Source organism: Solibacillus kalamii (assembly GCF_002174535.1).
Lineage (GTDB): Bacteria > Bacillota > Bacilli > Bacillales_A > Planococcaceae > Solibacillus > Solibacillus silvestris.
In genome coordinates this window covers 1-57,671 of record NZ_NHNT01000016.1, presented here as the reverse complement: position 1 = coordinate 57,671, position 57,671 = coordinate 1, and the positions used below count along the sequence as shown (strand labels likewise).

The following is a 57,671-nucleotide window of genomic DNA, read 5'->3' as shown; positions in this document are numbered from 1 at the left end:
TGACACAGTTGTCTTTTGAAATTACAGAGCCGAAAATTATTGGGCTGATTGGGCGCAATGGTGTTGGCAAGTCGACATTGCTGAAAATACTGGCAGGTCATGTAAAAACATCGGCTGGGAAAACAGAAGTTATTGGTAAAAGACCATTTCAAAACTTAACGGTTGCCGCGAATACGATATTGATCGAAGATGGAATGACATTTCCGTCTGTGATGAATTTAGAGGAAATTTTGAAGTCGGGTAAAAAATTCTATAAAAACTTTGCAACGGATTTAGCGTTTGAACTATTGAAGTTTAGCCGCATATCCGACAAAAATCATCACCACCACCTTTCAAAGGGTCAAAAAGCGGTGTTCAATTTAATTTATGGTATTGCAAGCCGCTGTGCGATTACTTTGCTGGATGAACCAATGAATGGGATGGACGAAACGATCCGTGATGATATGTACCGGGTTATTTTAAAGGATTTTCTGACACATCCGCGTGTCATGATCATTTCAAGTCATTATTTAAATGAAATGGAGCATTTAATTGAAGAAATTTTGCTGTTGCATGAAGGCAAAGTCGAGTTATTCGCTCCTGTTGAAGAAGTGCAGAGTCTTGCCATCAAGCTTGTAGGGCAAAAGGAGAACGTGGAGCCGGCTTTAAAAGCGTATGAAGTACTTGCGACATATGAAAACGGCCCAATTTTCGAAGCAATTGTGAAAAACAGTGAATTGCCATTACCAGGTGGAGTAAGGATACAAAATCTGTCGGCAAGTGATGTATGTAAAGTATTGACGACATCAAAAGGGGGTTCCATTGATGACATCTATCGTAACAGTAAGTCCAACACGTAATATTTATGAGCAGGTAAAGTGGAAATGTAGGGCATATAGCTCAATGTTCAGTTCAGTGCTGATTGTATATATTTTATTAGCGTTACTTACGGGAGGTCTGAGCGGCTCTGTAGGAAGAGGCGTCAGCTTTGTTAATTATGAGGAGCGATTCTATTCTCTGGACGGATTATTTATCTATACAATTATGCTTATGGTGATTTTAGGGTGGATGCTCGCATCTAAGCAGCTTTCGCGACAAAACTACTCGATTGTCACGACAAATCTGACTGAAGTTGTATCAACCGGAATATTCCTTATAATATTATGTGTTTTTACACTTGCAGCAGCGGTTAGTACTTTAACGATTTCCGTTTTAATCAATCTGTTGAGTACAGGAGATCAGAGTTTGTATTACGACTCCAATATTTCATTTATTGCAATTATCGGTTTTATTGTTTGTACATTACTCGCTGCATCAGTCGGTTATTTTTTGCATGCCGTGTTTAATTTCTCAAAGATTGCTTTTATCATACTCGCTGTCGGTATGTTCTTACTAATTCGACAATATACATTTGATACATGGCAATTTGTTTTTGGTGATGGAACAATGCAAATTATTGGGAGAAGTGCTGTTTATGTCGTAATTTTATGGCTTCTAATTGCGTGGATCCGTCGAAAAAGGGAGGTGACACGCCAATGATAGGTGGCGTTATGTTTCTTGTTCTAATACTAGGTATAGTTATGATTTTTACTAGCCTATTAATTACAAAAATACGAATCTGGAAGCCGAAGCGTACGTTTTGGTTTGCGGCTATTTACCTTAGTTGTGGAATTATGGCGTTTATATATTTGCTGTTTGTGTCGGGCAATGTGGAAAAGATAGCTTCAGATAAGGTTTTAAAGGAGCAAATGGAGGAAACCGAACAGCTGGAGAAAGATTTAAAAAATCGCCGGTTTGAAAGCTTAAAGGAAGAGCATTTAAAATTTACGGAAACATTTGAAGCGAAAGAAGAAAATATTGAAATTATTCGTAATGAAAATAGCTATTACTTACCGGTCGTTATTTCATGGACGGATTCAGCTGAAAATAAAATAGAGGCTTCTTATTACGAAACACCGCTTTACTTGAATCGTGTTTATATTTCGCCATATGTTAAAGCACCAAAAATCGAGTGGGATGACAATAAACTATACATTGTAGAGAACGAAACGAAAATAACAGCGAAATCAATGCGTTTATCTATGGAACTCTTAAACTCTACTCAGTACGAAAGCTATAATAATTCACTCAACGAATTAATTGGTAAACGGATTTTACACTTGAATGTTCCGAAACAGTTCAATATTATTGATAACGATGGGTGGTATTAGTCGCTGCTTAAAACTCACAATGAATTGAGCGAATAAATTGAAAAAGTTATTGAAATTAATCATTTTTATAGGTGTTGTCTATCTATTTTTATATATAAATAATAATTGGCTTGTCACAACCGATTATGTACATGAATCGGAGAAAATTCCGGAGAGCTTTGATGGCTACCGGATTGCCCAAGTAACCGATCTGCATGATGCGACATTTGGGGAAAATCAATCGCGATTAGTGAAAAAAGTGCGGGCTACCAAACCGGATGCTATTTTCATAACGGGCGATTTAGTTGATAGTCGCCGCTATGACTTGGAAAACAGCTTGCAGGCTGTGCGTCAGTTAGTCGATATTGCGGATGTTTACTATGTTCTGGGCAACCACGAAGTTGCATTGAATTTAACAGATGAAATTTATGCGGCTTTAAATGAGCTGGGTGTCCATGTGCTACCGAATGATGCGGTACAGTTGGAGCGCAACGGAGAGCACATTGTCATTGCGGGTATTGAGGACCCGTTAATGGGAAAAAAAGTGGGACAGTCGATCGATGAAGCACTGTACAATATGAATCCAGATGCATTTAAAGTGCTATTGTCACACCGTCCTGAGCTGTTTGAAACATATGTTGAAAAGGACATTGACCTAGTGTTAACAGGGCATGCACATGGTGGTCAAATTCGCCTGCCATTTATCGGCGGACTTTTTGCGCCAACTCAAGGTTTCATGCCAAAATACACTGCAGGTATTTATGAGCAGCAGGAAACGGAAATGATAGTAAATAGGGGGTTGGGGAACAGCCTGTTTCCTTACCGAATCTTTAATCTGCCTGAAATTTACGTGGTTGAGTTGAAAAGGAAAGACTAATTAGTAGTTTTCTAATATATGCTGCAGGTTTTCTAATAAAGTCGAATAAGTTCTAATATAATGTAAATGTTCTAATAAATGAACAAGAAGTTCTAAAACAGGCGCTCGTTTTTCTAATAATGAGGTGAACTGTTCAAATAAAGTATTCTATTGTTCTAATAAACTGTAAAAAGTTCTAATATATTTCCAGACCTTCAATAAAGGACGGCATTCGCGTTCTCAAAGCGCAAAATATTCGTAAGCTTATGCAGATTATCGTAAAATAAGTGAAAACAGATTTTAGGAGTATGCAAATGGAAGGGATTATTACACTACTTGCAATGGTGGGAATCATTGTAATGATCGTGCGTTTTATGCCGAAAAAAGGCGTGAAATATATGACGGCAAAAGAACTGCAGCCTTTACTGGACGATGAGAAATATGTATTTGTGGATGTCCGGACGGAAAAAGAATATAAAGAGGCCCATATTCCTCAGTTTATTAATCGTCCGCTTGGAACATATTTAGGGGATTTGCCGAAAGATCGGCCAATTGTTGTCATTTGTCAAAGCGGTGCACGCAGTAATAAAGCGTGCAAGGAACTCGTAAAGCTCGGTTATACCGATATAACAAACGTTCGTCGTGGGATGAATGGACTGCGTGCAGAATAAAAAAGGAGAAGCGGATGAAGAGGGTACCCTCCACCGCTTCTCCTTTCGTTTTATCCCGCATTAACGGGTAGTAAGATCCAGCCTTCATATTTAGGCAGGGCAAAGGGATATGCGGGAGATCTACTACCCGTAAAAGCCCGATTGGTTCAACTAACAATCCGTGGAGGAAAACCCCCGCGGATTGAAGTTTCACTTTATTGAACTGCTTCCTTCATTGCCTTAATCAGTGCTTCTGCAGTTATAGCCTTCTCACCGCCACCTTGTACAAGCGCATCATTGCCGCCGCCTTTACCATTAATAAGCGGTAAAGCAGCTGCAGAAATATCTTTCATCGATTTCGATTGCTCACTGCCGCGTGCCGCAACAAATTGTAGCTTGTCTTCATTATTGGCAACGAGCAGGGCAATTGCCTCACCATTTTGCTGTGTAATAAAACGTGCAAGCTTCTGCAGGCTTTGGATCGAACGGTTTTCGAAAGTCGCGACTGCAACGGTTTCTTTTGCCAGTTCTTTTGCTTCGAATTCAAGGAGGGTATCCTGCGCATCAGTTAAACTTTTCTCTGTTTGTTTTGCTGATTTCGTAAATTTGCGCAATGCATCAGCTGCTTCTTCTTCCGGTGCACTCAACTGACGTGCCACATCGCTTAATACCTGTTTACGCATTGCCAGCTGCTGTAATACGCGATTACCACATACGAAATGTACACGAATCTGCTTCTTCATCTTCTCGGTAGTTAATATCTTCAATAAGCCTACTTGTCCGGTAGAAGTAGGGTGTGTGCCGCCACAGCCATTGTAGTCGTAATCAGGAATAATGACTAATCGGATATCTTCGTCGACTTTTACATCTTTCCGCAAGTTATATTGCGCTAATTCGTCTTTTGTTACCCATTTTGTTTCAATAGGTCGGTTTTCCAGAATAATTTCGTTAGCCCGTTTTTCCACTGCTGCCAGCTGATCTTCTGATACTTCACCAACATTTAAATCGATTGTGACAAGCTCTGTTCCTAAGTGGAAGCTCACTGTCGCCATATCGAACAGTTCCACAAAGGCCGCTGTTAAAATATGTTGCCCCGCATGTTGTTGCATATGGTCGAATCGGCGCGACCAATGAAGTTTCCCGGATATTTCCCCGGAAATATTCGACACATTGGCTGCCGTATAATGACGAATTTCCTCATTAATTTTCTGAACATCGGTAATTTCCACATCATTAATCCAGCCGGTATCATGAGGTTGTCCGCCACCTGTAGGATAAAAGGCCGTATTGTCTAATACGATGAAGTTTCCCGTGTCATCTTTGCCTGTTTTCACAACCTGTGCCGTAAATTCCTTCATCATTGCATCTTTGTAATAAAATAGATTTTTCAAAGTCCATCACTCCTTAATTTCTAGTTTGTCATATGAAAACGTTGCTGTCACGGTGTAAATAATGATTGTTATTTGACGCGGGGCAATTTTCGTTTATGATAAAATAGAAGCATTTCCCGGAAGGAGCATGAATATGAATATTACGCAATTTTCAATAGAAGAAATTTTAGATCCGACAAAGATTATTGAAGGTAAGCGTTATGAGTTTTTATTAGATGTAGAAGTGGATGAGGAAGATGAACTGTATTCCGCTGCAGGATTAGAGATTCGCGTAATCGTTGGTGTAATTGACGCAAACGTACGCATCGTGAACTATTTTATTACTGATAAAGCAAATAATGAGTTTTTGGATTTCGCATTGGAAGAAGAGGAAGAGGCGATGATTCTGGCATTTTGCAAAGAGGAATTATCTGCTGATTCTAGTGAAACAGAAGCTGAATAATCGGTATAAAAAAGGTAGCGAATGCGCTACCTTTTTTTATTCAATATATTTTGTTTTTAACTGGTCTGCAACGATCCCGCCAATTACCATTAAAGCTAACGGCAAGAAGTTTGATAGGATTTTTGGTAAGCCTTCAGGAATGATAACATCCATACCAGCAAAATGATTTAAGCCCATAATAATCAGTTTTGCAACCAATAAAAATGCCCCTAATAAAAACACGCTATCAAAGAACGCTTTCCATTTTGGATACGCCAAATTCTTACTATCTCGAATTACTTTTTCTTTCAATTCTCCGTCACTCCTCAACATTTCATCGATAGTGATGCCAAACAAATCACTCAAATCAATGATTACTTCAATACTCGGATAGTTCTTCCCAGTTTCCCATTTAGAAACGGATTGGCGACTAACATGAATTTTTTCGGCAAGATCCGCTTGTGACCAACCTCTTTTTTCTCGCTCTTTTTTTAATCGTTCACTAAAAATCATGTGAGTCATCCCCTTCCTTGTTTTCAGTATTGATGAAGTGTATCGGTAAAGTAAAGATAGTTATAGGTGCGTGAGGGCGCAACCTTGTGTTGCCACTGATTTTCCGCAGTTTAATCATAACTTATGGTAGTCCAAAAATGAAAATATAAATATAAACAGGAGTATCCCGCAAAATTACTTCAACGGGATACTCCTGTTTTGTTGTAATAAACTATATTACCAAGCGGCAATTGCGCCATCTGTTCGTGGCTCTGTTCCACCGTATAACACGCCTGTTTTCTGATCCCGCCAAATTATTTGGCCGCGTCCAAAACTGCCGCCGTCGACTGCAACTCGAATGTCGTGGCCTTTCCGCTGCAATGCCTGCACTAAATAATTAGGGAAGTGCGGCTCGACTTCGACGCGCTTTTCACCGATCCATTGCCATCTCGGCATATCGAGTGCTGCTTGCGGGTTGAGTGCGAAATCGACTGTGGATGTAATGACCTGGAAATGCCCTTGAGGCTGCATATACCCCCCCATTACACCAAACGGTCCCACCGCTTCATTATCCTTCGTCAAGAATCCTGGAATAATTGTATTGAATGTTCGTTTTCCAGGCTTTAAGAAGTTCGGATGTTCTTCATCCAATGAAAAGTCATAGCCGCGGTTTTGAAGTGCTACACCCGTTTCCGGAATGACCACGCCTGAACCGAAGCCCATATAGTTACTTTGGATGTACGATACCATATTCCCCTCTGCGTCGGCTGTTGCCAAATACACCGTACCGCCTTTTGGAATATCGAATGGTTTCGGCTCGAGTGCTGTATTGCTTATTTCGGCAAAGCGTGATTCTCCGTAAGTTTTAGATAATAGTGTTTCGACATTTATCGGCATATCAATTGTTTCTGTGATAAATGCTTTACCGTCCGTATACGCAAGCTTCATCGCTTCGATTTGATTATGTAGTGTCTCGGCATCATGCCACTTCGATTCGGCATGCTGATAAATATTCAGCGCCATTTGTGCAACAATGCCCTGGCCATTCGGCGGGATTTCCCATACATCATAGCCTTTGTAATGCACTTTTATCGGATTTACCCACTCCGGTTCATAGCTTTCCAAATCGTCCTTTGTAAGAAAGCCGTTATGCTTTTTCATAAAAGCATCAATTTTGTCTGCAATTTCGCCTTTATAGAAAGCCTCCCCATTTGTTTTGGCGATTTTGCGCAACGTATCTCCATGTGCTGGTGAATTCCACACTTCACCGATTTCCGGTATCCGTCCATCAATTGAAAATGTTTCAAACCAGTGCTGGAATTCTTCGGATGTTAAATTCTTTTTATACTTTTTATAGGCCGATTGCCAGTAGTGTCCGAGCGTTACAGAAATCGGATATCCTTCTTCTGCATACGAGATGGCAGGGGCTAATACTTCACTCAGTGGCAGCTTCCCGAACCGCTTTGACAAGGCCGCCCATGCTGATGGAGCACCTGGAACAGTAACAGGAATAACTCCATGCATCGGAATTTGATCAAGTCCGCGTTCGGTTAAGGCTTTTTTGGAAATTGACTTAGGAGAAGGTCCTGAAGCGTTTAACCCGTAAAGTTCATCCTTCATCCAGACGAGCGCAAATGCATCGCCGCCGATTCCGTTTGATGTAGGCTCAACGACAGTTAGTGCCGCCGCTGTTGCGATTGCTGCATCGACTGCATTGCCGCCTTTTTTTAAAATATCCAGTCCTGCCTGTGCTGCGAGCGGCTGTGATGTTGCGACCATACCTCGATTGGCGATGACCGTATTCCGCTTACTTGGAAACGGATAATGTAAAAAGTCCACAAATAATTCCCCTTTTAATTTTAATGACATAATAAAAAGAATATTAAAATTATTTTAGTATACAAGAGGGGCATTTACAATTTAAATATTTCAGAATCCGAAATAAAAAACTGTTCGGAAAGTATAATCCGCTTTCCAAACAGCTCCATAATACCAATTGTTATTTCAGCAACTCATCAATCCAGCGCTGCACTTTTAGGCCTTCCACAAATGGTACGACAAATGCTTCCTCTCCTAAAAGGACTTTTCGGCATGCATCGAGCATTGTTTCAGGAGTTTCGTCAGATGTTATTTTCACTTCCGGTTCATATGCTTTGCTGATGTAAACTTCGGACCAGTTGCGCAGTGTTACGACTTTTTCTGTACCGAAAATTTTAAAGTCGATGCGCTCTTCCTGACCAATACCTGCAAGACCGTTGATGACCATTGGAATACCACTTGCTGTTTTTGCTAAAGCAGATACGCCAGTTTCACAAAGTGCTTCATTTTCAGGGTAAGCAGTTTCATGCGCCAAAATTTCAACATCACCGAATAAATGATGCGTTAATTGCAAATAATGCGGGAAAATCTCCCGAATAAAGCCACCTTGCTCACGTGAAGCAATCCAAGGATTTTGCTGCCATTTACGAGGCCATTCAGGAAAATACGTATGTAGTTCAATACGTGTAATATTGTCCATACCTGCAGCCAGCTCTTGTTTTAGCTGGTGGACTGCTGCTCCGTACATTAACGGAAAGTGCATCGCTGTTTGAACATTTGCTTCATTTGCAATGCGTACCATTGTTACTCCGTCTGCTGCATCATGGGCAAGCGGTTTTTCCGATAAAATATGTAATCCATGCTTTGCAATTTCTGCGGCAAGTGTTGCGTGACTGACAGGCGGTGTGCCGATGTACACCCAGTCAGGTTTTAAATTTAATAACGCTTGTAAATCATTAGTAGTGGGTACATTATATTTAGCTGCCAATTGCGCTGTACGTGCTTCATTTGTATCGAAAATTGCCGCAATTTCATAATGTTCATTTTGCAATGCCTGGTTAATAATGCGTTCACCGACAACACCAGTGCCGATAATGCCAATCGTTGTTTTAGTCATTAAAGATTCTCCTTTGAGATGTGGGATTTTTCTGATAGTTAGTGTAACATATTTTGGGAATACATAGGATTACGAAACAATAGTAATGGTATGCTATTAATAGAAATAATTTTCAGTGGCATTTTATAAAGAAAGAGAAAAAGTGTATTAAGGAGTGGATCAGCTATGAAAGTTATAATTATAGGCGGCGACGCGGCGGGGATGAGTGCGGCTATGGAAATCGTGCGTAACAATAAGTCCGCCCATGTTGTCGTATTGGAAAAAGGAGAGGTCTATTCGTATGGACAATGCGGATTGCCTTACGTAATTAACGGAAAAGTCCCTCATGCAGAAGAATTGATTGCAAGGGATGTTGAAGAGTTTCGTTCGAAATACGGAATTGATGCCCGCATTTTCCATGAAGTGACTGCAGTCGATACGAAACTGCAAAAAGTGTGTGGGATTGATGTAAACAGCAAGGAGCCATTCGAATTTATATACGATAAACTGCTCATCGCCACAGGGGCATCACCGACAATGCCGAAAATCGAAAATGCCCATTTAAAAGGGATTCATACAGTAAAAACAATTCCGCAAATGAATGAACTGATGGAACAGTTACCGAATGTGAAGCACGTAACGGTCATCGGTGGGGGATATATTGGTCTGGAAGTTGTCGAAACAGTACGGGAGCGAGGTCTCGATGTACGTCTCATTCAACGTGGAAGCAACTTAATGTCGATTTTAGATACGCAGCTGACTGAACTTATATATGAAGAAGCAATCAAAAACGGTGTGGAAGTTTTATTAAATGAAGATACGATTGGCTACGAAGGAACCGAATTTGTGGAGGCTGTTCGGACAAATAGTGGTGTGCATACTACAGACCTCGTTATCGTCGCAACAGGAGTGCGTCCAAATACACAGTTTGCGCAAGGTTTTGCCAAGCTGGAAAATGGTGCACTTATCGTCAATGAGCAAATGGTGACTTCGATTCCCAATGTGTATGCGGCTGGGGACTGTGCCTCTCATTTTAATCGCGTAAACCAAAAGGATGATTATTTACCGCTTGGGACGACGGCAAATAAACAGGGGCGAATTGCCGGGTTGAACATAGCCGGATTTAATCAGAAGTTCCGCGGTATTGTCGGAACATCCATCTTGAAGTTTTTCGATCTGCACATCGGCATGACAGGGTTAAATAATGAAGCTGCAGATCGTTTAAATGCACTTGTAGAAGCGTATGTAATGGAAGTGAATGATATTGCGAGCTATTATCCGAATGTCCAGCCGATGAAGCTACGAATGCTCGTTGAACAACATAGCCGCAAACTTGTGGGTCTTCAAATTGTCGGGAAGCACGGCGTCGATAAACGCATCGATGTATTTGCGACAGCACTATACAATGAAATGACCTTCGAGGAACTACTGGATTTGGACTTAGCGTATGCACCGCCATTTAGCGGCGTGTGGGATGCTATTATGCAGGCACCCAAACGCTATGGTAAAAAAGAATAAAATATCAAAAGCTCCAGCTACTATTGGGAAATAGCTGGAGCTTTTTTGTGTTTAACTTCTTTTAGTAGCATCTTCCCACCTCTATGAAAGGTTGCAAGATGGCTGGAGGAAGTGTCTATATTGTTTCAAGTGTGTGTTATAAACACTCGCTAAATGAAGTTAAAACCTCGGGTGGATATCCAACGTTTGGATACAATTACGCTGTGACGTAATCGGCAAAGAGGTGTTAGTCAAATTTGTTCAAATTAATTATGTATAGTTATGCGTTCGCTCATGCTAGCAGCTGTGATTTTCTGCAAAGGTGGAATCATGATGAAGGCTAACTACTTGTTTTGAACTTATCCATACTATAGCGCATAATTATTAGCAAAATGTCATTTTAATAAAGATGTAAATAAGATGTAAAGTAGAAAATTATACGGAAAAACCTTTTGTATCAAGGCTTTGAAGGTGTTTTTTGCATTATTTATTATTATTTTATTGTATTTGTATAACAAAAATATGACATCTGTGACGAAATAAAGAAAAATTATGTTGGAATAAATAAAGTGAAGGAAAACAAACTAAATTTATCATCGAAAAGGAGGAATAGTGATGAAAAACAACAGACATGAAGTGTTTAACAAAGGTTCGGAAAATGCAATAAGTTTAGGGAAAATGATTAACAATACAAAAGAAAATATACACGAGGCTGAAATTAGTAAAGAGTTTGCACTTCCTGATGAACTGGAAAATATTGAAGAGAAAAATGCGCGTCGCAGAACAGCCATTGCCGAACTAGAAGAACAAATCAAAGAAAGAAAAGCAGCCAAAGCTAGAAGAGAATCATTTAAATAGCATATTTAGTTTATAAATAAAAAGCTCCTTTTAAGAGGGTGGGACATAACCCAAAAATGCCATTTTTCTCTTAGAGAAAAATGGCATTTTTTTGCTGAGCGTAAAAATTGATTTCCATTCCGTCACGCTATTCCCGCAGGAAGCTTTGCTTGTAGCGAAAGGCGTAGCCGTCAGCTACACTCGCCCTCCATTCCAATCAATTTTATATAATATCCGTTTCTTAATAAGGTTTTTCTCCTTAGTTTATGAAATTTCTACTTCTGTCCCAGCCTCTTTTTTATGTATAAAACAAAATTTTTTAAGAGATTTTTGTTGTGAAGTTTTCATTTTCATACTGAAACTCTCATACAGTGTTTTGGGAGAGTTATTCTATTTTAAATGGGATTGCTCAAAATAGTTATTTGCACCATTCAAATGACTTAAAGGAGGTTTCAAATGAAAGTAACAGAATATTACCAAGCATCTGTACAAGAGGTAATGAAAAAGTTAGATGTGACGCAATATGGGTTAAATGATTACGAAGTTCGTGGCCGACAGAAAAAGTATGGATATAACGAACTAAAAGAAGGAAAACAGAAAAATATTTTTCAAGTTTTCTTGGAGCAGTTTCAGGATTTTTTAGTACTCATTTTAATTGTTGCGGCAATTGTTTCGATATTCCTTGGAGATATGGACAGTTCCATTGTCATTTTAGTCGTCATAATATTAAATGCCATTCTGGGAACCGTTCAGCATGCACGAGCTGAAAAATCATTGAACAGTTTAAAAGAAATGTCGGCACCCGTTTCAAAAGTAAAACGCAATGGAGAGATTTTGGAAATCCCATCTAGAAATGTAATTGTAGGGGACTTGCTCATTTTGGAAGCGGGCGATTCTATTAGTGCAGATGGACGAGTAGTTGAAAGTTACAGTTTGCAAATAAATGAAAGTTCGTTAACAGGCGAATCTTTGGCAGTCGATAAAGTAGCCAATACTATTCATGAAACAGAGCTTGCACTGGGAGACAGAAAAAACATGGTGTACTCCGGCAGCTTTGTAACAAATGGACGTGGAGCGGTAGCTGTTACTTCGATCGGAATGAATACAGAAATCGGAAAAATTGCTAAGCTGATCGATAATGCGAAAGAGAAAAAAACCCCTTTGCAAGTTAATCTTGATAAATTCGGGAAACGTCTTGCGATTGGAATTATCTTTATTTGTATTATTATCTTCGCACTGGATATTATTCGCGGGCGCGAGATGATTGATTCCTTTATGTTTGCAGTTTCATTGGCAGTTGCGGCAATCCCTGAAGCGTTAAGTTCGATTGTGACGATTGTTTTGGCAGTAGGGACTCAAAATATGGCAAAAGAAAATGCGATTATCCGCAAATTGCCGGCAGTAGAAAGTTTGGGAAGTGTTTCGATTATTTGTACAGACAAAACAGGGACGCTGACACAAAACAAGATGACTGTTCAGGAAATTTATACGGGGGAGCAGTTTTTCTCATCTAGCGAGCTGGAGCCGGCCAATCCGAATCATAAAAAACTGCTCGATTTCGCGATTCTTTGCAATGATTCTATGATGCTAAGGGATAAAACAATAGGAGATCCAACAGAACTTGCGCTTGTAAAGTTAGGACATGAATTTGAAATGAGTGAGCAACTGATACGCGGGCTTCATCCGCGTGTAGGAGAGATTCCTTTCGATTCTACTCGAAAATTAATGAGTACTGTTCACCGTATGGGGAACCGTAATGTCATGATTACTAAAGGGGCAGTGGACGAGCTTCTTCCCCGTATTAGTCGCGTCGATTCAAGCAGCAGTACGATTATTACAAACGAGCAGCTAGAAAAGATTAATCAGGCGAATACCGCATTTTCGAATGCCGGGTTACGCGTAATTGCCATTACGTATAAAGATGTCTTTTCTTCTCATATAAGTGAAAAGGACGAGCAAGGCTTAACATTTGTCGGTCTAATCGCGATGATGGATCCTCCGCGCGATGAATCGGCACAGGCAGTTGCAGATTGTATTGAAGCGGGAATTAAACCTGTCATGATTACAGGGGACCATAAAATTACAGCAATTGCGATCGCGAAACAGCTCGGTATATTAAAAAGTCCTGATGAAGCAATTGAAGGAAAGGAAATTGAAAAGCTTTCGGATCGGGAATTGAAAAATAAGGTGGAAAGCTTCTCTGTCTATGCTCGTGTATCTCCAGAGCACAAAATCCGTATTGTAAAAGCTTGGCAAGAAAAGGGACATGTTGTCGCAATGACGGGGGATGGGGTAAATGATGCCCCGGCGTTAAAACAGGCTGAAATTGGTGTGGCAATGGGGAAAACAGGAACAGAAGTGGCTAAAGATGCGTCAGCAATGATTTTAACCGACGATAACTTTTTAACAATCGTCAAATCGATCTCCAATGGACGAAGTATTTATGCCAATATTAAAAACGCAATTAAATTTCTTTTGTCCGGGAATGCAGGGGCGATTTTCGTTGTTTTATATGCGACGCTTTTCGCTTTGCCGGCTCCGTTTCTGCCGATTCATCTGCTGTTTATCAACTTATTAACGGATAGTCTTCCAGCAATTGCGATTGGTTTGGAACCGCATAATAAGAAATTGATGAAGGAAAAACCGCGTCACATAAATGAGTCACTCCTAAATAAAAAATTCGTATCCCAAGTAGGTTTTGAAGGCCTGATTATTGCAGCAGTCACAATTATCGCCTTCCAAGTGGGCTTATCGACAGGCGATACAGCAGTCGCAACAACGATGGCGTTTGCAACATTATGTTTATCAAGGTTGCTGCATGGATTTAATTGCCGATCGGAAGAATCCATTTTTAAAATAGGAATTTTCTCAAATTTGGCAGTTTGGATTGCCTTTTTACTTGGGTTTACAATACTGAACTTTGTACTGATCAACGGTTTATTTGAGGTTGCTAATTTGACGAGTAACCAATATTTAATGATTTACGGATTATCTTTGGTGCCGTTAGTTATTATCCAAGTCCGTAAACTGTTTTTCGGGTCTGCTAAGGCATAAACAGAAAATAGAATGTATAAAAATGCAAATGGCAACTTTTCTTGCCGGTTAACATAAAAATAAGGTTAACAAGGTTATGGAAGGATGACATTATTAGCACGATAAAACATTTCTTCGGCCAGGCAATGACAGGGCAGGGCATTAAAAATATTTATAAAGAGTTGATGGATGAAGCAAAAGCTGTGTATTTATTAAAGGGAGCGCACGGTTTCAAAGTTTCGGAGTTACTGCAGAAAATTGGCTCTCATTACTGTGAAAAAGGCGCCCACATTGAGCTTTTCCATGATCCTATATTTGAAAATACGGTCGAGGCTGTTTATATTCAAGCCCCTCATCAGATTTTAATTGTTCAAGCGACAAACCCGTCAATAGAACCGGTACTGCCGGGGATACGGGATCATGTCATTTCCCTGAATGACTGTTTGGATGAACAATACATTTCATTGTATGGAAATTTGTCTTCGGTAAACGAATCGAAACAAGCCTATTATGACCAATGCTTTGCCAAGCTTGCAGATGCTATTCACATTCATGATGACTGGGAAGTGCAAACGAGAAAGCAAATGGAATGGAGCGGGTTGGATCAGCAGTTTGCGGAGTTGACGAACGGTCTGTTTGGCGAAACGAATCGGCAGAAATCCGGCCAGCTTACTCATCGCTTACTCGGAACATTAACCCCAACAGGAGCGCAAGACACAGTACAAAGCATTACGCAAAACCTTGAAAAGAGATTGTTTATTAAAGGGTATCCCGGAACAGGGAAATCTTCGATGATGAAGAAATTAGCCAATGAAGCGATAAGCAGAGGCTTTGATGTACAACTCGTTTGGTGCGGACTGGATTCCAATTCGATTGATATGGTCATTATCCCCGAATTGAAATTCTGTATTTTTGACAGTACGGAGCCGCACGTGTATTTTCCTGATGGAAATCGTCCTGGTGATGAAATTTTCGATATTGCTCAGCATTGTCATCCGACAGAAGTAGAAGAAAAGAATATTGAAGCAATCGTAGAAAAGTACAAAGCAACGATGGCAGGTGCAAAACATTTTGCAGCAAAATACGCAGAACAAGAAAGGAAAGTACGTGAAGCAGTAGATGCTGCTATCAACTTAGATGAATTCAATAAACGAACAGCCGGGCTTTTTGAGCTTTTCTGATTTTTTTAGTAGGCATGGATCCGAATCTAAATCGGGTCCATGCCTCACTTTTTTGATGATATATCCTATATTGTAAATACTTTTTTCAAATAATATAAAAGTTTGCAGAATATTAAATTTTTTGGGGGCTATAAATTTTACTCAAACAGAAAATACTGTATGCTGATGGTGAGCTTTTCATAATAAAGGAGGACAACTCATGAATCGTTTTGAAGGAAAAGTTATAATTGTTACCGGTGCAGGTTCGGGATTAGGACAAGCTGCCACATTGCAGATTGCAAAGGAAGGCGCAAAGCTTGTACTCGTTGATTTAAACCAGGCTGGACTGGATGAAACGAAGAAGAAAGTGCTGGAAGTGGCACCAAATGTTGAAACATTGTTAGTGACAGCAAACGTAGCTACAGAAAGCGAAGTCGAAAATTTTGTCAATCAAACGGTTGAGAAGTTCGGCAAAATTGATGGTTTCTTTAACAATGCAGGAATTGAAGGAAAGCAAAATTTAACTGGTGATTACGGAATTGAGGAATTTCATAAAGTCATATCCGTCAATTTAAACGGTGTTTTCTATGGTATGAAATATGTGCTGAAAGTAATGAAGGAGCAAGGATACGGCTCGATTGTTAATACGGCTTCGGTTGGCGGAATCCGGGGTGTGGGAAACCAGTCAGGCTATGCGGCAAGTAAGCATGGCGTTGTCGGGTTAACGCGTAACTCGGCGATTGAATACGGCCAATACGGAATTTCGATTAAAGCAATTGCCCCAGGTGCGATCATGACGCCAATGGTAGAAGGATCACTGCGCCAAATGGGTGGCGATAACTGGGAGGAAGTCGGCAAGGAGTTTGTAAAGCCGAATCCGATGAGACGTTTTGGTAAGCCGGAAGAAGTCGGTTATTTAGTGGCATTCCTCTTATCAAACGAAGCGGACTTCATCAACGCAGCGGTTATTCCAATCGACGGTGGACAGTCTTATAAATATTAATTGTTAATCCCCTTAAAAAATCTTTAAGGGGATTTTTTATCCTCATTATTCTCCGTCTTTTAATGCTCCAAAATGCGGCTTTGCAGTAAATACGTTATTTCATATTTCTCTGCCAACCTTCTTAAAAAGGTTAATAGGTCACTGAAATTTGTTGTCTGTATCAATTGCTCGTACTGTTTTTTCTCTTCTTCGGTTGCAACCTTTTTAAAATAGCCCCACATATGTTGGCAAGCATTGCGCATGCTGCCCTCTGTTGGCGTTAAGTTTAATGCCTGTTCGATCAGCGCTGAAACTTCTTCATAAGCGGCCTTGTTTTTCATCGTCTGTCGAATCTTATTATAGTAATTTTGGCTGTGAAACATCACATTATACTTTTCCTCACGCCAAAGGATTTCCGTCTTCTTCTGATCCATAAAATTTTCTCCTCCCGTTCCACTTTTGCATAATGTGCTAGTTGTTCACATTATATAAGATAGAGAAAAGTTTTGCTTTTATATAAAGGCAAACCAAACTTATAGTGTAAAAAATTGTATAATGTAGATAGCTTCAAAATTTACTGAATTTACTTAAAATTAAAAGGAAAGAGGGATTCCGATGGTAAATGAACTAACATCAGTGAATGGAGAAATAACAGGAGAATCGGTATACCGGGAAAAACCAGTCATTCAGGCTGCTGAAACAATATTCGTCAATGAATTTACAGATGGTGTATTAAATCCGAATGCGCCGATGTTGGGACCATTAAAAGATGGGGGGACGATTATTGCCAATACAGCTCCTGGCTGTTGGGGCCCAATGATTACACCGACGATTCGCGGAGGACATGAAGTAACGAAGCCGGTCTATGTGGAAGGTGCGGAAGTCGGAGATGCAATTGTTATTCAGATTAAGTCGATTCAAGTGACATCGATTGCGACTTCTTCAGGAACAGACGAAGCTCAGAATGAACGTTTTATCGGAGATCCTTTTGTGAAAGTGAAATGCCCGGGTTGCGGGAAGCTCCATCCGCCGACAATTGTCCAGGGTATCGGTCAGGAATCGGTAAAATGTATGACATGCGGGACGGATACAACACCATTTAAAATTTCAAACGGCTATACGATGACATTTAATTCAAAAGGGGATGTCGGATTAACGGTCGGAAAAGAGGCTGCACGCCGGATTGCTCAAGACAGCAAAAACTATATGCGAACTCCGGAAAATTCCGTTCAAAATCCAATTACTTCATTCGCTCCGAGTGATTTAATCGGAGTGCTTGCAAGAATGCGTCCGTTTGTTGGACAGCTTGGAACAACGCCATCAAAAGCAATGCCGGATTCTCATAATGCCGGTGATTTCGGAACATTTTTAATCGGAGCACCACATGAATTTACGATGACCGAAGACGAGCTGAATATTCACCGTACAGATGGACATATGGATATTAATCGTGTACGTGAAGGGGCTGTTGTCATTTGTCCTGTAAAAGTTCCTGGTGGCGGTGTATACGTAGGAGATATGCATGCAATGCAGGGTGATGGAGAAATTGCCGGACATACGACAGATGTCTCGGGTATCGTACAGCTTCAGGTGAGTGTATTGAAAAAAGTAAATTTGGACGGTCCAATTCTGCTGCCGAATGTAGAGGATTTGCCTTATACCGCAAAACCTTTTACGAAAGAAGAAAAACGCATTGCACGTGAGTTGGCTGAAGAATTCGGTGTGAAGCAAGTTGAAGAAAGTTTCCCGTTGTCGATAGTAGGTACAGGAGCTAACTTAAACGTGGCTACAGAAAACGCACTCGAACGAGCGGCAAAATTATTTGAACTGACAGTGGAAGAAGTGAGAAACCGTGCAACCATTACCGGTGGAATTGAAATAGGTAGACACCCGGGTGTTGTGACGGCTACAGTTCAAATGCCGAAAACACTTCTGAAAAAAGCGCGACTGTTTAAAACCATTAAGCGCCAGTATGACTGAATTTCGTTGATTAGTCGTAAAAAGCAGTAAAATCATAGTTAATTAGATAAGTTTTTGTTCTTTATTTTTCGGGAATTAGGAAATTACTAGAAAAGTAGAGGGGATGAAGCGATGCAGCCATTGATCAAGAAGATAGAAGCTCTTGTCATCTCGATTAGCGTTCAGTCCGGTATTGGTATTATTGAAGCAATAAGTGAAAAAGACGGCAATAAGAAAGTCATATTTCAAATTACATCAAAAACGCCTTTAATGACAAAGGACGGGTACCAAATTGGGACATCTGCCATTCCGGTTAAGGCGAAAATTATTGCCTTTATTGATTCCAGAAATCCGTTGCCGATGGTTTCCCCGCCACATACGACACCATTGCTCATTATTTTTGATCAGTTTGATAAAGAGGGCGAGGTATGTGTCGGTGCATTTGACCGAGTGCTTTACTGTGATCAGCTGAAGCTTAAACTCCATGTTAATGAAAAAACGGAAATAGTGGATTTGGCAGGAAAGCGCGTTGATCAGAAAGATTTGGCAGGAAAGATGCTTTTCATTTTTTATGACCGTGCAACGAAAAGTAAACCAGTGCAAGCCAATCCATCAAAAATTATCGTGACCTCTATTATGCATAATGAATAGTGAAGAGGCATATCGTTTTCTATTTATCAGTTTGTATGTTCTAAGCAATATTTCATACGAATTGGAACAAATGAAACGATATGCTTTTTTTGTGCAAGAAAAGTAAAAAAATTAAAACGTTACATACACAATTATTTTTTGGTATATTTTTGTATAGAAATAAGGTGGAATATATGGAGGGATCTTTGTTGTTGCTTTCATTTGATGAGCAGCTCTTTCAACGGACGGACAGACAAACAGGAAAAAAGCTAGAGCAAGCTTTGGAGGAAGATTTTCTATTTGTAAAACAAACTGCAATTTGGGGTGCACCTGTACAAAGTAATGAATTTTTGTTGGAGCAGGAGCGTGCAGAGAAGTTTTGCTTTCAGTTAATCAAAAAATATTGGGGTAAACTAGAATTATATAGTAATGATTCAGTTCACGAGACGAATACAGTGAATGAAAAAATGAAGCAGTATTTTGCCGAGCAGCAAAACAGAAAAGCGTTATTTTCATTTTTACATACACAAGGGGAAGTGGCATTTGACCAGCTGATTGAATTTATTTATACAAAACCTGGTTCTGTATCTCATCAACAAACAGGACTTGAGAAAATTTATGTGTACAAAGTGAACAGTCAATTTTTTGTGCAACCAATTTATTTTGTAAATGAAAAGTACTGGAAAATAATTGGGGCGAAGAAGATTTATTCACTGTTTTTACAAGTACCCTTAAGGAACATTACAAGACCCGTTGAATTAATGAGACATTTTAAAACATTGCTTGCGGGACAATTCACAGCAAACCGAATTGCAACTATCATTCATAAGCTCGTACAAAAGATTGATTATGAAAATCCGAAATCTGATGAAGTAAAGCAGCTGCATCTATTAAATGTCCGAACGCATTTTACGAGTGGACGACGCCATATGCTGAAGCTTCGAAAATGCATTCACGTATTACTGGAAAATTGGTCGACCGGAAAGTTTGCATTAAATATGAAAGAGCAAACACTGCTTGGCTATATGTTATTTCAGGAGGCGGTTTATAAAAGAGATTATCGGAGTATTTTACTGCAGGGTATGTATTTAATTGAAGAAGAGCGGATTAATAATCATGCGATTGAACTTGTCGTTGAATACGCTGACGTGTTGAGCAGCATGAACCCGCAGCCTGATACACTTGTGAAAGATTACCGGGAAAACTACTTGGAGCATGTCTTTTATGAACTGATTAATAGTGTTGTAAAAGAGGAGCAGTTTGGGCTTGGGATGGAGCTGTTGAAAAATAATGAGCTTGCGTCATGTACAGCGGTATTTCAGCTGCTGCATGCCGATGAAACGGAAACGATGCTGCATATGATCGAAGCGACTGTTCAACGCGATATTGCTCTATTCGTTGATGGTTCGCCACAAAATATCAGGGAATCGATCATTATTTGGCAACAGCAATATTTAAAAAAAGACAGCGCTGATTATCGTATTGCTGAAATGACATCACAGCATATTTGCAATTTGTTGAAAATACTGTTTTGGGCAGAAGAAGATCTTTTAGTGGAGAAACTATTAGCGGTCTATAAGAAATATTTGATTATACCGCATCATTTCCAAGATTTGCGCCTGTTTATTGAGCGCCGTGTAGCTCTATGTTAAAAAAGAAAAGGTGAAGCAATGCCGATGCATGCCTCACCTTTTTATTTTACTGTAATACCCCTGCTTTTGTTAGTTGCTCGATTTGTTCTTTACTATAGCCATATGCAGCTAAAATTTCCTCGGTATGTTCACCCATTTTTGCCCCGACATGTTTATAAGTCGGCTCAACCCCGCTTATTTTCAAGGCAGTTCCAATTTGGCGTTGCGAGGATCCATCCGGTTTCTGAACATCTACAAGCATATTCCGTTCTTTTATTTGCGGGTGTTCGCAAGCTTCGTCAAATGTAAGAACGGGCTCCACACATCCGTGGAAGTCTTCATTGAAAATTTCTAGCCACTGATCAAATGTTTTCGAGCAAAACGCATCGGTCACCGCTTCCTTAAAGCGTTGCTGTGTATAGTAGGAGTCATTAAATGTGCTGTCGATCAGTTCCGGGATGCCAAGCGCTTCACATAGCAGTTTACGGAACTGAGGCTCCAGGCTGCCGACTGAAAAATAGCGCCCGTCTTTCGTACGGTAGTAATCATAAAATGTTCCGCCGTTTAAAATTTCCTCTTCTGGCTGAGGCGGACGGCCGCTTCCGAGATATTGTGTGCCATATAAAGCATTCATAGAAAACACCGCATCGGTCATCGAGACATCAATAAATTTCCCTTCGCCTGTTTTTTCACGGTGAAAAGCAGCCGCTAAAATTCCGACAGCAGCATGCATTGTCCCGCCGGCAATATCCGCGATTTGAATTCCCATTGCAACAGGTTTTTTATCCTTTAAACGGGAATGATTGAGCACTCCGCCAATTGATAAGTAGTTATTATCATGGCCTGGCCGTGTTGCATATGGCCCGGTTTGTCCATAGCCTGTAATCGCACAGTAAATAAGGCGCGGATTGAATTCGCGCAATGTTTCATAGTCAATTCCAAGACGCTTCATCACACCCGGGCGGAACCCTTCAATGACAATGTCATAATCTTGGATAAGCTTTTTAATAATTTCAATGCTCTCCGCAGACTTTAAATTGAGCTGCAAAGATTTTTTTGAGCGGTTTAAATGCTGATGGAAGTAAGATTCCTTATCTTCATCATACGGCGGCATAATCCGCATTAAATCAACACGGCGCTCTGATTCCACATGAATAACATCTGCCCCAAGATCCGCAAACATCATTGACGCAAGCGGTCCCGGTAATAGCGAACAAAAATCCAAAACTTTTAACCCATTTAAAATAGTCATACCCATCCCCCTTATGTGTTGAACAGTTGTTTTTGTAAGAAATATTGAATGTTAAGTGTGGAAAGTAGAAACCCTTTGCCGGAAAGTAGAACCTTTTGGCGTAAAAGTTGAATCAAATTAAGTGAAAGTAGAAAGCATTGGTGTCAAAGTGGAAAGTTCTGAATGAAAAGTAGAACCAACACCAAATTAAGAGCTTATACAAGAGCAGATGACGCTAACACTTTCAATAAAATATAAATATAAGAAAAAGAGTCCCCTTATTTTCTCATTCTCTATTATCCATTATATTTTAAATACTCTGAAAATTATAGTGCGAAAATAAGCAAATTGTGCAGAAATATAGAAAAAACAAACTTGGATAGATTGTTCTCTATTCTTTTTTTTAAAAAATAGCCCTAATGAGGAATAAAATATAAGTTTAGTGAATATTAACTAGTATAGAAACCCTATTAAAGATTAGAAAGTTTTTAGCTAGGGTAAAGTATGGATGGTTGGCTATTTATTTATAAGAACGATTTTGCTTTAGACATTTGAGTCGGAGCAGGGTCGTTCCTTTTTTTGTCCAAATATGGAAATCCAGAATTAAAATGAAAAACTCCATAAATTTCATACAGTTTTGCACACCGTTAGCCGATATAAAGAGTAGAAGTTTTTACTAGATTGAACATGTTACGACATTTCAAAAGGGAGGGATTTTCTAACATGGACTCGAAAAAAGCACAAAAACTCTCGAAGGCAGCGGTCGCAACGGTTTTGGCGACAAGCGGTGTGCTAGTGGCAATGCCCCATCAGGCAAACGCCTATTCATTCAGTGATTTAAATCCAAATGCAGATTATTATGAGCCGATTATCGATTTAGCCAACCGTAAGATTGCAACAGGCTATTCAAACGGCACATTTAAACCAAATACAGCGATTACTCGTGAAGATGCCGCAAAAATGCTGGCATTGACGATTGATGTAAATATAACAAATCCAAAAAATCCGGGCTTTAAAGACGTGACGGTAAATAATCCAAATTACCGTTATATCGCCGCATTGGCAGAGGCTGGTGTCATTAATGGCTATTCAGATAAAACCTTTAAACCGAAAGAGCCGATAACACGTGGTCAAATGGCGAAAATTTTAACACTCGGCTTCAAGTTTGGTATTTCAACAAAACTTAACCACGGTTTCAAGGACGTTTCAAATAAAAATGCCAATGCGTATTTTATACAGACACTTTACGATCTGAATGTAACAAAAGGGAAAACGCCTGTTTCATTTGATCCGTTCAATACTGTAACACGCGGACAGATGGCGACATTTATTTGGCGTGCAGAAAAAGCGGACCGTGGCAATCCTGTCTACACAGTCGGGGATATTGTAGGGAATCAAATATACATAAACGGTGTCGCGTACACGGTGGCATCCCATTTACGCAGTATTATTAATGCGGGAAATCAAAATGTATTAAAAGGTGCTTACATTGAAGGAAGCTATTCAGGAAAGACCCTTCAAAATATTTCGAAGCTGACAATCAATGCAAGCGGAACTTCCTCACGTTTACTGGCGCTTGATGGGGGCTATTCTTCTTTTGCAGGGGAACTTGTCATTCAAGGCAGTTATTTACGCTTCAAAAATGTCAATTTTACAGGACGTGTGGAAGTAGCGGAAGCACCACGACGCTCGCTTGGCGCATTGGAAAATGTACGTATTGCAAGTTTAGGAAGCTTCGCATCGTTTATCGACTGGGGAACACCTACAGATCCGAAAAATGAAGATTTCCTCAACCCTAGTGAAAACGAGAATTTACAAAACAAGCCGGACCCGACAAAACCCGAGCATCTGCAAAAGTACACAGAGCGTATGGCAAACGTAAAGAAATACGTGGACTTTGAAAACGCGGATATTCGTCATTTATTTGTAACTGCTGACCGTACATTTTTAAAGGCCAACTATGATATCGACCGTCTGACAGTGCAGGGAAATGTAGCAAATATGGAGCTGTATGCAAGCCCGAAAGCGATGTATATCGATACAGATTATAATGTCTCTATTTATGGCGTTCATGATATTCAATACGTGTATAAAAACACGTTGAAAAATGTGTACCTGAATACAGATAGCACATATGATTATTATTACATTACATCAAGCAACGGCTTTACGAATCTTGGCACACATGCCTATATTTCTAAAGCGATTATCCCAAACAACAAAACGGTAAATGATGTGTTTGATGATTATAAAACAGATGACCCGAACATTGGTTATGTAGAGGATGAAAACGGAAAAGCGGTTGATCGTGACCCTGTGGAAAATACGATTATTACAGATGTAACGTCCCCATCCATTACACAACTGGATGTTGCAGCAGGCGGATCGACAGCCGATGTGACATTAACAGCCGATGAAGATGGAACGTACTACTATGTCATTAAAAAGGCCAATGAAAAAGCGCCATCGATCAGCGAGATTAAAACAGGCGGTACAAAATATAATGGCAATGGCCCACTCGTAATGGACGAGCCTGTGAAATTTACGGTATCCGGCCTGGAAACGATGACGGACTATGTTATTTATGCGATTGTTATTGATGATGCGGACAATGTTTCGGAGAAGGAAGAGCAGGAGTTCTCGACAATTGATAACCGACCACCGACGTTCAGCTTGGATAAAGGCGAAAAGATGTACGGTGGAAAGCGCGTGCAATTTGTCATTAAGGGCATTACCGAGCCAGGCGAATACTACTACTATATTCGCGAGAAATCGCCCGTTACGATGCCGGACCCAACTGTCGATGAAATTATGAAGCGCTACACAGGAAAAGGGACAATTACAAAACCTGAAGATATCGTCATTACCGAAACAAAATATGGCGCAACCCCGGCAATCGGCGAAATTAAGCCAAATACAGAGTATGAAATTTATGCGGTGATGGTCGACAAATCGGGTAATAAAATGCGCAATCCCGCGCCGAAGATTGTGATTAAGACGGAGGGGCCTGATACGACTTATCCGTATGTACTGGATCCACCAATATTGGAGTTGGCAGACAAAAATAAAGGCTATTTCTACATTACGGTTAGTGAAGAGTTGGATAAAGCAACGGCGGAGAACCCAGATAATTACCTATTATCGGGAACAGGGATCGTCAATATTTCTGGTCATAAAGAAATGAAGCCAGTAGAAGTACAATATTCGAATAAGCGTATTCGATTAACGATTCCTGCAGTAAGCTCTCTAGTAAATGGAGATACAATTGTGGCTACCGTTTTAAAAGGAGTAAAAGACTTAGCCGAAAATGAATTTGAAAATAAAGAAACAGTAGCGGTCGGTGTTGAACCCCGCAACTATGCACAGTACAATCATTCAGATTCGATAAAACCAGTAATATCGATTAAAAATGTTATTACTGGTCCAGATAAATATGAGGTAGAAGTAGAGACCAAAAAAGCAGGTACTTACTACTACATGATTTTACCGGATGATTTTGATTTCAAAGATATAACGAATCGTGATTTTGTAGATGAATTTTCAAATGACTCGAAAGTTGTTACAGGTAAATTCCAACTAACAACACCACTTGGAACTCAAAATGCCTATATTGGGAATGGCCAAAACCCGGCGCCGTTAGGAACATTTAAGTTCGATGTATCAAAACCGGGAACACCTCCAAGGGATCCTTTTAAAAGCTATAAAATCTATATGGTGTTAAAAGATCGTTCTGGACAGCTTTCCGAAATTATGGAAAGAAGTTTAATTGATGATGTGAAACCACCGTTAGTTACAGGTGCATCTATTAAAAATGTTGAAGGCAGCGATACACAAATTAAATTTACAGCTTCAGTAGATGAAAAAGCCAACTTTTATGTACTACCTGTTAAGAAATACATTAGGAAAACAGAGAACGGCAGAGAAGTATATGAATTGAATACTGCTTATTTTGATACAACAGGGAATTTAAAAGATATTACGACAGTATTAAATACATCGTCCAATGCATCTAATCTATACGATAAGTTTAAATCTTTAGGAGCAAAGGATATTGGTGGTTCTGAAGGAAAGGGATTGGTCGAAAAAATCCCTAGACCTTCTGAATTGGGATTAGAGGCCCATGAGGAATATGGATTCTACATTGGAGCTAGAGACACAATTGGTAACTTTACGATTTTAGAAAAAAGTTCAGCTCCAACGATTGAAGAAGACGAGCCTAAAGGTCCTCAGATGAAAGCGACACTTTATATGGATGGAATAAAACCATATGTGAAAACTAGTCGGGATAATCCATATGCATCGATTACAACTGATGCCATAATTTACAGAACACCAGATTCTAAGTTTGAAATAACATTTAACGAAACAATTTTGCGTCAGGATGATACAAACTTAACCAACTATAATAAGTCACAAATTAAAATTACGAATACCTTAGATTTATCATCAATAATGAAAATTACGAATGATGCGGGTATAGATATTACAGGCCAATTTGACTTTGATGGCTACTCTGTTGGTAGTAAAACTACTGATGAATCTAAGTTGGTAATTAAACCACGTGATGCTGTTAATGCTGATAAATCGATTACAGTAACATTAAAAGATAATTTAAGTAATGCTTATGACTATGTTGATCACTTTACATTTGATATTTCTAAACTTGGTAAGTATATTTACCCTTCAAACAAGGTAAATATTATGTCTAACGCATTATTAGGTGAGAGAATGGCTGACCCTAATAACTCTAAACAAATTATTATTACTCCACAATTGAGTGCTTCTGACGTTAAAGAAGTATATTATGTTGTTGTAAATGATGGAGTGACATACGCACCTACAGAAACAGATATTTTAAATGTTGTTAGATTCGGTAGACAACCTTCAGCAGTTACAATTAATTTATATGGTAAAAAATTAATTACAACGGCTGCTGATACAAGTTCAGAGATAACATTGGTTGCTAACGGAAACACTAATGTCTTCAGAAAAGGACAAAAAGTTTATATGATTACTATGGATAGATATGGAAATATTAACTGGGTAATGAATGAAAATGATCGAACTCAAAAATTTAGTACTGTTGTAGATTAGAATATAGAAATTCACTTCAAAACCAATTCCACAAAGCGAAAGCTGCGCGGGGTTGGTTTTTTCTTTGAATTTTTATTCTGGGTGAAAAACCCGCATTATTTAATTCCTACAGGTTTTCACATGTACAGAAGCGCTTCTATAAGGATTCGGTGGAGTGTAACCAATGGCCCGATTTTAATGAAAAAGCTGTACAGTCTGTATCATAAGTAACTGAAGTTTTTGAAAAATCCCTCTAGAAGGTGTATAAATGAGCGTTTTAGAGGGATTTGTTATTTATTGAAATTACTATAATATATTGTATAATCAATCAAATAATCATAAGGTTGTTTCAGCTTTAATTGACAGTAATGGAAAGAGGAATAGGAATTGTTCCAAATTTGAGTAGGGATTTACTATAGGAAACCGGGAGCGGATTATGGAAAAACAAGATTTGAATTTACTGCAGCATAAGGTGACTATGCTAAGAGCTGAAGGGAAATACAAGGATACAATAGAAGCTGGATACGAACTTCTTAATCTGGGCATAGAATTAAAAGATTATAAATCGATTTTAACTGCATATATAAATAATGCAGCATCTTTTTATTGCGTAGGCGATATTGAAGAGGCTTTCAATTGTATTGACCAGTATACGGAAGTTTGTACTAAACATGGCGATGAAGCAGATTGGGTAAATTTATACAATGTCTCCTTTTTATTATATGAAACAAACAAAGATTACATAAAAGCAAAAGAAACATTGGGGAAATCCATTCAGCTAGCGGAAAAATTGGAAAAGTATAATATTGTCAGTAACGGATACAGCAATCTTAGTCATGTCTATATGATGGAAGAGAATTTTGAAAAGGCATTAGAAATGGCTAGATTGGGGCTTGAAATGGCCAAGTTACATAAACCAGAATCATTCATTTTGGCATTTAGGGTCAAACTGAATCTTGCCAAATCATATATTGGTCTTGAAGATTTAGAAGCTTCCAAGTCACTTATAGAAGACATGATTCATGAACCACTATTAGATGATTTTAAAAGAGAAAAAGCGCAGTGTTATGACTTACAGGGCGCCTGGTACACAAAAAGTAAGCTATATGCAGAAGCTTATGAATCCTATACGAATGCAAAAAATATTGTTGAGGAATATAACGATGTCAACTTATTAAAAACGATTCAGGAAGAACGCTGCAAATTGTGTGAATTAATGAATGATGTACAATTAGGTTATACCGTTCAAAAAGAATACATCGCCCTGCTCAATGAAATTAGCGAACGTCAAATTGCTTTGTCAGCGCTCAAGCTCGACATTAAGCATAGAGTTTCAGCTATAAAAGCAAAGGCAAATATAGATTATTTGACAGGTTTATATAACCGGAGTTATTTGGAGGAAACTGCTAACGAATGGTTACAGGAAGCTTCCATTAACAATGAATCTATTCAATGTTTAGTGCTTGATATTGATAATTTTAAAGGGATTAACGATGAATTTGGGCATCTTTTCGGTGATGAAGCCATCAAACTTGTAAGCAAGGCATGCTCAAGTACGCTAAAAGAAAATGAACTGATCGGCCGCTATGGTGGAGATGAATTCGTTGTAATATTAAAGGGTGCTACACGTGAAGAAGGCTTGATAAAAGCGAAGCAAATAAATCATAGCATACGTAACTTGTGCATCAATAAAGATGAAAAAACAGTGAGGATAAAGGTCAGTATTGGGATGTCAAATAACTTGGACAGAAAAGTAAAAACCTTTGAAAATTTATTCTATTCTGCAGACATGGCATTATATGAAGCAAAAAAAGGCGGGAAAAATCAAATTCGTGTTAGTCGATAATATGAATTAGTGATAAGAATATATTAGTTATTTGGTAGGGGACACGATTCAAATATGGATCCGTGTCTTTTTTTGTTGTGATGTTGTAAACAAGAACTATGCATTATTAGTGGTGTTACAACTGGATTATTCTACTGTAGAAATTTAGGGAAAGCTTCGCAGACTTTTCTTTAAACGTTATACAAAGTTTGATAACTATTTGCTGAGGTTAATAAAACGATATGACTTTGTGATTTGAAAAAGAAAAAGATGAATAGGGCTTAATAATATAGATTAAGAGCGATAAATTAAGGGTAAACGATTTAGAGGAAACAAAAAAATAAAGATACACAGCGATTAAAAGGTTATACATTTGTGTGATTATTGTATAATGTTAAGTGGAAGGCAATCTATCTATATACATAAGGATGAACGAACGTAACCGAATAATTATTAGGGGAGCTCATGAATAAAAAGTCATTGTTATGGGAGCTGGTGCAGCAGGAATGGCAAGTACAATTCGCTTGCAACAAGAGGGTTACGAGGTGGAGCTGTTTGAAAAGGATGCACTGCCGGGAGGGGCAGATTCGAGTCTAAACAAAAAGATTACAGAGGGGGAAACACAATATGTCAGGTAAGAAAAAGGTGATTGTAATAGGCGGAGGGCTTGGTGGTTTATCAGCTGCGATCTCACTTCAGCAAAAAGGATACAATGTTGACCTATACGAACAGAATCATCATCTAGGCGGAAAGTTGAACCGTTTGGAGCAGGATGGTTTTGGTTTTGACCTGGGTCCATCCATACTAACGATGCCTCATATATTCGAAACTTTATTTCAGCAAAGCGGAAAACAAATGAGCGATTATGTTCCGATTCAGCGATTGGAGCATCAATGGCGCTCATTTTTCCCGGACGGTAATACACTTGATTTATATGAGGATTTACAGGATATGGAGAACTTGAATCCTTCTCTAACGAAAAAAGACATTAAACAATACAAAAAACTACTGGAATATTCTAAAGGATTATATGAAATAACGGAGCAAGGGTACTTTAATCAAGGGTTAGACAATTTAAAGGAAGTGCTCCAATATCACGGTGCGTTTCAATCATTGCGGAAATTTGATTTATCTTCCACAATGTTTGATGCAATTGATAAAAGAATTAAGAACCCGCAATTCCGGGATATGCTAAGTTATATTGTAAAATATGTTGGATCTTCCGCCTATCATGCGCCTGCTGTTCTAAATATGATGATTTACATGCAGCACGCCCAAGGAATTTGGTATGTGCCTGGAGGAATGCATAATTTAGCAAATGCTTTAGTGAAATTAGCAGAGGAAATCGGTGTAACATTCCATCTGGGGAGAAAAATCGTGAAATTAGATAAAAACAACCGAGTTATTACAGCGGCCTATACAGATGATGGAATGAAGTTGACTGCCGATTATTTTGTTTCCAATATGGAAGTCATCCCAGCGTACAAACAATTAACAGAAGAAAAAGAAAGTTACACCGATAAATTAGATAAAAAATTCGAACCCGCAAGCTCGGGTCTTGTTTTACATTTAGGGATCAAAAATAGCTATCCGCAACTTGCCCATCATAATTTCTTTTTCTCCAACAATATGAAAAAGCAAATGAATCTGATTTTTGAGAAGCATCAACTTCCTGATGACCCGGTCATTTATTTAGTGAACGTGAATAAAACTGATCCAAAACAAGCACTGCCAGGCCATGAGAATCTGAAAATTCTTCCACATATTCCCCACCTTCAAGATAAACCCCTAACTCGACAGGAGTATACCGAGTTTGCGGAAAAGGTATTAATCAAGCTGGAAAATATGGGATTGGACAGACTTAGAGAAAGTATTGTCACCAAGGATATGTGGACTCCGCATGATATTGAACGAACGTATTCATCAGACCGCGGGGCAATTTACGGAACCGTATCTGATAAGGAAATGAATAAAGGATTTAAACATCCGAAGCAAAGTGAACGTTATGACAATTTATATTTCGTTGGGGGAACCGTCAATCCAGGCGGCGGCATGCCAATGGTTACGCTTAGCGGGCAGCAGGTGGCGAAGAAACTAATCGAAAGAGACAGGCTGAAGTAGATAGCGTATTAGCTATTAGACAAAAGCAAATGGAAGGAACATGATCAATGGAAACTTTGTATTTTGTTGTGCAAATACTATCCTTACTCGGTTTATTATGTGGTGTGCTGATGTTTTGGTCTTCAAGAAAACCGCCAGCAAAAGAGGGGAATCAGCCAATACCTGCATTGTCGATCATCATACCAGCCAGAAATGAAGCGCTTCGGTTGCCGCCATTGTTAAAATCACTCCAGCAGCAAAGTTGGAAGCGTTTTGAAATAATTGTAGTCGATGATGGTTCCTCGGATCATACTGCTGAAGTTGCATTGTCATACGGAGCGAAGGTTTTAAATAGTAAACAAGTAGGCGGGATGAGCCCGGGTAAATCCAATGCTTGTGCTTACGGGGCACAATCTGCAAAAGGAGAATGGCTGCTGTTTTTAGATGCGGATGTTCAGCTTGCCGATGAGGACAGCCTCGAGCGCATTGTGAATAGCTTCAGCAATCAAGAAGGAAAAGGGATCTTATCCATTCAACCGTATCACCGGATTGTAAAATGTTACGAAAATTTATCCGTAATATTTAATATTATTGTGCTGACAGGAATGAATGTATTTACCGTTTGGAAAGGAAAGTTTGCAACGGCAGGATCATTTGGACCATGTATTATTTGTGATAAGAAGAGCTATATTTCAACAGGGGGGCATGAGGCATCGGAAGAGTCGATTATGGATGACTTTGCACTGAGTGATGTTTTTTTAGCTAAAGACTTACCGGTAACCAATTATGCCGGCAGAGGGATTATTAATGTGCGAATGTATGAAGAGGGACCGAAACAATTATTGGAAGGCTGGACAAAAAATCTGGCAACAGCTTCACAGTCTACTCATAGATTTGTTATGATGCTCATTCAGCTTTGGATTTTTGGTGTCATAATGGCAGTGTTGGCACCAATTCTCGCTTTTTTGACGGAATCTTCTGTGGCGCTCTTATGCGGAATTATTGTCTACTTATTATACGGAGGGCATGTGTATTTTCTGGCGAGAAGAGCAGGGAATTTTCATCTCATGATGTTCTTGTTCTATCCTTTATTTGTTTTATTTTTTACAGCCGTATTTTTATATTCATTATATCGCACACATGTTTTACATTCGGTCATGTGGAAAGGCAGAAAAATCAAAGTGTAATAGGAGAGAGGTATGACAGTCATAAATGCAATCTGGCTTCTCATTGTTAATATAATGGTATGGCTTGTTCTTCATTTTTCGATTTCAGCGCTCTGTTTCAAAATTCCTTTACGCTATTTTTTGAAGGATGTTGTATTTCTCCGTATTGCAGAGTGGGAGGAAAACGGGAAGATATGGAACCGGTTATTTTTAGTGAAGAAATGGAAAAGGCACTTAATTGATGGGTCTTCGATTGCAAAGAAAAGTTATAATAAAAGCCATTTGCACGGTACAAAGCGGGAAGATTTAAAGATTTTTGCAGCTGAAACAAAAAGAGCGGAGATAACGCATTGGCTGCTAATTTTGCCAGCGCCCCTTTTTTTCATATGGAATCCTGTTTGGGCAGGCTGGATTAACATCGCCTATGCACTCTTCGCCAACGTCCCATTTATTATGACGCAACGTTATAACAGAGGACGAATTGAGTCTATTTTAGGTTTATCTTATCGTAGCAATTAAAAAGTATATCTATATCGTCCAATCGCAAAATAAGACGTATGGAAGTTCACTATGTTAAAATTTTATTGAAATAATGTTTGAAGGAGACGATAAAATTGGGTCAGTCATTACAAGGTAAAGTAGCGGTTGTAACAGGTGCTGCACGCGGAATCGGTAAAGCGGTAGCGGTAGCATTAGCAAAAGAGGGTGTGAACGTAGGGATCATTGCACGTTCGGAAGAGGCACTACAGCAAGTAGCGAAAGAAATTGAGAGCCATGGCGTTAAAGCTGCTTATGCAGTGGCGGATGTTTCGAATTTAGAACAAGTACAGAAGGCTGCTGCCCATCTAAAAGAAAAGTTGGGGTTAACGGATATTTTAGTTAACAATGCAGGTGTCGGGAAATTTGAAAAGCTCGTGGACATGGATCCGGCAGAATTTAAAGAAATTGTCGACATCAACGTAATGGGTACTTTTTATGTATCGCACACAATTGTTCCGCAATTAATCGAGAAAAACGCGGGTGATGTTATTAATATTTCATCAACAAACGGTTTAAACGGTGCGGCAACATCAAGTGCATACAGTGCTTCTAAATTCGGTGTCATCGGATTAACCGAGTCGCTTGCTGCAGAAGTGCGCCGTAACAATATTCGTGTAACAGCATTAGCGCCAAGTACGATTGCAACAGATTTGGCGGATGCACTGAACTTAGTGCCTGATGAAAAAAGAGATCAATATATGCACCCTGAAGATATTGCGGACTATATTATTGCTCAATTAAAGCTGAACAATCGCATGTACATTAAAAACGCGACATTAATGAATACAAATCCATTCTAATCATGGACCGGTTTTCATAACTGTTGAATATGAAAAAGCCCTTCATTCTGTTTGCTGCAGACTGAAGGGCTTTTTTAATAATTCTATTTTAGGGTGTAAAAGCGATTAGAATTCCTCTTTTAATATAGAGTAATACACACTATCTACGAGAGTACCTTTAATCATATGATTTTTTCGCATCGTTCCTTCATGGGTCATCCCTAAACGTTGCATAACTTTAGCGGAGGCCGCATTTTGAACGTGAGATTCAGCAAATACACGTTCTAAGCCGAGTGTATTGAAGGCTAAATCCAATATTACTTTGCTGGCTTCTGTTATATAGCCTTTTCCCCAGAAGCTGCGGTTTAATGTAAAGCCGAGTTCACCGCTTTTATTCCACTCATGGACACGGAACTCGATTGCACCGATCATTTTATTGCTTTCTTTTAATACAATCGCATATTTCCCGGCAGGTTCTTTCATAAAATAATTTTCAATCATCTTCTTCGTTTGTTCCAGATCTTTGTGTGCATGATAAAGAAATTTCGTCGTTTGCTCATCCGCAGTATATTCGTACATATCTTCAGTATCTTCAATAGAAATCGGACGTAAAAAAAGACGCTCGCTTTCCAGATGACTGTATTTTTCTAGTAATAAATTTAGGTTTTCCATTTGTTTTCTCCAATAATATGACTTTTATTCGAGAGTGTTTTAGGCTTGGTCATCATAACATAATATACATTTTTTTACTATAAAGATAAAAAGCAACATCTGGTATTCAACCGGATGTTGCCTTTAAAATTACATATTCGATTGATGAGCAGCGGGAGTGGAAATTTTTTCTCCTCTTCCATTTGTTTTTCTCGTTAAAGAAAAGACTGCACATGCTAACGCAACAAGTACAAGTGCACCGCCATACCAAGCTGCATGTGAAATCGTGTCTGTTTGAGTGATTACGATTCCGCCAAACGCTGATCCCATCGAAATTCCGATCTGTAAAGCCGAATTATTAAAGCTTTGCTGAATATCGGATGTAGCAGGATCTGTCTGAATCAAGTAGCTTTGCTGTGGTGGTGATAAACTCCAGCTTAGCGCTCCCCAAATCATCATAATCGGTATGAAGATGATAAGAGAGAAGGTCGTGAATGGCAGTATGAATAACACGACTGCAAATGAAACAATAACGAAAATAATACTCTTAGGTGCGCCAATTTTATCCGAAAGCGTTCCGCCAAATGCGCCGCCGCTTACTGCAGCAATCCCGAATAATAAATAGCAGAGACTGATCCAGCTGGAATTCAGACTTAGTTCTGTTTCCAAAAATGGTGTGAAGTACGCGTACATCGTATAGTGTCCAGCCAGCATAAACATCGTTGCAAGATGGGCACTGCCGATTTTGGAACTGGCAACTGCCTTTAATTGTTGCGAAAGTGGAATGGTCATTTCCCCTGGTACTTTCTCTAAAAAGATTGAAATGAGAATAAATGAGCCTACTGATAAAATCGCAATGCCTAGGAAAATTACACGCCATCCGAAGTAATCGGAAATTAAAATGCCAAGTGGTACACCTAATACAAGCGAAGAACTAATTCCCATATAAATGAAACCAAGTGCCTTCGCACGATGTGCCGGTGAAACTACTTTTGCAGCGAGGATTAACGAAAGCACGGTAATCAGTGATGTACTCATTGCACTTAAAATACGGGCAACCATCATAAATGTGTATGTGACACTGAAATACATCATGATATTACTGATGAAGAAAATAAACAACGAAATAAGATATAACTTTTTTCGTTCAACTTTGCTCGTTAAAACTAATAATACAGGACCGGCGATTGCATAAATAAGGGCAAATACAGTAATCAGTTGTCCGGCAGTGCTTATTGAAATATTCATATCAGTTGCAATGATTGGGAGAATGCCTCCAACGATCAGTTCCACCAACCCGACAGCAACTGTTGATAATGCGAGTATTAAAACTTTGAAATTCATATTTTGTCTTACTTCCTTTCTTATAAAAAATAAAAAAAATCCTGATTACAAAAAATGAAAAAAAATCATTTTCTGTAATCAGGATTTTATGGTTCCTGGTAGAGACCCTCAAGCCATATTCTTGAGGTTATACAGTTACTATTAACTTGGATAAATGAGCACTTTGATAGTTTACTCGTTTTCGAAAAAAATTTCAAGTATGTGTTTTTTAGTGAAAAAAGCTGTCCTCGTAATAAGAGACGAGGACAGCATGCTGAAGAAGCGTTTAATTAAAAGCTGAAGTGATCCGGATCCGGCCCGATACGTAAATCTTGGTTAAGGCCATTAATCAGTTCCATATCCTCATTAGACAGTTCAAAATCAAAAATACCGGCACAATGCGATGTTCCTTCGTTGATTTTGGGATTGTTACGACACCATTCTGCAGATCCCATCTTAAAATAACTTGAGAAACGGTTTTATTAAATTTAGCATCTAAATCGTTTAATAGTGGGTTATCCAATAATTTTGCCTTCATTAACGGAGACCATGCCTCGAACTGAATGTCATTTTTTTCGCAGAAAGCTTTTACTTCTAATTGAGATAAGCGTGGATGGTCAATTCCCGCAAGCAGAAAAGCACTAATTTTCTCATAAAGAAAATTGATGCTTTTCATGTTGTATAAGGTCCGTGGGGCAATTCTAATCACAGCCCGTATATTATTTATATTTTAAACTTATGCATTACTTGCTGTAAGTGATCGGCCATCTGATTTAAAGCATGAGCAGAGGCACCCATTTCTTCCATAGAAGCATGGATTTCCTCCGTTGTAGCCGCCACTTCTTCAGCCGCAGCAGCAGTCGTTTGTGCATGAGTCACTAATGAAGTTGCTGTAGAGGAAGTTTGTTCTACAGAAGCCGCCATTTCCTGGGCAGTTGCTGTAACATCATCCACTTTAGGGGCGATAGTTTGCAGTGCCTCTAAGATTTGATGGAATTTTCCGGCTGTCTCGTTTGTCAGCTGTATACCCTGCTGAACATCTGTCTTCGCATGGTTCATCAATGCAACGGAATTTGCCGTGTCTTCCTGAATTCCTCTTATTAATAGATTGATTTGCTCTGTTGATTGCTGTGAGCTCTCTGCAAGCAGACGAACTTCCTGTGCGACAACGGCAAAGCCTTTTCCATGCTCACCCGCACGAGCAGCTTCAATGGCCGCGTTCAGCGCTAATAAATTTGTTTGGTTTGCAATATTATTAATAACATCTACAATACTTCCGATTTCATCAATACGCTTTGATAAGGCGCGAATTTTTTCATCTGATTGTGCAACCGAGTCATCGATTGAATTCATTTGATTCACTGTGTTTTGAACGACGATATTTCCTTGGTTTACTGTACCGATTGCATTAGTCGATAGAGAAGTGACCTCGTGTGAACGATTTGCAATTTCAATAATATTTTGACCTAATTGATTCATTGATTGTGCGTTTTGTTCATTACCTTTTAGTTGCTCGTCAGTGCTGATGGCTACTTCTTGTACTGCGTGTGCGGATTGCTCCGTCGCCTCGATTGTTAAATTTGTACTTTCTTTCAATGAGGAGGCGGCTTCTCGAACACCTTCCGCACTATGCAACCCTTGTTGTATTAGAGTACTTAAGTTCTCGCGCATTGTATTAAATACTTTACCTAAATGTCCAATTTCATCTTGGGAATTTATATTTACTTTTACGGATAAGTCACCTTCACTAATAAGGGTGGCCTTTTTAGATAATTCCTGAAGTGGCCCATTAATTGACCGGATAATCAAATAGACGAAAACTGCTGCGATAATAAAGGCAATAAAGACAACTGTTAAATCATTAAGCAAGTTTTTATTTGCAACTGCCTCTGCTTCGCTATCAAATGTTTTCGCAAGCACGGTCCATCCTGTTTGTTCATTTTTAACGTAGAAAGTTTTGGTTTGATCATCTTTAATAACACCATTGTTTTCATTAATATTATTACTGATTGACTCCCCGGCTGCTGAACCGATTTCAATATCAGGTGCTGCCATAAAATTGTTTTTGCTATCCAAAAGCATGGTGAAGCCTTTCTCGCCAATCACTACTGAATCATTAATCTCAGCTAATTTTTGAATCGCCAAATCAATCCCGATAACGCCTGACTTGTCCGCTAATTGTTGCGCAATCGTTACAACAAGAGTACCGGAACTTGTTGCAATGTAAGGATCGGTAATAATAACTTCTCCCTTTGCTTCAATTGCCTGGATATACCATGGACGTTCCCGTGGATCGTAGCCCGCTTCGTATTGATGTGCGGGTCGACGTAGCATTTGACCATCAGCTGTCCCTACATAGGCTATGTTGATTTCTGGGTGAAGTGCGAGGTATTCATCGAATAGTGAATTAATTTTATTATCATTTTCCAGAGTATCTTGTGAAATATAGGATGAAAAGTATGACATTTGCTGAAGCTTTGGCTGAATTGTTTCTGTAATCTTTGAATTTAATAAATTTAAACTTTGTTCAGCAGTTGACTCATGCTCTTCAAAAATCAGGTTTTTTGTATTGTTATATGAAAAAAAAGATACAGTTAAGGTTGGTATTAAGAGTACTATTGCAAATGCAAAAACAAGTCGAAATTTAATGGACCACTTAGTAAAAAAGTTCAAAATTATAACATTCCTTTTCTGTTTAGGATAATAGTATAGAAATCAATATATATCGATAATACTTTATTACTATTAGATAAATATTGCAATATATATTTTATTAATAAGATTCAAAATTATAAAACTATGTAGAAGGGGGTTTTAGTTTCAAGCAATTTTCGGTTGATGAAAAATCGAAGGTTGATAACGAACGATATCGAAAATGGATTATTTAAGGGGATATTTGGTGGTGGGTCAACTCTTTATCGGATTTTCCGAAATTATAAGACCAAAAGGGAAATTGCATAGTGCAATTTCCCTTTTGGTCTTAACCGAAACAATTACGTCCCAGCCTCATTAAGTTTTCTATATTAAAATCAAATAAATATTGTTCCAGGTATATTTTTATTATTCGATTCCACGTTTATCTTCTGCCACCATTATTAAAATCTTGCCTGCTTCAAATTGCTCGTTGTAGCGCTCTGCCTCGTCTTCCGGAATTCCCATACCGACTAAAGCACCGACGATTCCACCGACCATTACACCGGTAGCTAATCCGGTTAATCCGGCAGCGATTGGTCCCGCTGCAACAACAGGGCCGATGCCTGGAATTGCAAGTGCACCAAGTCCGACAATAACTCCGCCAAGTCCGCCTAATGCGCCGCCAGCAGCTACACCTGTAATGGCACCTTCCATAGCATTTGCGCCGGTTTCATTGGAAATTGCATCTACATCCGATACGTTTTTACTGATGATTGAAATATCCTGTGCACTGTATCCTTGTTGCTTTAAGTCTTCAACTGCTTCAATAGCTTCTGCTTCTGTATCATAATATCCTACGACATGTTTTACCATTTCCCTCATCCTCTCAAATTCTCTTTTCACATACTAAAATTTACCCTTGAGGAATATTTGTAAACATGAGGAAACAGGGAAGGGAGAAAACATAACGAAAAAAAGCCATTCTGATAAATCAGGAATGACTTTTTGCTGCTCTATTATAAAAGTGTTGTACCGCGTGAATTTTCATCTACCATAATTAAAATTTTACCAGATTCAAATTGTTCATTGTAACGGTTCGCTTCATCTTCTGGAATCCCCATTCCGATAAGAGCACCCGTCAAGCCGCCGACACCTGCACCAGCTGCAGCTCCTGTAATTCCGGCAACTATTGGACCAGCTCCCACGATTGGACCGATACCTGGAATTACCAATGCGCCAAGACCTGCAAGCACGCCACCAATTCCACCTAAAGCACCTCCCGCAGCTGCGCCTGTGACAGCACCTTCTGCAACGTTTGCACCTGTCTCATCGGTAATTGTATCAACATCTGATCGGCTTTTACTGATAACTGAAATATCTTCAGTACGGTAACCTTGTCGTTTCAGATCCTCGATTGCATCAATTGCCTCTGATTCTGTATCATAATACCCCACAATATGTTTTACCATTTCTATCATCCTCCTCATCTGAATGTTGCACAATATAAATTTACCCGTGTCGATTGTTTGTAAACATAACTTGTTAACATCGATGCTAATTGGAGGGAGGAAACAGAAACATTAGGTTAAATATATTTTTGCCACCCAAAAGCCGGCAAAAGCAAAGGAAAGACCGACCGAATATGTGAGTATAGAATAGAGTAAAAATTGCTTCCATTGTTTTGCATGAACAAGTGTAAGACTTTCCAATTTGAAAGTTGAGAATGTAGTAAACGCACCTAAAAATCCAATACAAAGAATAAGGTTTGCAGTTGTATGGAGATGCATATTAACTAAAAATCCCAATGTAAAGGAACCGAGCATATTTACCGCAAAAGTACCGAAGTGAACAAATCGATATGTATGATTGAGCCGCTTAGAAATAACAGCCCGCAAAATCGCCCCGAAAAATCCACCAACGGCAACTAACAAGAAATTCATCATACTGGTTCCTTCCTTTCCCAAAGGCTTCTACCTGCTTTCATACCAAGCGCAACAAAAAGGAAACCGAAGATGGCACTAATGAAAATATAGAGAATGGCAAATAAATAAGAGTGATGCTGCAGCAACTGGATCACTTCGACACTAAATGTGGAAAAGGTCGTAAACGAGCCGATTAAACCTGTTTTTAATGCAGATAAATAGTTAGGATTTGCTGTTATCTTCTGTTCGAAACCGGAAGAGAGCAAACCTAAAAGAAAGCAGCCTACTAAATTCACTGCAACCGTCGCAAAAGGGAAGGCAGCTGTCTCGTTTGTTATCAAAAACAGGGAAATGCTATATCGTAATACGGCTCCAATAGCACCACCGATACCTATTAAAAACATTGGCATATTCAATAACCTCCTTAAATAAAACAGACTCCCGCCAGTTCATTAAACTGACAGGAGTCATTCGTCTATAGGCGGTTAAGGGCGAATCACGCCTATCATGTTCTATTTACTACATTAGTTTATCAATTAATGGTAAGTCAAGATGCTCTTAATAAACAGTGGATCATCTGAAAACATAAGTCCCCCGGGTATGCCGAATCTGACCTGTTAATTAGGTGAAGACAAATTGTTCCATCATCGTTATTCTTAAATAATGGAAATAGGAGGAATAAACGTGCAACCATTAATTCATGGAATTTTATTGGCATTTGGCTTAATTTTGCCACTGGGTGTTCAAAATGTATTTATATTTAATCAAGGTGCAACACACCGGAAATTTACGAAATCATTGCCTGCAATAGTAACAGCAGGCGTCTGTGATACGATTTTAATTTATTTGGCAGTAGCGGGGGTATCGGTAATTGTTTTTAGTTTTGAATGGTTGAAAATATCGCTTTTTTTAGCAGGGTTCTTTTTCTTGGCATATATGGGATGGGTAATATGGAAGGACAATCCATCAGTAAATGCACACCGAGAAGAAAAAGGTTTTTCAGCGCGACGTCAAATTGCGTTTGCTGCATCAGTGTCGCTACTTAACCCCCATGCTATTTTGGATACAATCGGGGTAATAGGAACAAGTTCATTAGCTTATACAGGTTATGAGAAATGGATGTTTACATTGGCCTGTATAGTTGTGTCGTGGATATGGTTTCTGTCACTTGCCATTGTCGGGAGAAAGATTGGACAAATTGACGGAAACGGGAAATTCTTAAATTCCCTTAATAAGATATCTGCCATAATTATTTGGATAATGGCATTATATATTGGCTATCAGTTTTATTTATTAATTGGCGAATAGGAAAGATGACCGAATCATTGCCAGACTGACGGTAACCACTAATTTTCCGTTAGGAATTTATACTCTAACCAGGGGCTATATAAAGGCATCAACTCCTCAAAACGTAGAAAGCTAAAGGCACTAAATTGAAGAATGAATAACAGATGAAAGGTCTTCCAAAACTGATGAAGCTTAAGTTTGAAGAACTAACAATCGATGTGTATAATTTGAAAATTTACCGGAGAGATTATGGAGTAAAGTGGAGAGGGAAACCGCTGGAATTGTTTATATGCTAAATAGCCATTTTGTGGTGATTGTGAAAAATATGTAAAAGAAACAGATGGTCAATATTGGCCATACCTACCTGTTAAACAACTCGGAAAACAACAGCATTTTATGTTTTTCGAGCTTTTTTGGTGTTTGGGAAAGAGTGGATTTCTTGTAGTCCTAAAGAACGACTTGGGTTGAGGTCACAAATAATTGCTTTAAATTATGTTAGAATATTTAATGGAGCTATTTAACTTACGCTCACAACTATCTGCGCGGTAAAAAAATCATTTCTTTTTTTGTTTCTGAATTGAAGGGATCAATTGCAGATGATTTACCGTAACCGACCTTTCCCTTAAAAAGATCCATCCACCTCTAACTAAAAGTTCCTTTGAAACAAAAGAAGTATAAGTACAGAAAGGATTTGATTGAATGAGATCTGAGATTACTGCAGATCAGAAATTAAGAGAACAAGACTTTTCTCGTCAAGAAGCAACTAGTGACTATACGTTTGACCGAGTTCCGCGTGAAGAACGCAAAATGGGCTGGTTAAGTATCACGAATATAACGTTTGGTATTGCAACTGCCATTTTCTATTTCCAAATGGGAAGTGTGATGGCACTACAGTTCGGAGCGGTCAATGCGCTCATCTCTGCTGGCTATGCAATCATTGTTGCAGGTATCCTTGGAAGCATCATTGTTTATTTATCGGCTAAGTCCGGCATGAACGTCAACTTATTATCCCGCGGAGGATTCGGTTATATCGGAGCCTCATTAACCTCATTAATTTACGCATCAAATTTTATTATGTATTGTGCATTTGAAGGTATGATTTTAGTCGCTGCAGTTCATGCATTTTTTCCGGCGATTCCGATCTGGCTTTTAATTGTAATCTTTGGTTCCTTAGTAATTCCGTTAAACTGGTTTGGCATTAAACAATTGGACAAACTTCAAAAATGGTCATTGCCGATTTTTGGAATATTCCTCATTACAGCCATTGTTATTGCTTTTAATACCCCATCAATTAACTCTGGAAATTTCTGGACCTATATGCCTGAAGGTGTTCAAATAGGCGGTACGGCATTACTGTTATGTATCGGAATGCAACACGGTATAATGGGACTTACAGCATTAATTGCTTCGGATTACGCACGTTTCCTAAAACCGAAAGACTTGAAAATCGGTTCAATTGCTATCGGATTTATTCCGCAAATCTTCTGTTTTGGTGTAATGGGCGGCCTTGGCATTTGGTTCGGTGTAAAATTTGCCGAAGCAAATCCCGGCGTTTATATCGTGACATTATTAGGGCTTGGTGGTGTCGTATTTACGGTTCTGACACAAGTTCGTATTAATATAACGAATATTTACAGCAGCTCACTTTCCCTCTCAAACTTTTTTGAAAACATGTTTGGCTTTACACCGGGACGCCGTTTTTGGGTTGTAGTAGCTGGTGTCATTGCGATGATTTTAATGCTTGGCGGTATTGTCGATCATCTTCAAATTGCGATGACTTTCCAAGGTGTAGCACTGATGAGCTGGGCAGCCGTTCTCGTAACGGAAGCGCTCGTTCTAAAAAAATGGCTGAAGATCGGCCCGCGCTATTATGAATCCAGACAGGAAAACCTGTTTAAATGGAATCCGGTTGGTGTCATTGCTTTGATTGTCCCAACTGTAATCGGTACAATTGCAGCACTCGGATATATGGGCACATTCCTGCAAAATACTGCCGCATTTTTCGCAGCGCTGATGGCAGCAGTTCTGACTGTCATTGTAGGGTTGACGACAAAAGGGCGATACTATAGCAAGAAAGAAGTAAAAGATATTCCGAAAGAGGATTGGATCGCTTAAGTAGTTCAATCATGTTAAAACCTCTAAATTCCAAAGTTTAGAGGTTTTTTAATATACTTTTATCTAAATATAGCTTTTTTATGATGGTCATCGAGGCGATGTTCTTAATTTTCCCCCTTTAATGGTAATTTAAATACTCCCTTCAACTTATAACTATATATACCAATATTTTTAAAATATTATTTACAATTCCAATAAAGATAGTATACAATAAAATAGTGAATTTTTAGAATTTAGCGAAAATAAAAAGGGTGGGTAATAATGACGGAAATTAAAAATAATTATTTAGTAATTGGCGATGTGAACGCACCTGTAAAAATTGAAGTGTTTTTAAATTACGCGTGTCCGTATTGTGCGACGTTTTTCGATTTAGTTGATAATACGCTACCAAAGTATTTCGCAGAAAAGAAAGTAGCGTTAGTAGTAAAGCATTATGACAAACCACGTGAAATGTTATTACCCGGAACGCTAATTAATGCGAATTTGGATTATTCTAATCCAGAAAGAACATTAGAAATCATAAGTGAATTATTTAAGGATCAAGCAAAATGGGATAAATATTCAAGTTTTGAAATAAAGAAATACATTGAAGAGAAATATAACTTAAAAGAAGAATTTTCAAATATCGATCGTAGCTTACTAATTACTGCAGAGGCAATTGAGCGTAATGTGAAAATGGTGCCTACTGTATTTATCAATGAATTGGAATTCCAATATCCGCGAGAGATTTTTGCAGAAGAATTAGTAGAAGTTATAGAGAAAGAACTAGAAAAGGTGGAAGCTTAAATGAAGAGTTTAAAGAAATTATCATTTCTGGTTCTTTTTAGTGCTCTAATATTGCTGTTAACTGCTTGTGGCAATGATGGTGGTGCTGGGTCACCGTCAAAAGAAACGAATGCTGATAGTGGTAAAAAAGAGGTCTTAGTTGTAGGTTCTTCCGGGATTTATCCTCCATTTATTTCTGTGGATGAAGACGGCAAAGCCCAAGGATATGACGTGGAAGTATTAGAAAAAGTTGGTGAAGCATTAGGGTATGAAATTAAGTGGGAGTTTGCTGAGTTTTCAGGTATTTTCGGTATGCTCGATGCAGGAAAAATTGATACGGTATCCAATTTAATTGCAATGACAGAAGAACGTCGTGCAAAATATGATTTTTCAACACCTTATGCTTATTCAGGTGCCACTCTAGTTGTACATGAAGATAATAATAGTATTAACAGTATTGAAGACTTAAAAGGTAAAAAAGTAGGTGTTTTATTAGGAAATAACTTGCATCAATTTTTAGAGAAATGGAATGAAGAAAATGGTGGTGAAATCATCATTACACCGTACCAAGATGTAAGCGGAACATATAATGAAGTGGCATTAGGTCGATTGGATGCATTTATTGATGTGAAAATTACTGCAGCATCTCGTATTCGTGATGAAGGTTTACCATTAAAAATTTACGGTGAAGAATATTTAGTTAACTTTGACTATGGCTTCCCGTTTGTACGCTCTGAAGAAAATAAAGAATTTTTAGAAGCGTTTAGTGCAGAAATTCAAAAGCTACAAGATAATGGCACATTAAAAGAGCTATCTGATAAGTGGAGTGCAATTGACGTAACAATTCCACATAAATAATTTTTAATAGGGGCTGTCCAGAGTAATCTCTGAACAGCCTTCTGATTTCTAGTTCTACAGAAAAGAGGGATTTTGTGAATTTCGATTTTGGTTATATGATTGAAATCTTTCCGAGAATCATAGAATATTTACCAATTGTTTTGTACATGGGGACACTTTCCTTTATATTAGCAGTCATTATTGGTCTACTATTTTCAGTAATAATTAATTTTAAAGTTCCTGTCATTTATCAAATTTTAATTGTTATTATTTCTTATTTCCGTGGAGTCCCTACGCTCATTCAGATTTTTATTTTTTATTTTGGGATACCCCAATTATTTCCTAGCTTCAGCTCATTAGATGCTATTACAGCTGTTATTTTTGCGCTAAGTGTAAAAAATGCAGCATATTTATCGGAAGTATTTCGTTCTGCATTTTTAGCGGTCGATAAAGGTCAATTTGAAGCATGTGATGCTATGAACATGACAAAGTGGCAAGGGTTACGTACGGTTATTTTGCCGCAAGTATTACGTGTTGCAATTCCTGCATCAGGAAACTATTACATTATGATGATTAAAGAAACTTCATTAGCTTTTACGATCGGTGTTGTGGATATGCTTGCTCGGGCAAAGCTCGAATCAGCTGTCACTTATAAATTTCTTGAAGCGTATTTAACAGTTGGTTTAATTTATTGGGCCATTACAGTAATTTTAGCTTTCTTACAGTCAAAACTTGAAAATTATGTAGAGCGTCCCTACCAAAAGGAGGCAACAAAATGATTAAAATTCAAAATTTGCATAAAAGCTATGGAAACACTGCGATTTTAAAAGGAATTAATGTAGAAATTAAAGATGGTGAGGTACTTGCTATTATCGGTCCTTCAGGGTCAGGGAAATCGACATTTTTACGTTGTTTAAACTTTTTGGAGAAAGCAGAAAAGGGCATTATTGAAATTGATAGCGAAGAAATGAATTTAGAGAATTTTCAAAAATCACAAGTAGTAAAATTACGTGGGAAAACAGGAATGGTATTCCAAAATTATAATTTATTTAAAAATAAAACAGCATTACATAACGTATCTGAACCATTGCGTCTATCTAAGAAAATCTCCAAGCTGCAGGCTGAGCAAATAGCGTACGAAATACTAGCTGAAGTCGGATTAATGGGGAAGGAACTGAATTATCCTGTCGCACTTTCAGGAGGGCAACAGCAGCGAGTTGGCATAGCAAGAGCACTTGCACTTGATCCATATGTAATCTTATTTGATGAGCCGACTTCATCACTTGATCCAGAGCTTGTAGAAGAAGTATTAAATGTTATGAAGGCAGTTATTAAACAAGGTCGAACTATGATTGTTGTAACTCATGAAATGGAGTTTGCAAAAGAGGTAGCAGATCGTGTCATTTTCATGGCAGATGGAAATATTGTTGAGGAGGGGACCCCGAAAGAAATTTTCGAGAACCCTCAAAATGAACGAACAAAACGTTTTTTAAAAAATTATTTAACGCTTCATAATTTAGGTGGAGATGGTATTTGAACTAAGTATCTAAAGTAAAAACCGCTAAGATAAATTGAAAAAAGGATTTACGTACCGTTTTTTTTTGAGAGGTTAATGACTTATTTAATTGAAAAATAATTTTTGTTAAGCAACTGTATGTTACGCGCGGTAAAAACTCCGTCTCGCTAATCATCTTATTTCTTGTTTTATCCTAAACCGGTTAACGTTTTTGTTTTCCCACAAACTCCAGTGAATAAATATGTGTTTGGGATAAAGCAATGACTTCTTCAATAAACTCTTCTTTGGATTCTTTGAAATTGCTGTTAATCCAATTTTGAATAAGTCCGTAAAATCCGTATGCAGTATATCGTTTAAAGTAATCCATATTTACCTGGATATTATTGATTGTTTGAAATATAAACTGCTCCCCGTATATTTTTAATATCGTTTGAGGAAATTTTGTATGTAAGCTTGTTAATGTATCATCGTATTTAATCAGTTCAAAGAAATTTCGGTTGTCATAAATGTAAGAAATAATATTAAAAGAGGGTTCGCTTAGTTTTGTCGTATATACTTTTTGACCAGGAGAATAAGGTTTTCCTACAGATTCTTCCAATCCGGCAAGCATTGTTTCAAGAAGATCCTCTGCCAATTGTAATTTATCCTGGTAATGTACATAAAATGTACTGCGATTGTAAGAAGCATGATCGACAATATCCTTTACGGAAATCGCATGGTAGCCTTTCTTTTTGATAAGGTCAATTAACGCCAACTTTAAATGTTCTTTTGTTCGGTTTTTTCTTTTGGATGTACCATTTTCCACGACATTCCCTCCATGTAAAAAGACAAAATAATAGTAAGTGTCTACTTATTATACATTTTACAATATTCTAATGATTGATGTATTTATTGAAATTGTTAAAATTGAAATGTAAAGAAAATGCACATATTTCTGCTATTTCTGTTCAATTTAACTTAAATGTGTATGTTTTCAATGACTCATTATATAGGAGGAATAAAAGATGGGAAAATTACAAGGTAAAGTAGCAGTCATCACTGGTGGTGCATCAGGTATTGGTGCAGCTACAGCAAAATTATTTGTCTCTGAAGGTGCTAAAGTTGTATTAGTTGATTTAAATGAAGAAAAAGGTAAAGCTTTCGAAGCAGAATTGAAGGCACTTAACGCGGACGCAGTATTTGTTAAAGCAAATATTACAAATGAAGAAGAAGTAGCAAATATATTCAAACAAACAATTGAAGCATTTGGCAAAGTGGATGTCGTATTTAACAATGCAGGCATCGGCCGTGTTTTCCCTTCACATGAATTGGAATATGCTGAATGGCGCAACACAGTTAATGTAGACTTGGATGGTGTATTCTTGGTAGCACGTGAAGCTATCCGTGAAATGCTGAAATCTGGCGGAGGGTCAATCATCAATACCGCTTCTATGTACGGCTGGGTTGGTTCACCTGGATCGGCAGCATACAATGCAGCAAAAGGTGGGGTTATTAACTTAACACGCTCACTTGCACTTGAATATGCAGAGCAGAATATTCGTGTGAACTCACTATGCCCAGGCTTCATTGACACACCGATTATTCCGGAAGAAAGCAAACAGGCATTAGCTTCAATGACACCAATGAAACGTCTTGGACAAGCAGAAGAAATGGCAAAAGCTGTATTATTTATGGCAAGTGACGATTCTTCATTCATGACTGGCAACAGCTTAACGGTTGATGGTGGATATACAGCTCAATAATTTCTGATACAAAGCGCACTTTCAATTTGGAAGTGCGTTTTTTTGTGTGGGCTGTTTTTATTAGAAAAGTTAAGTGGGATATGAGAAAAAGTGTTGTCGATATTAGCACATGCTAAAGGAATATTAGAACAAAGCGAACACTTTTTAGAACATTGGAAGGATTTATTAGAACATCTCAGTTTTATTAGAACAAATAAAAATATATTAGAACATTTTCATTTATATTAGAAAATCTCGCCCACTTCAATTCGTGCTAACCGTAAATAAATATTTCTGTTAGAATAAATTTACAGTAAATTCTAACAATTCAGGGGGAAGAGTATGGAGGAGATTCAAGAGAAGAACTTAAATAACGATACAATCACGAAATTGGGACAAGTAGTGGAGACAATTTTAGGGAAGGACAAGGCAACTTTTACGCTGCGGGACAAAACTTCTGGAGAGATTCTGTATACATATCGAGGGGAGCATTTAATGCGTCCCGCGTCCAACATGAAAATCCTTACGGGGGCGGCTGCAATTTCGGAGCTTGGATTGGAATACCGATTTAAAACAGAAGTTTTTATCGACGGAAATGTTGAAGACCACACGTTAAACGGGGATATTTACGTGAAGGGTTACGGTGACCCGACAATAGTTGAAGCGACACTTAGGCATTTTGCGGAAGTTTTACGGGAATACGGAATCCATCATGTAAACGGTAAGTTAATCGGGGACGATACATATTTTTCGGGTAAAACATTGCCTCCGGGTGTTGATGATGAAGGGGAAACCCATTATTATGGGGCCCGTATTTCGCCTATTACGATGTCACCGAATGATGATTTTGATGCGAGCACAATTATCGTCGAGGCAACTGCCGGGAATATCGGGGAAAAGCCGATGTTTAATGTCATCCCGCATTTAAGTGGTCTGCATATTTCTAATGAAGGGAAAACAGTAGATAAAAATGCTGAAAATACATTAGAAATCCGCAGAATTAATAATACAAATCAAATCGTGATTACAGGTGAACTACCAGAAGGAGAAACGGCGAAAGTATGGGTGTCCCACCAGAATCCTACAAAAAACACATTGCTGTTTTTCAAAGAACTATGCAAAGATGCAGGCATCTGCTTTGAACAGGAAAATGTCATTGCAAGCGGCACGACGCCAAAGCATGCCAAGCTAATCCACACGCACGAGTCTTGTCCAATTGCAGAGATGTTTTCAATATTTATGAAACTAAGCAATAACAGCATCGCCGATATTTTCCTGAAAACGATGGGGAAACAAAAGCATGGAATAGGCGATTACGAGCATGGCCTAAAAGTAGTGCGAGCCTATTTGGAAAAGCTGCAAATCGATTTTACGACATGTCAATTCGCTGATGGTTCGGGCCTGTCACATCAAAATCGTCTGCACTCAAATGGTATATCCGAACTGTTGTATAAGCTGCAAAAAGAACCGTATTTTCAGAACTTTTACGAATCATTGCCAGTTGGAGGGAATATAAACAGACTGGTTGGAGGAACGTTAAAAGACCGCTTTTTAGAGCCGGAGCTGCAACAGCGAATATTCGCTAAAACAGGCTATATCCATGAAGTGAATACATTGTCAGGCTATGTAACGGGAAAAAGCGGGAGAGATTATATTTTCTCGATTATGCTTGAAGGCAGGGAAGAGGGAATTCCGTTTTTGGATGAAGGGTTGAAGGTAATTATTGAAATAGTGTAACCATTGAGCGCAAAGAAACAGTCTCAACTATTAGCTGCTGACTAATAGTTGGAGACTGTTTATTAAGAATTAAATATACTGATAAAATAATCCGTCACGTGTATCGAACCAAATTAGTTTCCCGTGTTTTTTACGTGGGACTGTTGCCTGCAAAGCCCATTCAGGGAACTGCTTGTACAATTGAATCTGATCCCCTGTTGCCAGTGCGATAAATGATACGTAATGGTCTTTCGTCATTGGGTGGTCTGCTGAAATGGACCATTGCATATCGATTTCCTCTACTTTTAATTTTTGTTCGTCAGTTGCTTTTACAGCAGCTAACGGCTCCAATTTCCGTCCGCAGCACGAAACGGTAAAGTTCCCTGTTGCTAACCCGATATTCGAGCAGCTTGGGCATACATAATAGCTTGAATTTTTCATATTGCCTCCTACCAATTCATTTTGATTTATTTCACCTGTCAGTAAATTTTCTATTGGAATATCGAAGAGGGCAGCAAGCTGAGGGAGAAGTGTTATATCAGGACAGCCGATCCCTCTTTCCCATTTTGAAATGGTGCGGTCCGATAAAAACAGTGCATCTGCTACTTGCTTTTGCGTCATCCCTTTTCCCTTGCGCAATGTATAAATTAATTGGCCAATTTTTTCATTATCCATTCGTTTCCCTCCTACTGTTTTAGCATAAAAGGATTGGAGCCGATTCGCAACAAACGGAGCGTAGAGTTGGGATTGTAACGGAGTAGTTTACGTAGTGATTATTAAAAATCACTTATTCATGATGGAGTACTAAATAGTTTTTACAACAGAAAAATAATTGGAAATGAGCGAGCTCAAGGCCAATTTATATTTATTACTATACTAAGCAAGTAATTGTGAAACTTCCTTGACCTCAATCCGTAGTAATTATTAGGAGGTGTAAGATGAAGAACAGAATTGAAGCATTGGATGCATTGAGAGGATTTTCTTTACTTGGTATCTTGATTGCGAATATGCTGTATTTCCAATATGGAGATATGACGATAAATACAATTGAGCCTACAACATGGTGGGATAATGCGGTATTTTATTTCACAAAAATATTTATAGAGGCATCGTTTTATCCGATTTTTGGATTTTTATTTGGATACGGAATTATTTTATTTGTGCGGGCGTTGGAAAATCGAGACTTGAAGACGCTCGGACCTTTATGGCGTAGGGTAATAGGGTTAATAATTTTAGGAAGCTTACATATTGCATTTGTATGGGACGGCGATATTTTATTGACATATGGTGCAGGTCTTATCATTATCATATCGTTCATTAAGCGCAAGGTGAAAACTTTGCTTATTTGGGCGTCTGTATTAGCAGTGCTGATGATCCCGCTTTTAATATTAAAAACGGATGTTTTGTTGCTTGCTGGATTAGAAGAATCAACTACCGTTTTAGCCAATGGAACCTATTGGGAAGTTGTGCAACAACGGATCGGTTTAACAGAAGAGGTTCCATTAATCTTCTTCTTAATCGGATTACCAATTGCACTTGGTTTTATTGTGTTGTTGGCCTTTTTCACAATTGGTCCTTTTGTGTTGTTGGGGATGGCAGCAGCAAAGAAGGATTTCTTTACACATATTCGGTTAAGAACAAAGCTTTTAAAACGTTTAGCGTTGCTTGTTCCACTAGGCTTGGTGTGTAAGTCATTCTTATATTGGGATCATTTTGCAGGAAAATTGATTTATGGTACGGGAACATATTTACTGGCGATTGGCTATATTGCTTTATTTACGCTAATTTATTTAGCGAAGCATGAAACGAAGCTTGCACAAGCATTTGTCAGTATGGGACGTTTATCACTAACCAATTATTTAATGCAGTCTATTATATTTACATCAATTTTCTACGGATATGGATTTGGCCTCTTTGGAAAGCTAGGTGTAGCGGTTGGATTACTGTTGGCAATCGTTGTGTACATCTTGCAGCTTTATATTTCAGGAATTTATACAAAACGCTTTTCAATTGGACCGGTCGAATGGTTACTGCGTAAATTTGTTTATTTGAGGCAGGGGCGTAGTTAATAGAAGCAGGAGCGCGCCAGGCCCACAAGAAGAACTTTTTTTCTTTTAGACCGCAACCTCTCTAAAAAGTACAAAAACATCCACTTTTCTCCCCCCAGAGGAAAAATGGATGTTTTTCAATTTGCCCCGGCGACTTTTTCAACTCACTAATCACTGCTTTTCCAATACCTTTCGTTCAATCAGTTCAACGCCTTTATACATAATCGTTGCCAATACAATAATGATGAGAAGCGCCAAGAATACTAACGTAAAGTTAAATACTTGGAACCCGGAAATAATCAGATAACCGAGACCGCTTGATGATACTAAAAATTCCCCGACAATAACCCCAACCCATGATAAGCCGACGTTTACCTTTAAAGTAGAAATAATCGTCGGGGTAGAGGCAGGAAGAATAACATGCCGGAATGTTTCATATTTGGATGCCCTGAAAAGCTGCATGACTTTAATATAGTTTTCGTTTACTTGCTGAAATGCGGAAAAAATAACGATGGTCGAAATAATAACCGAAATGAGTACACCCATTACGAGAACTGCGAGCATATTCGGTCCGAAAACCACGAGAATCATCGGTCCAATTGCGACTTTAGGCATTGCATTCAATACGACTAGATAGGGGTCCATCACATTGGCAAATGTTTTGGAGGACCATAGCGAGATTGCGAGCAATGTTCCAAAAAGGGTTCCTAATATAAAGCCGACAACGGTTTCAAACATCGTAATCGCAATATGAGGGAATAAACTGCCATCCGTTATTTTTGTAATAAACAGGCTTCCCACTGCGCGTGGGCTGCTGAAAATCAGCGGGTCCAATATACGGAAATGGGTCGTAATTTCCCAAAATAGAAGAAGACCGACAAGGAGCATTAGTTGGAAAGAGAAAATTTTTCGTTTTTCACGTCGCCGCTTTTCGTTATATTGCTGCTGCAACTGTTCAATATTCATCCGAATCAAGCTCCTTCCATATTTCCTGGAATAGTACTTGGAAAGCAGGGGCATTTCTTGCTTCGAATGGTGTCAGTTCGCGAATTTCCTGTGGGATGATGAAGCTTTTCACAATCGATCCCGGACGAGGGCTAAAGATAAATACCTTATCACTCATCGCAATGGCTTCGCTAATATCATGCGTCACCAAAATGGTCGTCGTTGAAAACTGCTTCAATGTATTCGATACAAAGTTTTCAAGGGACAGTTTGGAACGAAAATCGAGCGCAGAAAACGGTTCATCAAGTAAAAGTAATGTTGGTTTTACGGCAAGTGTTCGGGCAAGGGCGATACGTTGGCGCATCCCCCCGGAAAGCTGCGTTGGGTAAAGTTTTTTCGTATGGGCCAATTCAAATTGTTCGAGCAGTTCGTCAATGATTTCACGGTTTTTCCTTTTTTGCAGTGTCAAACCGAGTGCGACATTGTCCTCAATTGTTTTCCATGGGAACAAGAAATCCTGTTGAAGCATATAGCCGATTTCAACATCGGGTTCAGCAAAATTAATCGAACCGGTCGTCGGTTTCAATAAGCCTGCCAGCAAAGAGAGCAGTGTGGATTTCCCGCAGCCGCTCGGGCCTAAAAAGGAAACAAATTCTCCTGAAGCAACTGTGAAATTCACATCTTCAAGAGCTGTTGCCACTTGCTGTTCTTTAAAGAAATGATGGGTAACCTGTTTTACTTCCAAATAAGTCATTTACTTCACAACCGCATCGGCAAATGACCGGTTTACTAAATCTTTGTAAGCTGGCTCAAACTCCAGTACGCCTGCTTCGGTCATTACATCAAGTAGATTTTGGAATTCGTCTTCATCGATAATCGGATTTTTTGCATAAGATTCCTGATCACGGTAACGCGTCACAACCTGCTCAATAATTTTTTGGTCTGTATCTTCAAAGTAAGGGGCAATCGCTTTTGCCACATCAGCGCTCGATGCTTCATACACCCATTTTTGTGCTTTATAAAGAGCTTTCGTAAAGCTATCCATCATTTCTTTTTCCGAGAATGTACTTTCTTTTGCCATAAATACCGTATATGGAATGGCGCCAAGCTCTTCGCCGAATGAAGCGACGATTTTTCCGATGCCTTGCTGTTCAAAAATGCTTGCAGTCGGTTCGAAAAGTTGTACATAGTCACCTGTACCTGAAGCAAAGGCGTTCGCAATATTGGCAAAATCAATATTTTGAATCAATGTTAAATCATTTTGCGGATCGATCCCTTGTTTTTTCAGTACAAATTCGCCGGCCATTTGCGGCATTCCTCCAACACGCTGACCTAAAAATGTGCTGTCTTTTAAAGCATCCCAGCTAAAGTCGACATTCTGGTCACGTGCGACTAAAAATGTTCCGTCTGTTTGCGTAAGCTGTGCAAAGTTAATTACTTTATCGTTCGGATTTTGCCCAGATACATAAACCGATGTTTCAGCTCCAATTAACGCAATATCAATCCCGTCCGATAAAAGCGCGGTCATCGTTTTATCTCCACCAGGTATAGTGGATAGTTGGATCGATAAACCTTCATCCTCAAAAAATCCTTCTTCAATCGCTGCATAAAGAGGTGCGTAGAAAATGGAACGGGTTACTTCACCAACTTTTACTTCCTGCAAATCCTTCTGACCACAGCCGACCAACAACAATAAAAGCCCAACGAAAAGGGCAATTCTAAGCCATTTCATTTGGTCATCCTTTTCTTTAATAGTGTTGTAGTATCGTATGCAGTAAAGGGGTGAGAGGTGTTACTTCCACATTTCCATTTCACCATAGAAGGCGGTCATGGTACGATAAAGATAACTATTTAGTAAGGTGGAGAATGTTATGGATTTAAATCATCTGAAAGGGCTGCTTGCAAAACCGCAACCTCTGTTTTTAGGGGAAGAGACCGCATTTCGGTCGGCCGTACTCATCCCGCTTGTAAAAAAACAGGGCGAGTGGCATATTTTGTTTGAGGTTCGTGCTTTAACGATGCGTAAACAACCTGGCGATATTAGCTTTCCGGGCGGGAAAATCGATGAGACGGATGAATCGCCGCTCGCTGCAGCGCTTCGAGAAACGCATGAAGAGCTCGGAATTGATCAACAGTCAATTGAACTAATAGGCAATCTCAGTCCTTTCGTTATATCACCGGCTTTTGTTGTCTATCCATTCATCGGAATTATTGAGCAGTCGGAACTGGATACATTTAATAATGATGAAGTAGAAGAGCTGTTTACGGTCCCTTTAGACTGGCTGTTGACACATGAACCGTATGTGCATTATGTTCCGGTAGAACCGAAGCCTCCGATTGATTTCCCGTACGATAAAATTGCGAATGGCGAAAATTACGAGTGGCGCTCAAGCCGGATGGAAGAATGGTTTTATGAATATGGAAACTACACAATATGGGGTTTAACTGCACGTTTATTAAAGCATTTTATAGAAAAATTAAAATAAAAAATTTGGCGTCTTCCTACTACCGGGGAGACGTCTTTTCCTTTGTTTTACTTAGATTATTAATAGTTTTGAGGAGGAGGGAAAATATGCAAATCCTATGGTAAAATCAATGTATTGTCCTAAAGTTGACGCGTAGATGAAGAAGAACCATAGATAGCTGGAGTGGAGCAATATAAAGAACAGGGACTCATTATAAGGGAAGAATCAGGAGGCATTTATGAAAGGGAAAAAGATGTTGTATATAGGAGTTGTTGTAGCGATTGTAATTGCTGCAGGTTTAGATATTGCATTTAAAGGGTTAGGTTATCAACTGTTGCAAAAAATATTTTCATAAGTCTGTAATTACTCGCCGCATTTTTAATGTAGCGAGTGTTTTTATATAAAAAAAGCAAACCTTTGTAAGAAAAGGCTTGCTAAAAAACTACAGATTATAAAGTTCCGAGTATTTATTTTCTAAATAATCGGCCAAATATTTTGCAGAAAGTGCTTCTCCGGTACCCTCTGAAATTAACTCGTTCGGCTTTTTCAATGCACCATATTGATGTACTTTATCAGTCAGCCAATCTTTAATAGGTGCCAATTCGCCGCGTTCGCATAACTCATCGAAGTTCGGAATGTCTTGATCCATTGCATGCTTCCATTGCGCCGCATACATGAATCCTAGCGCATAGCTTGGGAAATAGCCAAAGCTTCCGTCACTCCAATGCATATCCTGCAGTACACCCTCCGCATCATTTTGTGGACGAATTCCTAAATATTCTTCGTATTTTTGATTCCAAACGCGCGGTAAATCTTCCGCCTGCAAATCGCCATTGAAAATTTCACGCTCAATTTCATAGCGGATCATTATATGAAGCGGATACGTAAGTTCGTCTGCCTCTATACGTATTAACGAAGGCTCCGAGAAATTAATCGCCTTTAAAAATGCATCGACCGGGACATTCCCGAATTGTTCAGGGGAATGCTTTTGTAAAATGGCGTAATGATGTTTCCAAAAGCTTTCATTCCGTCCGATAATGTTTTCATAAAATAATGATTGGGATTCATGGATTCCCATTGAGGCACCTGTAGATAATGGTAAGCCGTTTAATGAGGCATCGATATTTTGTTCATATAAAGCATGCCCGCATTCGTGAATCGTACCAAAAACAGCCGATCGGAAATCATTTTCATCATACTTTGTTGTAATCCGGATATCTCCACTGTTTAAACCGATCATGAACGGATGGACCGTTTCATCCAAGCGTCCTGCTTCAAAGTCATACCCAAGCTGTTTCAATAATTCCAATGAAGCGGCATGTTGTCCACTTTTCGGGAAGTGTTTAAATAATAGAGAAGTGTCCGGTTTGTTTTTTGAATCACCAATTGCCTTAACTAAAGGAACGATTGTTGCCTTCAGCTCACCGAATAACTCGTCAAGCATGTCTGTCGTCATATTCGGTTCGTATTTATCTAATAATGTATTATAGGCCGAACCATTTTTAATTCCCCAATACTGTACAAACCGCTTTTGATAATCGATTACTTCTTTTAAGTACGGTAAGAAAATTTGGAAATCCGATTTTTCTTTTGCATCTTCCCAAGCTGCTTCTGATTTTGCTTTTAAAATTGTGTAAGCTTTAAATTCCTCAGCCGGTATTTTCTTGGACTCGTCATATTCTTTCTTAACTTCTTCATAAAGACGCTGTGTCACAAAGTCCAATTTCTCATTTTGAAGCTCAGACAGTATTTTACCTAGTTCGTCACTCGTTTGGAGAGCGAATAACTCTGCAGATAATGTTCCAATCACTTCTGCTCTTTGCTCCAACCCTTTTCGAGGGGCCCCTGTACGCATATCCCAATAAATAACGGAAAGCGCTTCAGAATAGTTTTGCATTTTCTTCACATAATTAATAAAAGTTTGTTGCATAATAGTTCACCCACTCCTTTCACATTTATTATATAGTACTTGGAATCCGTTTTATTAGTATAAAATATAAAATAAATTTCAAAGGATATATAAATAGGAATGAACCTTGAAAACTGAACAAGCAACGTTAATGAAACAAGCTTCTTAAATGAAGCAAACAATAGATTTCAACTTCTAACGAAGTTGGATCGCTAGCAAAGCAAATGAGCTTTCAAACTACTTTTATGGAGAGTTTGATCCTGGCTCAGGACGAACGCTGGCGGCGTGCCTAATACATGCAAGTCGAGCGGAAATTTTATTGGTGCTTGCACCTTAAAATTTTAGCGGCGGACGGGTGAGTAACACGTGGGTAACCTACCTTATAGATTGGGATAACTCCGGGAAACCGGGGCTAATACCGAATAATACTTTTTAACACATGTTTGAAAGTTGAAAGACGGTTTCGGCTGTCACTATAAGAT

At 38.8% G+C, this 57,671-nt stretch carries 50 protein-coding genes, 1 rRNA gene, 1 pseudogene and 1 riboswitch (1 of these 53 running past the window's edge); of the genes and pseudogenes, 32 read left to right on the top strand and 20 right to left on the bottom strand.

What is annotated here, in order from left to right:
* The 5 genes from CBM15_RS17815 to CBM15_RS17795 form a co-directional block, all read left to right on the top strand.
* Nucleotides 1-839, top strand: partial view of an ATP-binding cassette domain-containing protein gene (locus CBM15_RS17815; RefSeq protein WP_087618517.1) — the 3' portion only. It extends 49 nt beyond the left edge of the window; only the last 839 of its 888 coding nucleotides appear in the window; its start codon lies off the left edge, out of view; its stop codon occupies nt 837-839.
* The gene (locus CBM15_RS17810) at nt 805-1,518 is read left to right on the top strand and encodes a silver transporter (RefSeq protein ID WP_087618516.1); all 714 of its coding nucleotides are present in this window, start codon (nt 805-807) and stop codon (nt 1,516-1,518) included. Before CBM15_RS17815 ends, CBM15_RS17810 begins: the two co-directional genes overlap by 35 nt.
* Nucleotides 1,515-2,189 carry a glucose-6-phosphate isomerase gene (locus CBM15_RS17805; protein ID WP_087618515.1) on the top strand — a complete coding sequence of 225 codons (675 nt, stop codon included), beginning with the start codon at nt 1,515-1,517 and terminating at the stop codon, nt 2,187-2,189. Before CBM15_RS17810 ends, CBM15_RS17805 begins: the two co-directional genes overlap by 4 nt.
* 37 nt (nt 2,190-2,226) lie before the next feature.
* Complete coding sequence (locus tag CBM15_RS17800; protein WP_087618514.1) at nt 2,227-3,045, top strand: metallophosphoesterase; 819 nt, start codon at nt 2,227-2,229, stop codon at nt 3,043-3,045.
* A gap of 293 nt (nt 3,046-3,338) precedes the next feature.
* Nucleotides 3,339-3,695 (top strand): rhodanese-like domain-containing protein, encoded by a 357-nt coding sequence (locus tag CBM15_RS17795; protein WP_087618513.1) that lies wholly within the window; start codon nt 3,339-3,341, stop codon nt 3,693-3,695.
* A 194-nt stretch (nt 3,696-3,889) separates the two neighbouring features.
* Here CBM15_RS17795 and CBM15_RS17790 read toward each other — a convergent pair whose 3' ends face one another.
* The gene (locus CBM15_RS17790) at nt 3,890-5,065 is read right to left on the bottom strand and encodes an alanyl-tRNA editing protein (protein WP_087618512.1); all 1,176 of its coding nucleotides are present in this window, start codon (nt 5,063-5,065) and stop codon (nt 3,890-3,892) included.
* A gap of 133 nt (nt 5,066-5,198) precedes the next feature.
* On the opposite strand from CBM15_RS17790, the gene CBM15_RS17785 reads away from it, so the two are divergent.
* Nucleotides 5,199-5,507: a DUF6509 family protein gene (locus CBM15_RS17785; RefSeq protein ID WP_087618511.1), complete on the top strand. Its 309-nt coding sequence runs from the start codon at nt 5,199-5,201 to the stop codon at nt 5,505-5,507.
* A 36-nt stretch (nt 5,508-5,543) separates the two neighbouring features.
* Here the strand turns inward: CBM15_RS17785 and CBM15_RS17780 are convergent, their stop codons facing one another.
* The 3 genes from CBM15_RS17780 to CBM15_RS17770 all read right to left on the bottom strand — a co-directional run bounded on the left by CBM15_RS17780 (nt 5,544) and on the right by CBM15_RS17770 (nt 8,913).
* Complete coding sequence (locus CBM15_RS17780; protein ID WP_087618510.1) at nt 5,544-5,999, bottom strand: helix-turn-helix domain-containing protein; 456 nt, start codon at nt 5,997-5,999, stop codon at nt 5,544-5,546.
* 216 nt (nt 6,000-6,215) lie between these two features.
* A complete protein-coding gene (locus CBM15_RS17775) occupies nt 6,216-7,817 on the bottom strand; it encodes a gamma-glutamyltransferase family protein (protein ID WP_087618509.1) in 1,602 nt (533 codons plus the stop codon).
* 160 nt (nt 7,818-7,977) lie between these two features.
* Nucleotides 7,978-8,913 carry a Gfo/Idh/MocA family protein gene (locus CBM15_RS17770; protein WP_087618508.1) on the bottom strand — a complete coding sequence of 312 codons (936 nt, stop codon included), beginning with the start codon at nt 8,911-8,913 and terminating at the stop codon, nt 7,978-7,980.
* A 165-nt stretch (nt 8,914-9,078) separates the two neighbouring features.
* Here CBM15_RS17770 and CBM15_RS17765 point away from each other — a divergent pair, with 165 nt between their 5' ends.
* The 5 genes from CBM15_RS17765 to CBM15_RS17745 all read left to right on the top strand — a co-directional run bounded on the left by CBM15_RS17765 (nt 9,079) and on the right by CBM15_RS17745 (nt 16,422).
* Nucleotides 9,079-10,410, top strand: coding sequence for an FAD-dependent oxidoreductase (locus CBM15_RS17765; protein ID WP_087618507.1), 1,332 nt, complete (start codon nt 9,079-9,081; stop codon nt 10,408-10,410).
* 594 nt (nt 10,411-11,004) lie between these two features.
* Nucleotides 11,005-11,247 carry a small acid-soluble spore protein Tlp gene (locus CBM15_RS17760; RefSeq protein ID WP_008407481.1) on the top strand — a complete coding sequence of 81 codons (243 nt, stop codon included), beginning with the start codon at nt 11,005-11,007 and terminating at the stop codon, nt 11,245-11,247.
* 435 nt (nt 11,248-11,682) lie between these two features.
* Nucleotides 11,683-14,280: a cation-translocating P-type ATPase gene (locus CBM15_RS17755; RefSeq protein WP_087618506.1), complete on the top strand. Its 2,598-nt coding sequence runs from the start codon at nt 11,683-11,685 to the stop codon at nt 14,278-14,280.
* A gap of 41 nt (nt 14,281-14,321) precedes the next feature.
* Nucleotides 14,322-15,440 carry a nucleotide kinase gene (locus CBM15_RS17750; RefSeq protein ID WP_239534897.1) on the top strand — a complete coding sequence of 373 codons (1,119 nt, stop codon included), beginning with the start codon at nt 14,322-14,324 and terminating at the stop codon, nt 15,438-15,440.
* Nucleotides 15,441-15,639: 199 nt separating this feature from the next.
* Nucleotides 15,640-16,422: an SDR family oxidoreductase gene (locus CBM15_RS17745; RefSeq protein WP_087618505.1), complete on the top strand. Its 783-nt coding sequence runs from the start codon at nt 15,640-15,642 to the stop codon at nt 16,420-16,422.
* Between the two features lie 59 nt (nt 16,423-16,481).
* Here CBM15_RS17745 and CBM15_RS17740 read toward each other — a convergent pair whose 3' ends face one another.
* Nucleotides 16,482-16,835, bottom strand: coding sequence for a YbgA family protein (locus CBM15_RS17740; protein WP_087618504.1), 354 nt, complete (start codon nt 16,833-16,835; stop codon nt 16,482-16,484).
* 250 nt (nt 16,836-17,085) lie between these two features.
* Here CBM15_RS17740 and CBM15_RS17735 point away from each other — a divergent pair, with 250 nt between their 5' ends.
* The 3 genes from CBM15_RS17735 to CBM15_RS17725 all read left to right on the top strand — a co-directional run bounded on the left by CBM15_RS17735 (nt 17,086) and on the right by CBM15_RS17725 (nt 20,642).
* On the top strand, nt 17,086-18,381 hold the full coding sequence (locus CBM15_RS17735) for an acetamidase/formamidase family protein (RefSeq protein WP_420820155.1): 1,296 nt from the start codon (nt 17,086-17,088) through the stop codon (nt 18,379-18,381).
* A gap of 111 nt (nt 18,382-18,492) precedes the next feature.
* Nucleotides 18,493-19,011 carry a hypothetical protein gene (locus tag CBM15_RS17730; protein ID WP_087618502.1) on the top strand — a complete coding sequence of 173 codons (519 nt, stop codon included), beginning with the start codon at nt 18,493-18,495 and terminating at the stop codon, nt 19,009-19,011.
* Between the two features lie 188 nt (nt 19,012-19,199).
* Entirely contained in the window at nt 19,200-20,642 is a 1,443-nt protein-coding gene (locus tag CBM15_RS17725; protein WP_239534896.1) for a Fe-S-cluster redox enzyme, read from the top strand.
* A gap of 46 nt (nt 20,643-20,688) precedes the next feature.
* Here CBM15_RS17725 and CBM15_RS17720 read toward each other — a convergent pair whose 3' ends face one another.
* Nucleotides 20,689-21,873, bottom strand: coding sequence for a CaiB/BaiF CoA transferase family protein (locus tag CBM15_RS17720; RefSeq protein WP_008407495.1), 1,185 nt, complete (start codon nt 21,871-21,873; stop codon nt 20,689-20,691).
* A gap of 702 nt (nt 21,874-22,575) precedes the next feature.
* Here CBM15_RS17720 and CBM15_RS17715 point away from each other — a divergent pair.
* From CBM15_RS17715 to CBM15_RS17685, 7 genes are all read left to right on the top strand, one after another.
* Nucleotides 22,576-26,946 (top strand): S-layer homology domain-containing protein, encoded by a 4,371-nt coding sequence (locus CBM15_RS17715; protein WP_158100212.1) that lies wholly within the window; start codon nt 22,576-22,578, stop codon nt 26,944-26,946.
* A gap of 415 nt (nt 26,947-27,361) precedes the next feature.
* Entirely contained in the window at nt 27,362-28,771 is a 1,410-nt protein-coding gene (locus tag CBM15_RS17710) for a GGDEF domain-containing protein (RefSeq protein ID WP_087618499.1), read from the top strand.
* Nucleotides 28,772-29,235: 464 nt separating this feature from the next.
* Nucleotides 29,236-29,388 carry an NAD(P)-binding protein gene (locus CBM15_RS17705; protein ID WP_087618498.1) on the top strand — a complete coding sequence of 51 codons (153 nt, stop codon included), beginning with the start codon at nt 29,236-29,238 and terminating at the stop codon, nt 29,386-29,388.
* Nucleotides 29,378-30,871, top strand: a complete 1,494-nt coding sequence (locus CBM15_RS17700; RefSeq protein WP_087618497.1) for a phytoene desaturase family protein — start codon at nt 29,378-29,380, stop codon at nt 30,869-30,871. Before CBM15_RS17705 ends, CBM15_RS17700 begins: the two co-directional genes overlap by 11 nt.
* A gap of 47 nt (nt 30,872-30,918) precedes the next feature.
* Nucleotides 30,919-32,037: a glycosyltransferase family 2 protein gene (locus tag CBM15_RS17695; RefSeq protein ID WP_087618496.1), complete on the top strand. Its 1,119-nt coding sequence runs from the start codon at nt 30,919-30,921 to the stop codon at nt 32,035-32,037.
* 12 nt (nt 32,038-32,049) lie between these two features.
* Nucleotides 32,050-32,535 (top strand): glycosyl-4,4'-diaponeurosporenoate acyltransferase CrtO family protein, encoded by a 486-nt coding sequence (locus CBM15_RS17690; protein ID WP_087618495.1) that lies wholly within the window; start codon nt 32,050-32,052, stop codon nt 32,533-32,535.
* Nucleotides 32,536-32,630: 95 nt separating this feature from the next.
* Complete coding sequence (locus tag CBM15_RS17685; RefSeq protein WP_008407502.1) at nt 32,631-33,356, top strand: 3-ketoacyl-ACP reductase; 726 nt, start codon at nt 32,631-32,633, stop codon at nt 33,354-33,356.
* Between the two features lie 105 nt (nt 33,357-33,461).
* On the opposite strand, the gene CBM15_RS17680 is transcribed toward CBM15_RS17685, so the two are convergent.
* From CBM15_RS17680 to crcB (CBM15_RS17645), 8 genes and pseudogenes are all read right to left on the bottom strand, one after another.
* Nucleotides 33,462-34,007, bottom strand: a complete 546-nt coding sequence (locus CBM15_RS17680; RefSeq protein WP_087618494.1) for a GNAT family N-acetyltransferase — start codon at nt 34,005-34,007, stop codon at nt 33,462-33,464.
* A gap of 129 nt (nt 34,008-34,136) precedes the next feature.
* Nucleotides 34,137-35,330 (bottom strand): MFS transporter, encoded by a 1,194-nt coding sequence (locus CBM15_RS17675; protein ID WP_087618493.1) that lies wholly within the window; start codon nt 35,328-35,330, stop codon nt 34,137-34,139.
* Nucleotides 35,331-35,385: 55 nt separating this feature from the next.
* Nucleotides 35,386-35,485: riboswitch (purine riboswitch) on the bottom strand.
* A 114-nt stretch (nt 35,486-35,599) separates the two neighbouring features.
* Nucleotides 35,600-35,925: pseudogene (locus CBM15_RS17670) on the bottom strand (aldo/keto reductase); the annotation flags it as partial.
* Nucleotides 35,926-36,032: 107 nt separating this feature from the next.
* Entirely contained in the window at nt 36,033-37,982 is a 1,950-nt protein-coding gene (locus tag CBM15_RS17665; protein WP_087618492.1) for a methyl-accepting chemotaxis protein, read from the bottom strand.
* Nucleotides 37,983-38,369: 387 nt separating this feature from the next.
* On the bottom strand, nt 38,370-38,816 hold the full coding sequence (locus CBM15_RS17660) for a general stress protein (protein WP_008407510.1): 447 nt from the start codon (nt 38,814-38,816) through the stop codon (nt 38,370-38,372).
* A 143-nt stretch (nt 38,817-38,959) separates the two neighbouring features.
* On the bottom strand, nt 38,960-39,412 hold the full coding sequence (locus tag CBM15_RS17655) for a general stress protein (protein ID WP_008407513.1): 453 nt from the start codon (nt 39,410-39,412) through the stop codon (nt 38,960-38,962).
* Nucleotides 39,413-39,523: 111 nt separating this feature from the next.
* On the bottom strand, nt 39,524-39,886 hold the full coding sequence (crcB, locus tag CBM15_RS17650; RefSeq protein ID WP_087618491.1) for a fluoride efflux transporter CrcB: 363 nt from the start codon (nt 39,884-39,886) through the stop codon (nt 39,524-39,526).
* The gene (gene crcB / locus CBM15_RS17645) at nt 39,883-40,275 is read right to left on the bottom strand and encodes a fluoride efflux transporter CrcB (RefSeq protein WP_087618490.1); all 393 of its coding nucleotides are present in this window, start codon (nt 40,273-40,275) and stop codon (nt 39,883-39,885) included. Before crcB (CBM15_RS17645) ends, crcB (CBM15_RS17650) begins: the two co-directional genes overlap by 4 nt.
* 274 nt (nt 40,276-40,549) lie before the next feature.
* On the opposite strand from crcB (CBM15_RS17645), the gene CBM15_RS17640 reads away from it, so the two are divergent.
* From CBM15_RS17640 to CBM15_RS17615, 6 genes are all read left to right on the top strand, one after another.
* Nucleotides 40,550-41,173, top strand: a complete 624-nt coding sequence (locus tag CBM15_RS17640; RefSeq protein ID WP_087618489.1) for a LysE/ArgO family amino acid transporter — start codon at nt 40,550-40,552, stop codon at nt 41,171-41,173.
* 678 nt (nt 41,174-41,851) lie between these two features.
* Nucleotides 41,852-43,267: a purine-cytosine permease family protein gene (locus tag CBM15_RS17635; RefSeq protein ID WP_087618488.1), complete on the top strand. Its 1,416-nt coding sequence runs from the start codon at nt 41,852-41,854 to the stop codon at nt 43,265-43,267.
* A 261-nt stretch (nt 43,268-43,528) separates the two neighbouring features.
* Nucleotides 43,529-44,053 carry a thioredoxin domain-containing protein gene (locus tag CBM15_RS17630; RefSeq protein ID WP_087618487.1) on the top strand — a complete coding sequence of 175 codons (525 nt, stop codon included), beginning with the start codon at nt 43,529-43,531 and terminating at the stop codon, nt 44,051-44,053.
* Nucleotides 44,054-44,890, top strand: coding sequence for a transporter substrate-binding domain-containing protein (locus CBM15_RS17625; RefSeq protein WP_087618486.1), 837 nt, complete (start codon nt 44,054-44,056; stop codon nt 44,888-44,890).
* A gap of 74 nt (nt 44,891-44,964) precedes the next feature.
* Nucleotides 44,965-45,648, top strand: a complete 684-nt coding sequence (locus tag CBM15_RS17620; RefSeq protein ID WP_087618485.1) for an amino acid ABC transporter permease — start codon at nt 44,965-44,967, stop codon at nt 45,646-45,648.
* A complete protein-coding gene (locus CBM15_RS17615; RefSeq protein WP_087618484.1) occupies nt 45,645-46,406 on the top strand; it encodes an amino acid ABC transporter ATP-binding protein in 762 nt (253 codons plus the stop codon). Before CBM15_RS17620 ends, CBM15_RS17615 begins: the two co-directional genes overlap by 4 nt.
* A gap of 181 nt (nt 46,407-46,587) precedes the next feature.
* Here the strand turns inward: CBM15_RS17615 and CBM15_RS17610 are convergent, their stop codons facing one another.
* Nucleotides 46,588-47,190 carry a TetR/AcrR family transcriptional regulator gene (locus CBM15_RS17610; protein WP_087618483.1) on the bottom strand — a complete coding sequence of 201 codons (603 nt, stop codon included), beginning with the start codon at nt 47,188-47,190 and terminating at the stop codon, nt 46,588-46,590.
* Between the two features lie 199 nt (nt 47,191-47,389).
* Between CBM15_RS17610 and CBM15_RS17605 the strand changes: the two genes are divergently transcribed.
* The gene (locus tag CBM15_RS17605; protein WP_087618482.1) at nt 47,390-48,127 is read left to right on the top strand and encodes an SDR family NAD(P)-dependent oxidoreductase; all 738 of its coding nucleotides are present in this window, start codon (nt 47,390-47,392) and stop codon (nt 48,125-48,127) included.
* Between the two features lie 321 nt (nt 48,128-48,448).
* The gene (gene dacB / locus CBM15_RS17595; protein ID WP_087618481.1) at nt 48,449-49,843 is read left to right on the top strand and encodes a D-alanyl-D-alanine carboxypeptidase/D-alanyl-D-alanine endopeptidase; all 1,395 of its coding nucleotides are present in this window, start codon (nt 48,449-48,451) and stop codon (nt 49,841-49,843) included.
* A 69-nt stretch (nt 49,844-49,912) separates the two neighbouring features.
* On the opposite strand, the gene CBM15_RS17590 is transcribed toward dacB, so the two are convergent.
* Nucleotides 49,913-50,497 (bottom strand): helix-turn-helix domain-containing protein, encoded by a 585-nt coding sequence (locus CBM15_RS17590; RefSeq protein WP_087618480.1) that lies wholly within the window; start codon nt 50,495-50,497, stop codon nt 49,913-49,915.
* Between the two features lie 263 nt (nt 50,498-50,760).
* On the opposite strand from CBM15_RS17590, the gene CBM15_RS17585 reads away from it, so the two are divergent.
* Nucleotides 50,761-51,891 (top strand): DUF418 domain-containing protein, encoded by a 1,131-nt coding sequence (locus CBM15_RS17585; RefSeq protein ID WP_087618479.1) that lies wholly within the window; start codon nt 50,761-50,763, stop codon nt 51,889-51,891.
* A 150-nt stretch (nt 51,892-52,041) separates the two neighbouring features.
* Here the strand turns inward: CBM15_RS17585 and CBM15_RS17580 are convergent, their stop codons facing one another.
* The 3 genes from CBM15_RS17580 to CBM15_RS17570 are packed head-to-tail and all read right to left on the bottom strand — an operon-like array spanning nt 52,042 to nt 54,547.
* Nucleotides 52,042-52,836, bottom strand: coding sequence for an ABC transporter permease (locus CBM15_RS17580; RefSeq protein WP_008407537.1), 795 nt, complete (start codon nt 52,834-52,836; stop codon nt 52,042-52,044).
* A complete protein-coding gene (locus tag CBM15_RS17575) occupies nt 52,826-53,569 on the bottom strand; it encodes an ABC transporter ATP-binding protein (protein ID WP_008407538.1) in 744 nt (247 codons plus the stop codon). The genes CBM15_RS17580 and CBM15_RS17575 overlap by 11 nt, the downstream gene beginning before the upstream one ends.
* Nucleotides 53,570-54,547, bottom strand: coding sequence for an ABC transporter substrate-binding protein (locus CBM15_RS17570; RefSeq protein ID WP_087618478.1), 978 nt, complete (start codon nt 54,545-54,547; stop codon nt 53,570-53,572).
* Between the two features lie 139 nt (nt 54,548-54,686).
* Between CBM15_RS17570 and CBM15_RS17565 the strand changes: the two genes are divergently transcribed.
* Nucleotides 54,687-55,301, top strand: a complete 615-nt coding sequence (locus tag CBM15_RS17565; RefSeq protein WP_087618477.1) for an NUDIX hydrolase — start codon at nt 54,687-54,689, stop codon at nt 55,299-55,301.
* A 421-nt stretch (nt 55,302-55,722) separates the two neighbouring features.
* On the opposite strand, the gene CBM15_RS17560 is transcribed toward CBM15_RS17565, so the two are convergent.
* Nucleotides 55,723-57,210: a carboxypeptidase M32 gene (locus CBM15_RS17560; RefSeq protein ID WP_087618476.1), complete on the bottom strand. Its 1,488-nt coding sequence runs from the start codon at nt 57,208-57,210 to the stop codon at nt 55,723-55,725.
* 221 nt (nt 57,211-57,431) lie between these two features.
* Here CBM15_RS17560 and CBM15_RS17555 point away from each other — a divergent pair.
* A 16S ribosomal RNA gene (locus tag CBM15_RS17555) occupies nt 57,432-57,671 on the top strand; the annotation flags it as partial.

Coding starts and splice junctions, on each gene's coding strand:
- CBM15_RS17810 (WP_087618516.1), top strand. CDS start 805: ATGACATCTATCGTAACAGTAAGTCCAACACGTAATATTTATGAGCAG.
- CBM15_RS17805 (WP_087618515.1), top strand. CDS start 1,515: ATGATAGGTGGCGTTATGTTTCTTGTTCTAATACTAGGTATAGTTATG.
- CBM15_RS17795 (WP_087618513.1), top strand. CDS start 3,339: ATGGAAGGGATTATTACACTACTTGCAATGGTGGGAATCATTGTAATG.
- CBM15_RS17785 (WP_087618511.1), top strand. CDS start 5,199: ATGAATATTACGCAATTTTCAATAGAAGAAATTTTAGATCCGACAAAG.
- CBM15_RS17780 (WP_087618510.1), bottom strand. CDS start 5,999: ATGATTTTTAGTGAACGATTAAAAAAAGAGCGAGAAAAAAGAGGTTGG.
- CBM15_RS17770 (WP_087618508.1), bottom strand. CDS start 8,913: ATGACTAAAACAACGATTGGCATTATCGGCACTGGTGTTGTCGGTGAA.
- CBM15_RS17765 (WP_087618507.1), top strand. CDS start 9,079: ATGAAAGTTATAATTATAGGCGGCGACGCGGCGGGGATGAGTGCGGCT.
- CBM15_RS17760 (WP_008407481.1), top strand. CDS start 11,005: ATGAAAAACAACAGACATGAAGTGTTTAACAAAGGTTCGGAAAATGCA.
- CBM15_RS17755 (WP_087618506.1), top strand. CDS start 11,683: ATGAAAGTAACAGAATATTACCAAGCATCTGTACAAGAGGTAATGAAA.
- CBM15_RS17745 (WP_087618505.1), top strand. CDS start 15,640: ATGAATCGTTTTGAAGGAAAAGTTATAATTGTTACCGGTGCAGGTTCG.
- CBM15_RS17740 (WP_087618504.1), bottom strand. CDS start 16,835: ATGGATCAGAAGAAGACGGAAATCCTTTGGCGTGAGGAAAAGTATAAT.
- CBM15_RS17730 (WP_087618502.1), top strand. CDS start 18,493: ATGCAGCCATTGATCAAGAAGATAGAAGCTCTTGTCATCTCGATTAGC.
- CBM15_RS17720 (WP_008407495.1), bottom strand. CDS start 21,873: ATGACTATTTTAAATGGGTTAAAAGTTTTGGATTTTTGTTCGCTATTA.
- CBM15_RS17715 (WP_158100212.1), top strand. CDS start 22,576: ATGGACTCGAAAAAAGCACAAAAACTCTCGAAGGCAGCGGTCGCAACG.
- CBM15_RS17710 (WP_087618499.1), top strand. CDS start 27,362: ATGGAAAAACAAGATTTGAATTTACTGCAGCATAAGGTGACTATGCTA.
- CBM15_RS17705 (WP_087618498.1), top strand. CDS start 29,236: ATGGGAGCTGGTGCAGCAGGAATGGCAAGTACAATTCGCTTGCAACAA.
- CBM15_RS17700 (WP_087618497.1), top strand. CDS start 29,378: ATGTCAGGTAAGAAAAAGGTGATTGTAATAGGCGGAGGGCTTGGTGGT.
- CBM15_RS17695 (WP_087618496.1), top strand. CDS start 30,919: ATGGAAACTTTGTATTTTGTTGTGCAAATACTATCCTTACTCGGTTTA.
- CBM15_RS17690 (WP_087618495.1), top strand. CDS start 32,050: ATGACAGTCATAAATGCAATCTGGCTTCTCATTGTTAATATAATGGTA.
- CBM15_RS17680 (WP_087618494.1), bottom strand. CDS start 34,007: ATGGAAAACCTAAATTTATTACTAGAAAAATACAGTCATCTGGAAAGC.
- CBM15_RS17675 (WP_087618493.1), bottom strand. CDS start 35,330: ATGAATTTCAAAGTTTTAATACTCGCATTATCAACAGTTGCTGTCGGG.
- CBM15_RS17660 (WP_008407510.1), bottom strand. CDS start 38,816: ATGGTAAAACATGTCGTAGGATATTATGATACAGAAGCAGAAGCTATT.
- CBM15_RS17655 (WP_008407513.1), bottom strand. CDS start 39,412: ATGGTAAAACATATTGTGGGGTATTATGATACAGAATCAGAGGCAATT.
- crcB (WP_087618491.1), bottom strand. CDS start 39,886: ATGATGAATTTCTTGTTAGTTGCCGTTGGTGGATTTTTCGGGGCGATT.
- crcB (WP_087618490.1), bottom strand. CDS start 40,275: ATGCCAATGTTTTTAATAGGTATCGGTGGTGCTATTGGAGCCGTATTA.
- CBM15_RS17635 (WP_087618488.1), top strand. CDS start 41,852: ATGAGATCTGAGATTACTGCAGATCAGAAATTAAGAGAACAAGACTTT.
- CBM15_RS17630 (WP_087618487.1), top strand. CDS start 43,529: ATGACGGAAATTAAAAATAATTATTTAGTAATTGGCGATGTGAACGCA.
- CBM15_RS17625 (WP_087618486.1), top strand. CDS start 44,054: ATGAAGAGTTTAAAGAAATTATCATTTCTGGTTCTTTTTAGTGCTCTA.
- CBM15_RS17615 (WP_087618484.1), top strand. CDS start 45,645: ATGATTAAAATTCAAAATTTGCATAAAAGCTATGGAAACACTGCGATT.
- CBM15_RS17605 (WP_087618482.1), top strand. CDS start 47,390: ATGGGAAAATTACAAGGTAAAGTAGCAGTCATCACTGGTGGTGCATCA.
- dacB (WP_087618481.1), top strand. CDS start 48,449: ATGGAGGAGATTCAAGAGAAGAACTTAAATAACGATACAATCACGAAA.
- CBM15_RS17590 (WP_087618480.1), bottom strand. CDS start 50,497: ATGGATAATGAAAAAATTGGCCAATTAATTTATACATTGCGCAAGGGA.
- CBM15_RS17585 (WP_087618479.1), top strand. CDS start 50,761: ATGAAGAACAGAATTGAAGCATTGGATGCATTGAGAGGATTTTCTTTA.
- CBM15_RS17580 (WP_008407537.1), bottom strand. CDS start 52,836: ATGAATATTGAACAGTTGCAGCAGCAATATAACGAAAAGCGGCGACGT.
- CBM15_RS17575 (WP_008407538.1), bottom strand. CDS start 53,569: ATGACTTATTTGGAAGTAAAACAGGTTACCCATCATTTCTTTAAAGAA.
- CBM15_RS17570 (WP_087618478.1), bottom strand. CDS start 54,547: ATGAAATGGCTTAGAATTGCCCTTTTCGTTGGGCTTTTATTGTTGTTG.
- CBM15_RS17565 (WP_087618477.1), top strand. CDS start 54,687: ATGGATTTAAATCATCTGAAAGGGCTGCTTGCAAAACCGCAACCTCTG.
- CBM15_RS17560 (WP_087618476.1), bottom strand. CDS start 57,210: ATGCAACAAACTTTTATTAATTATGTGAAGAAAATGCAAAACTATTCT.